Genomic DNA, 56,786 nt, shown 5'->3' on the forward strand with positions numbered 1-56,786 from the left:
AGGTGCAGCAACGATTTGAGCTGCTGCCAGTTCGCCTCGACAAACTCTTGCGGGTTGAGGACGCCGTTGACCAGGCTTCCCTTCCACAAGCCTTTCGCCATGCCCGTCCACGTCTCGGCAGCGCCATGGGGATCGACGAGGAACCACCGCGGGTCGAGATCCCCAATGGACAGCGCCATCCCGACGGCGCCCTTTAAGGCGCCCTCATTCGCGTTGGCGAAAACGTCGAAAACCGTTGCCACCTGGTTGCCGACCGCATCACCCAGAAACTGCTTAAGCTCGCCGCGCACGTACTTTTCCAGCTTGACGACCAGGCCGTCGATGACCCCTAAGCCCGCATTGACGCCCTGCTCGGCGGCGCGGGCCTCCCGCCCCAAGTCGTGCAGCACGTCGTTGATGTCCCTGGCGATCTTCTTGATCTCATCGAGCGCGTCGCCCTTGATGATCAACATCACGTCGTGCCCGAGGTCGGTCAGCGAACCCAGCCGGTTGAGCAGCTCCCGGATGTGGTGCTGGGCGCCGTCCACCTCGTTGGCGAAATTGTCGAGGGCGGTGGCGATTTTCCCGGCTGCCTCGCCGATCTTGCCCATGCAGTCGCCGATTTGCGACAACGCGTCATCGATCTTCTCGCCTTCGGGGATCTGATGCGCGTCCAGTAGCGCCTTGGCGGCGTTCAGCGCACCCCGCATCCCGCCCGCGGCCCCGGCGAAGCCGCGCCACCGAGCCGCGGCCGCATGCAAACCGGCCACGTCCCCGTCGGGCCACACATCGTCGACGAACGACTCCACCACCGCCCACAGCAAGGGCGGCGGCTGCCCCCTACCCCACGTCCCCGGCGGTCCGGACGCCGAGATTTTGGCCTGCGCGGGTGGCGCCTGCAACGCGCCGGCCCCGCCGCCCAGCGTGGAGGCCGCTTCGGCCTGCGAATAGTTCGCGGCGCCTTGCTGTATCAGGGCCCCGCTTTGCCGGCACGCGTTGATGGCGGCCGCCGCGGCCTGCAGCACCGACTCGCCCGCGTCCTGATACGCCAGGCCGAAGACCGCGCCGGCCGCATCCAGGCCGGTGTGTGCCGCGAAACCGGCGGTCAACACCGTCAGGTTCGCGGCCAGGCCCTCGCCGGCGGCGATCACGGCGCCGCCCACGGCGAACAGCGCCTGAGGATCGACGACCAACGGAACCATCGCGCGAAATTCTCGCCGACCCAGTCCCGGGCCGCTATTCACCCAACGGCGCGCCGAGTCAACGTGACGCGGTGCCGTCCGGCCGGCACGGCCACGGTCGCACCGGCGGGCTGACCGTCGAGCCGCACCCCGACCCCGGCGGGCAGCCCGGCCAGCGTGATCCGGGCGGCGACATCCGTGGCCACCGTGATCGTCGACGACGGCAGCGCGGCCAGCCCGGCACGCGCAACGTCCACCGTGAGGCCGGCGACCCCGGTGAGCCGCAGCGTCAGATACGGCAGCGGGCCGACGGCCCGGCCCACCTGCCAGTCCAGCTCGCTGTACAGACCCGGCGTCGGGTCGAAATGCGGGATGACGCCGCGGTGGTGCCGAATCGTGTGCGTCGGATCGGGCCGGGCGTAGGAGCGCGCGTCGACTTCGGCCACGGCCCCGCGCCGCGCCGTCACCGACGGATCGGCGGTCAGCTCCGAGAGCCACCACACCTGGTGCGGCCCGATGCCCAGATCGGCGCGCACCAATTGCGGATACCAAGCGAACGTGATGTGCCCCGGATCTGCTTGGCGCAGAGCCGTTTCCATGTGTGAGATCGGATCCTCGAACTTGTCCTGCAGCACCCAGGCGATGTGATCCTCGAGCGGATAGACGGTGAACCGGTGCCGGTAACCCAGCCGGTCGAGCTCGAGCACCTGCTCGGCGGCCGAGGCGAACGGCACCAGCTCGTCGACCAGCCCGTGGGCGATGACGTACGGCAGCCAGCGGGCGTTCACCAGCAGCTTCCAGGTGTCACCCTCGCGGGCACACGGCGAGTCCGGGTCGAGGTCGGCCGGGATGTCCACGTCGGGCAGCAGGCGCACGCCGCACGCCGGCGGCCCGGCCAGCACCACTGCCTGCGAGAAGACCTGCGGGTAGCTCAATCCCAGCTTGTAGGCCGCATACCCGCCCATCGAGTAACCCGAGATGACAGTGCGATTGGGGTCGGTGCCCAACTGCTCGGCGACCCGGGCCCATACCTCCCACACATCGAGCTCCCCGGTGTCGAAGTACCAGCTCGACGGGCCCCGGGCCAGCGGCGTGACCACCACCGAGTCGCGGCCCTCGCAGACCTCGCGCAACAGGCGCGGGTCGATCGCGGCGAACTGGCTTTGGCCCAGCGCCAGCGAGTGCAGCAACAGCGTCAGCGGCAGCGCGCGGCCCGGCGCATAGGTGGACGGCAGGCAGATCGAATAGGGCTGGACGCGCCCGAGGAACTGCGGCTTGGTGCTCAAGATGTCATAGGCGGCCAGCCCTCCTGCCACCCCCTGCCCAAGCTCGACCGAGGAGACGTACCAGCGGGTCGACGGGCCGGTGATCACCGGCTCGGGCTCGGTGTCGCGCGCGGCGAGCCGCGCCCACGGCACCGTCGCCGCGAACGCGGACACGTCGCCGTGGCCAAGGGCCGCGGCCTGGGCCGCATCAGACCAGAAGTTCAGGTGCGGCGGCTCCTGCGCGTTGGTGCGGAACGCGACGTTGTAGACGTTGGGCTGCCCGGGCAGCGCCCCGCGCTCGGCGGGCACGTCGGCGAACCCGTCGCCGGCCGCGTTGGCCAACCCCGCGGCCAGCCGCACGGTCCAGCTTCCGGTCGGCTCTAGCACCGACCGCGGGACCCGAGCCACAAACGACCGCGATTGCATGTCGACGGTGTGCTCCATCGGCGTGCTGGCCCGGGTGGTCAGGTCGATCAGCGTGGCCCCGCGCCCCGACACCACCAGGGCCATGTCGATGCCCTGCGAGCGCACGCCCGCCCCGGCCGGCCAGTCCCCGGCACCCGCTCGGGAGGGATCGGTGTCGAAGGTGAACAGCGCGATCGGCACCGAGGCGTCCACCAGCGTGTTCCAGTCGATTCGCCACCACGTGTCGGTCTCGGTGAGCCCGATGGCGACGCGGAAGATGTCGGCGCCGTTGCCCGCGGCGGGCCCGTCGGGATAGACGTAGGTGCCGCGCGGGGGCGCCTGAATCNATCGAGGACATCGTCGTTGTCACCGAGGATGGCGCCCTGGCCGTCAACAATCGGCCGCACGAACTGATCGTCGTACCCGCGTCCTAACGGGCGCGACGGCCCCGCCGCGTACGTTGGGCCACGTGTCGATCCTGGACCTCACCCTGCTACCGCTGCGCATCGCGCGCCATGTCGCGGGCGCGGGCGCAACGGGGCGCAGCACCGCGTCGGCGACATGGCGCGCGATGCGCAGCGGTAGCAGGGTGAGGTCCAGGATCGACACGTGGCCCAACGTACGCGGCGGGGCCGTCGCGCCCGTTAGGACGCGGGTACGACGATCAGTTCGTGCGGCCGATTGTTGACGGCCAGGGCGCCATCCTCGGTGACAACGACGATGTCCTCGATCCGGGCGCCCCACAGGCCGGGGAAGTAGATGCCGGGCTCGACGGAAAACGCCATGCCCGCGGTCAGCGGCAGATCGTTGCCGGCGACGATGTACGGCTCCTCGTGCACCGACAGCCCGATGCCGTGCCCGGTGCGATGCACGAAAAACTCCGCCAGCCCGGCCTCGGCCAGCACGTCGCGGGCCGCGGCGTCGACCTGTTCGGCGGTCACGCCGGGACGGACCGCGTCCAGTGCCGCGCGCTGGGCGCGTTGCAGCACCGAATACTGTTGCGCCACATCGGGTGCGGGCTCGCCGATGCTGTAGGTGCGCGTGGAGTCGGAGTGGTAGCCGGGCTCGTACGCGCCGCCGATGTCGACGACGACGATGTCGCCGGCGCGCAGTTCCCGATCCGAGTAGCCGTGATGCGGGTCGGCGGCGTGCGGCCCGGAGCCGACGATGATGAACGCCACCTCCGAATGTCCTTCGGCGACAATCGCTTCGGCGATGTCGGCGGCGACGTCGGCCTCGGTGCGGCCGGGGCGCAGAAACTCCGGCACGCGGGCGTGCACCCGGTCGATGGCCGCGCCGGCCTTGTGCAGCGCGTCGATCTCGCATTCTTCCTTGGTCATCCGCAGCTCGCGCAGCACGTCGGTGGCCAGCACCGGCAGCACGCCGAGCACATCGGCCAGCGGCAGCAGGTGCAGCGCGGGCATGGAATCGGTGACGGCCGTCGCGGTCGGCCCGCCGCCCAGGGCCGCGCCGACCAGGCGGTAGGGGTCGTCGCCGTCGACCCAATCCCGCACGGCCAGGCCCAGTTCCGCGACGGCCGACCCCTTGAGCGCGGCCAGCTCCAGCCGGGGCACCACTATCGTCGGCTGGCCGGAGCTCGGCAGCACCAGCGCGGTGAGCCGTTCGTGGGTCTGGGCGCGGGAGCCGAGCAGGTACCGCAGGTCGTAGCCCGGGGTGATCACCAGGCCGGCCAGCCCGGCGTCGGCGGTCGCCGCGGCCGCCGTGGCCAGCCGGCGCGCGTACACGCCCGCGTCGAATCGGTGGGAATCCATGGCAGCCAGGCTAACCAAGCCGACGCCCGGTGGCGTGAGACCATAGCCGCCATGCCCAAACCGCTCGTGCTGCTCGACGGGGCCAGCATGTGGTTCCGCTCGTACTTCGGGGTGCCGTCGTCGATCACCGCCCCCGACGGCCGGCCCGTCAACGCCGTGCGCGGGTTCCTCGACTCGATGGCCGTCGTGATCACCCAGCAGCGGCCCGGCCGGCTGGTGGTGTGCCTGGACCTCGATTGGCGACCGCAGTTCCGCGTGGACCTCATCCCGTCCTATAAGGCGCACCGGGTCGCCGAACCCGAGCCGGCCGGCGAGCCCGACATCGAGGAAGTGCCCGACGACCTGACACCCCAGATCGACATGATCATGGAGCTGCTGGACGCGTTCGGGATCCCGACGGCGGGCGCGGAAGGTTTCGAGGCCGACGACGTGCTGGGCACGCTGGCGGCGCGAGAGCGCACCGATCCGGTGGTGGTGGTCAGCGGCGATCGCGACCTGCTGCAGGTGGTGGCCGACGACCCCGTCCCGGTTCGGGTGCTCTACCTGGGCCGCGGGCTGACCAAAGCCACCCTGTTCGGGCCGGCCGAGGTGGCCGACACGTACGGCGTGCCGCGGGAACGGGCCGGTGCGGCCTACGCCGAGCTCGCGCTGTTGCGCGGCGACCCCTCCGACGGACGAGGCCCAGGGCGGCGGCCAGCCGCTTCCGGTTCGCGGCCACCGCCGCCGCGTCGTCGCCGACGTGGTCGCCGAGGTTGAAGGTGTCGAACGGCGGCGCCGAGACACCGCCCGCGCGGGTGGTCGTCACCCGCCGGATGCGAACGCTCACATGACCAGTATCCGAAGCCCCCCGCGCACCAGCGGGCAACGCCGTCCGGCCGCGGCCGGTTTGTCGCGTACTGGCAAGCAAATTGAGACTCTCAGCGGCGCATGAAGGGCGGCACGTCGACGTCGTCGTCGTCGCCGCCGATATTCAGCGTCGAACCGTTGGTGTGGACGGGAACGCTGACCGCGTCGACCGGCTCGAACAGCGTGGAGCTGAGCTTGCCTGCCTTCGCCGCCTCGATGCGGTGGGCGCCGCCCTTGTCGCCGGCGCCGGCCCCGGTGACCGGCTTGCGTCCCGGTCCGGCGGCTTCGAAGCCCGCGGCGATGACGGTGACGCGCACCTCGTCGCCCAGCGAGTCGTCGATCACGGTGCCGAAGATGATGTTGGCGTCCTGGTGGGCGGCGTCCTGCACCAGCGAGGCAGCCTCGTTGATCTCGAACAGGCCCAGGTCGCTACCGCCGGCGATCGACATCAGCACGCCCTGCGCGCCCTCCATCGACGCCTCCAGCAGCGGCGAGTTGATGGCGATCTCGGCGGCCTTGAGCGACCGGCCCTCGCCGCGCGCCGACCCGATGCCCATCAGCGCCGTGCCGGCGCCGGACATGATGCCCTTGACGTCGGCGAAGTCGACGTTGATCAGGCCCGGCGTGGTGATCAGGTCGGTGATGCCCTGCACGCCGTTGAGCAACACTTCGTCGGCGCTGCGGAACGCGTCCATCAGCGACACCGCGGCGTCGCCCATCTGCAGCAGCCGGTCGTTGGGGATCACGATGAGCGTGTCGCAGCTCTCCCGCAGCGCGGCGATGCCGGTTTCGGCCTGATTGCCCCGCCGTTTGCCCTCGAACGAGAACGGCCGGGTGACCACGCCGACGGTGAGCGCGCCCAGCTTGCGCGCGATGCTGGCGACGACGGGCCGCTGCCGACGGTGCTGGTGACCGGGGTGCTGGCCTGGCGGCGCCGCAACGTCGCGCTGGGCGCGCTGAGCGTCGCCGGGGTGGCGCTGATGCGGTGGACGCCGATCGACCTGCTGCCCAAGCACCACGAGACCACCGCGAACTGGTGGCGCCAACTCGTCGGGGCGTCCTACGTGTGGTGGGCGCTGGCGGTCATCGTCGTGGCGGGATTGACAGTCACCGCCCGCACGAGCCGGTCCGAGCCGGCCACGGCCACGCCGACGCCGGTGCCTGCCACCCGCTGAACCGATTAGCCGACGGCGGTCTCGGGGATCCGCGCCGCCTCATCGGTCGATTCCCCCGCGCCCTCAACTTCCGCGCCGCGTTCCTTGACGCTGGCGGCGTAGATGTCGACGTACTCCTGGCCGGAGAGGCGCATCAGCTCGTAGATCACCTCGTCGGTGACGGCACGCTCGATGAAGCGGTTGCCGGCCATGCCCTCGAAGCGGGAGAAGTCCATCGGCTTGCCGAACCGGACGGTGACGCGCCCGAAGCGCAGCATCGTGGTGCCCGGCGGGTTGACGACGTTGGTACCAATCATCGCCACCGGGATCACCGGAACCCCGGTGTGCAGCGCCAGGCGCGCCAACCCGGTCTTGCCCTTGTATAGCCGGCCGTCGGGCGACCGGGTGCCCTCGGGATACATGCCCAGCAGCTTGCCGCGGGCCAGCACCTGCTCGGCGGCGTTGAGGGCGGCCTGGGCGGCGTCGGCGTCGGTGCGGTCGATCGGCACCTGACCGACGGCGGTGAAAAACCACCGGCTCAACCAACCCTTGAACCCGGTGCCGGTGAAATATTCGGACTTCGCGAGGAACGTGATCCGGCGCCGGACCACCAGCGGCAGAAAGAAGCTGTCCATGACCGCCAGGTGATTACTGGCCAAGATCACCGGGCCGGACGTCGGAACGTGTTCCAGCCCTTCGACTTTCGGTCGACCAAGCAGGGAGAGCAACGGGCCCAGCAAGACGTACTTGAATAGCCAGTACCACATGGCCCTCCCTCTCGCCCGCGCCCGCAGTGTTCTGCGCCAACTGTACCGACCCGCGGCGGCGGGGACCACCTTCGCCGCGGCGGGTTACTCCTCGACGGTGACCGGGATGGGCTGGTAACGCGTCTTCGCGGTCGCATCGCCGGCGGGCGCGCCGGAGTCGGGCTCGGGACCGCCGCCCCCGGGCGCCTCGATCTTCGCGATCGCGCTGCGCGCCGCCTCCGGGTCGACCACCCCCGGGATGTCGGCCAGCGCCCGCAGCGCCACCAGCAGCCCGGTGGCCTCGGGCGAGGTGAGCTTGAGCGGCCGGTCGATGCCCGCCGAGAACGTCACCTCGATGGTGTCGCCGGAGAACTCGAAGTCGATGAGGTCACCGGGGTAATAGCCGGGCAGGCCGCACATCCACAGCTGGTTGAGGTCCTCCTCGAGCTGCTTTTCCGATACCCCGAGGTCGGCGGCGGCCTTGGCCCGGGTGACCTTCGGGTTGGCCTGGAAGTACGGCACCATGTTGAGCAGCCGGATCAACCGGGTGGACACGGGTGTCATCGGCGCCCCGCCACCACGTGCGACCGCAGCCGGGCCACCACGTCGTCGCGCAAGGATGGCGGCTCGAGCGCGACGGCGTCGGGCCCGTAGCCGGCGATGTCGCGCGCCAGCTGGTCGGCGGATGCGATGTCGAGTTCGATCAACTCGCCGCGGCGGNGCTGGCCCGGGTGGTCAGGTCGATCAGCGTGGCCCCGCGCCCCGACACCACCAGGGCCATGTCGATGCCCTGCGAGCGCACGCCCGCCCCGGCCGGCCAGTCCCCGGCACCCGCTCGGGAGGGATCGGTGTCGAAGGTGAACAGCGCGATCGGCACCGAGGCGTCCACCAGCGTGTTCCAGTCGATTCGCCACCACGTGTCGGTCTCGGTGAGCCCGATGGCGACGCGGAAGATGTCGGCGCCGTTGCCCGCGGCGGGCCCGTCGGGATAGACGTAGGTGCCGCGCGGGGGCGCCTGAATCTTCAGGTCGCCGACGGGGACGCCGCTCGCGCCGTGGTCGTCGTAGAGGAAATCGGTCCAGAACAGCGCGCCCCCGGCCAGCCGGCCGGTGCCGCAGGTGCGCGGAAACTCCTCGCCGAACGGCCAATTCGACGGCACCGGCAGGCGCGGCTCGGGGCGTCGCGCCGCCGGCGGCACGCCCTCGGGCNGTGCGCGTGGAGTCGGAGTGGTAGCCGGGCTCGTACGCGCCGCCGATGTCGACGACGACGATGTCGCCGGCGCGCAGTTCCCGATCCGAGTAGCCGTGATGCGGGTCGGCGGCGTGCGGCCCGGAGCCGACGATGATGAACGCCACCTCCGAATGTCCTTCGGCGACAATCGCTTCGGCGATGTCGGCGGCGACGTCGGCCTCGGTGCGGCCGGGGCGCAGAAACTCCGGCACGCGGGCGTGCACCCGGTCGATGGCCGCGCCGGCCTTGTGCAGCGCGTCGATCTCGCATTCTTCCTTGGTCATCCGCAGCTCGCGCAGCACGTCGGTGGCCAGCACCGGCAGCACGCCGAGCACATCGGCCAGCGGCAGCAGGTGCAGCGCGGGCATGGAATCGGTGACGGCCGTCGCGGTCGGCCCGCCGCCCAGGGCCGCGCCGACCAGGCGGTAGGGGTCGTCGCCGTCGACCCAATCCCGCACGGCCAGGCCCAGTTCCGCGACGGCCGACCCCTTGAGCGCGGCCAGCTCCAGCCGGGGCACCACTATCGTCGGCTGGCCGGAGCTCGGCAGCACCAGCGCGGTGAGCCGTTCGTGGGTCTGGGCGCGGGAGCCGAGCAGGTACCGCAGGTCGTAGCCCGGGGTGATCACCAGGCCGGCCAGCCCGGCGTCGGCGGTCGCCGCGGCCGCCGTGGCCAGCCGGCGCGCGTACACGCCCGCGTCGAATCGGTGGGAATCCATGGCAGCCAGGCTAACCAAGCCGACGCCCGGTGGCGTGAGACCATAGCCGCCATGCCCAAACCGCTCGTGCTGCTCGACGGGGCCAGCATGTGGTTCCGCTCGTACTTCGGGGTGCCGTCGTCGATCACCGCCCCCGACGGCCGGCCCGTCAACGCCGTGCGCGGGTTCCTCGACTCGATGGCCGTCGTGATCACCCAGCAGCGGCCCGGCCGGCTGGTGGTGTGCCTGGACCTCGATTGGCGACCGCAGTTCCGCGTGGACCTCATCCCGTCCTATAAGGCGCACCGGGTCGCCGAACCCGAGCCGGCCGGCGAGCCCGACATCGAGGAAGTGCCCGACGACCTGACACCCCAGATCGACATGATCATGGAGCTGCTGGACGCGTTCGGGATCCCGACGGCGGGCGCGGAAGGTTTCGAGGCCGACGACGTGCTGGGCACGCTGGCGGCGCGAGAGCGCACCGATCCGGTGGTGGTGGTCAGCGGCGATCGCGACCTGCTGCAGGTGGTGGCCGACGACCCCGTCCCGGTTCGGGTGCTCTACCTGGGCCGCGGGCTGACCAAAGCCACCCTGTTCGGGCCGGCCGAGGTGGCCGACACGTACGGCGTGCCGCGGGAACGGGCCGGTGCGGCCTACGCCGAGCTCGCGCTGTTGCGCGGCGACCCCTCCGACGGGCTGCCCGGGGTGCCCGGCATCGGCGAGAAGACGGCGGCGACCCTGCTGGCCCAGCACGGCTCGCTGGAACAGATCCTGGCCGCCGCCAGGGATCCAAAGTCGAAGATGGCCAGGGGTTTACGGGGCAAATTGCTGAACGCGACGGACTACATCGAGGCCGCCGGCCGGGTGGTGCGGGTGGCCACCGACGCCCCGATCACGCTGTCGACGCCCACCGACGCCCTGCCGCTGGCGGCCGCCCACCCGAAACGCACCGCCAAACTGGCTACCGAGCTGGGTGTCGGGTCGCCGATCGCCCGCCTGCAGAAGGCGCTCGACGCGCTGCCGGGCTGACCGCTACTGCGGCCGGCCGACCTCGTAGGTGCCCTTGTTGTCCTGGAAGGTCACGGTGACGTGCTTCTTGGCGCCGTCGATGCTGACGTCGCAGTCGAAGGTGCCGCCCTTCTTGACGACGGGGTCCTGGCCGTGGTTGCAGGAGACGTCTTTGACGTTCTTGGCGCCGTAGCCGTTGGTCTCGTCGGAGAGGATCTGCTGCACGCCGGCCTGGGCCTTGTTGACGTCCAGCTTGGTGGTCACGAAAAACCCGGGCTCCCAGAAGCCGAGCACGAGCACGACCGCGACGACCAACAACGCGATCGCGCCGGCCACGCCGCCGATCAGCGCCGTCGAGCGCTTCTTCGCGGGCTGCTGGTAAGGCGCGTATTGCTGCGGGTATTGACCGGGCTGGCCGTACTGGCCCGGCTGACCGTACTGGCCGGGCTGGCCGTATTGACCGGGCTGACCGTACTGGCCCGGCGGCGGGTACTGCCCGGGCTGGCCGTACTGGCCGGGCTGACCGTACTGGCCCGGCGGCGGGTACTGCCCGGGTTGGCCGTAACCGGGCTGTTGCGGGGGGTACTGCTGCGGGTACGCCTGCTCAGTCGGCGGTTGGTATTGCGGATAGTCGGCGGGCGGCGTGGCCGGCGTGTAGGCCGGAGCCTGCCACGTCGCCTCCTGGCCCGGCTGCTGCTGCCAGGGCGACCCGACCTGCGTGGGCTCCGAGGACCGATCGCCGGTCTGACCGGGCGGTTGCCACTCCTGGCCCGGCTCCGATCCCTGCGGTCCGCTCATCGTCTCTCCTCAGTTCCCTTGTGTGTCGCCCTTTTAGCCCCCTGTAACGGTAGCTCGGGCCTAGCCTACCCGGCGTCAACTGCGACGACGCCGCGCCGAACGTCGTTGATGGCGCGCTTGGCGGCGGCGCGAAGCTCTGGATCCGGCGCGGCGTTGCGCACCTGGTCCAACAGGTCCAGCACCTGGCGGCACCATCGCACGAAGTCCCCCGCCGACAAGGGCGAGCCCGCCCCCTGGATGTCGGCGACGGCCAGCGCGGCGGTGAGATCCCCGGTCCGGGCCCACCGGTAGATGACGTTGACGAAGCCGTCGTCGGGTTCGCGGCTCGGGGCGATCCGGTGCGCCTGCTCGTCGGCGCGCAGCGCGGTCGACAACCGCGACGTCTGCTGCAGCGCCTGCCGCAACCGCTGCGTGGGCACCTCGGCCGCCAGCGCGCCGCCGGGGCCGTCGCCGCCGCGGGACTCGTACAGCACCGCCGAGACGACCGCCGCCAGCTCGGCCGGTTTCAAACCCGACCACGCGCCGGTGCGCAGGCATTCGGCGACCAACAGGTCGCTCTCGCTGTAGATGCGGGCCAGCAACCGGCCGTCGTCGGTGACGTGGGGGTCGGCGGCCGGGCCCCGGATGAAGCCGCGCTCGGTGAGCAGCCCGACGATCCGGTCGAACGTCCGCGCCAGCGAGTTGGTGGCGGCGCCCACCCTTTTCTCCAGTTGCGCGTTGTCGCGTTCGATGCGCAGGTAGCGCTCGGCCTCCCGCATCCGGGACTCGAGCCCCGCGCTGTTGTGGGCGGGGTGCCGGCGCAGCTCCNAGGCCGACGACGGAGCGGTCGGCCTGGTATTGCGCGAACGACTGCTCGAGCAGCTGGTGCGCCTGCTCGGGGCCCATGTGCTGCACCAGGTTGATGGTCATGTTGTACGACGGGGCGAACGAACTGCGCAGCGGGAAGGTGCGGGTGGATGCCAGCCCGGCCACTGCGGAGGGTTCGGTGGTTTCTTCGCTGGGGTTCCAGAGCACCACCGCGTGGCCCTCGACGTCGATGCCGCGACGGCCGGCGCGGCCGGTGAGCTGCGTGTACTCCCCCGGCGTCAGCGGCACGTGCTGCTCGCCGTTGAACTTGACCAGCCGCTCGAGCACGACCGTGCGCGCGGGCATGTTGATGCCCAGCGCCAGGGTTTCGGTGGCGAACACCGCCTTGACCAGGCCGGCGGTGAACAGCTCCTCGACCGTGTGCCGGAACGCCGGCAGCATCCCGGCGTGGTGCGCCGCCAGGCCCCGCAGCAGCCCCTCCCGCCACTCGTAATAGCCGAGCACCGCCAGGTCGGCGTCGGCCAAATCGCCGCAGCGGTGGTCGATCACCTCGGCGATCTGGGCGCGCTCCTCCTCCGTCGTCAGCCGCAGCGGCGACCGCAGGCACTGCTGCACCGCCGCGTCACAACCGGCCCGCGAGAACACNGCGTTCCCATAGTCGAACAGGTCGAACAGGCGCTTGCCCACCAGGACGTGTTGCCACAGCGGAACGGGCCGGTGCTCGTCGACGACGACGGTGGTGTCGCCGCGGACGGTCTGGATCCAGCCGCCGAACTCCTCGGCGTTGCTCACCGTCGCCGAGAGGCTGACCACCCGCACCTCGTCGGGCAGGTGCAGGATCACCTCCTCCCACACCGGTCCCCGCATCCGGTCGGCCAGGAAGTGCACCTCGTCCATCACCACATACGAAAGCCCTTGCAGCGCAGGGGAATCCGCGTAGAGCATGTTGCGCAGCACCTCGGTGGTCATCACGACGACGGGCGCGTCGCCGTTCACCGACATGTCGCCGGTCAGCAGTCCGATCCGGTCGCGGCCGTAGCGCTCGGTGAGGTCTGTGTGCTTCTGGTTGCTCAGGGCCTTCAACGGCGTGGTGTAGAAGCATTTGCCGCCGGAGGCCAGCGCCAGGTGCACGGCGAATTCGCCCACCACCGTCTTGCCGGCCCCCGTCGGCGCGCATACCAGCACCCCGTGGCCGCTTTCCAGCGCCGCGCAGGCCCGCCGCTGAAAGTCGTCGAGCGTGAAGCGCAGTTCCGCGGTGAACCGAGCCAGCTCGGCCGGCTCGGTCACGCCGTCGCCCGCGGGCGCGAGGGTGCGCAAATGCACATGAAATACGGCGTGCCGCCGTACACACACGCACGCTCGCGGAAAGGAACGCGGGAAGGAACGCTAGGTGACGTCGTCATGTTGACCGGCGGTGAACGACGGCTCCGGTAGCGGCTCGGGCGCCTCGATGACGGACGCTTCGTCGTCGGGAATCGCGACCTGGGCTTCCCGCTTGGCCTTGCGCCTGTCGTGCAGCCGCGCGATCTGGATGGCGAACTCGAGGAGCACCGACAGCGCCACCCCGAGCGCGGTCATCGAGAACGGGTCGGATCCGGGCGTGAAGATCGCCGCGAAGGCGAACATGCCGAAGATCAGCCCGCGCCGCCACGACTTGAGCTTCTGGTAGGTCAGCATGCCCGTCTGGTTGAGCATGACGATCAACAGCGGGAACTCGAAGCTCACCCCGAACACCACCAGCAGGTTGATCAGGAAGCCGAAATAGCGGTCCCCGGACAGCGCGGTCACCTGCACGTCGCTGCCGACGGTCAGCAAGAAGCCCAGCGCCTTGGACAGCACGAAGTAGGCCAGCACCGCGCCGACGACGAACAACACCGCGGCAGGCACCACGAACGCGATCGCGAAGCGGCGTTCCTTCTGGTACAGCCCGGGCGTGATGAACGCCCACAGCTGGTAGAACCACACCGGGCAGGCCAGCACGATCCCGGCCGTCATTCCGACCTTGAGCCGCAGCATGAACTGGTCGAACGGCGCCGTGGCCAGCAGCCGGCACTGTCCGCCTGCGCTGATATCCGCCCGCGCCGATTGCGGCAGCGAACAGTACGGGTGGCGCAGCCACTCGCCGAGGCTTTCCAGCCCGAAAATCGAGTGCGAGTACCAGACGAAGCCGAAGATCGTGGTCAGCAGGATCGCGGCCAGCGAGATCAGCAGGCGGGTGCGCAGCTCGGTCAGGTGATCGACCAGCGACATCGTCGCGTCGGGATTGGTGCGGCTGCGCCTATTGCGAGGGTTGAGCCGTTTCAGCAAGCCGGCGGTGCGCGCTGAAACCTTGAAACCTTTCACGGTGTTGGCGGTCGGTCAGTGGCGCTCGGGCACCGCGGCGACGCGGCTACGCCGGGCGCGCTTCGGTGTGCCCCTGCTCGGTGGTGGCCGGCGGGTCGACCCGCTGCGACTGCACGGGCTGCGGGGGCTCGATCGAGGGAGCTTCAGGCTTGCCTTCGGTCTGCATTTCGCGCATCTCGGACTTGAAGATGCGCATTGACTTGCCCAACGAGCGCGCCGCGTCGGGGAGCTTCTTGGCACCGAACAACAGGATCACTACGACAGCGAGGATCGCCCAGTGCCACGGACTAAGACTGCCCACTTTGATTACCTCCAGACGTCCACCCGATGCTACCGCAGCGGGGGCCGCACCTAGTGTGGCCGCGCCGCCACCTGGTAAGACTCCAGGGCCGCGGCGGCCGCATCCCGGACACGTCGGGCCAGCGACTCGGGTTCAAGCACCCGCACGGCCGACCCGAAGCCCAGCACCAGGCGCGTCATCCAGTCCTCGGAGGCGTACGTCATGACGGCCTCACACGATCCGTCGGCCAGCTCGAGCACCTCCCGCATCGGGTAGTACTCGAACATCCACGAGGCCGCCGGCGCCACCGACAGCCGGGCCGACGGCAGCGCCGGATCGCCGTCGAACAACGACGTGTCCGGCGGCGCGTGCCGCGCCGGTTCGGGCGGGGCGGCCGGCTCGCCCAGCTCGGTGGCGTCGACGATCCGGTCGAAACGGAACAACCGAACGCCTTCGGCCTCGCGCGACCAGGCCTCCAAGTAGCTCTGGCCGCCGATCAGCAGGACGCGAATCGGATCGACGACCCTGCTGGTCAGGGTGTCATGCGAGGCGGAGTAGTAATCGATGGCCAGCGCGTGCTTGTACTGCACCGCGGTGCGCACCGCGGTCGCGGCCCGGCTTTCGACCGGGGCGGGCTCGTCGACGGCCGCCACCGGGGTGTGCTGCCCGGCGGCGCCGGCGGCCGCCTCGATCTTCGCGATCGCGCTGCGCGCCGCCTCCGGGTCGACCACCCCCGGGATGTCGGCCAGCGCCCGCAGCGCCACCAGCAGCCCGGTGGCNAAGGTGCGGGTGGCCTCGCGATCGCGGTCGTGGCCGACCAGATACCAGCGACCCTTCTCGGTGACGACGCCCCACGGCTCGACTGTGCGCGTGGTGTAGGGCTCGGCCCGCGACGGCCGGTGCGGGAACTGCACCGCCTGGCGGGAATCGATGGCGGACAACAGGATCCCGAGGACATCCTCCGACCCGCGCAGGCCCGGAACCCCGGCCGGGGACGCGATGGCGACCGGTGCGTCAGGATCGACGTCCACCCCGGCGGCGCGCAGCTTGAGCAAGGCGCCCTGGGTGGCGGTGATCAGTTCCGGCGACTCCCACAGCTGCGTGGCGACGGCCACCGCGGCCGCCTCGTCCGGGGTCAGCCCCACCGGCGGCAGCGCGTAGGCGTCGCGGTTGATCCGGTAGCCCTCGGCGGGGTCGGTGACCGACACCCGGCCGACCTCGAGGGGGATGCCGAGGTCACGCAATTCGTTCTTGTCGCGCTCGAACATCCGCGAGAACGCCTCGGCGCTGGGGCTGTCGGAGTAGCCGGCGACGCTGGACCTGATCTTTTCGGCGGTGATGTAGCCGCGGGTGGACAGCAGAGCGATCACGAGGTTGACCAACCGCTCGACTTTCGAGGTCGCCATTTCCCTTAGCCTAGATCGGTTGGTCGGCCGGCAGCTCGCGGCCTTACATGCTGGCGATCAGCCGCTTGACCCGCTCGTCGACGGCCCGGAACGGGTCCTTGCACAGCACGGTGCGCTGCGCCTGGTCGTTGAGCTTGAGGTGCACCCAGTCGACGGTGAAGTCGCGGCCCGCGGCCTGCGCGGCGCTGATGAACTCCCCGCGCAGCCGGGCGCGGGTGGTCTGAGGCGGGTGGTCGACCGCCTCGGCGATGTCCTCGTCGGTGGTCACCCGCGCGGCCAGGCCCTTGCGCTGCAGCAGGTCGAAGACGCCGCGGCCGCGCTTGATGTCGTGGTAGGCCAGGTCCAGCTGGGCGATCTTCGGATCGGACAGCTCCATGTTGTAGCGGTCCTGGTAGCGCTGGAACAGCTTGCGCTTGATCACCCAGTCGATCTCGGTGTCCACCTTGGCGAAATCCTGGCTTTCGACGGCGTCCAGCTGGCGGCCCCACAGGTCCACGACCTGTTCGATCTGCGCGTTGGGCTCGCGCGTCTGCAGGTGCTCGACGGCGCGGCTGTAGTACTCGCGCTGGATGTCCAGGGCGCTGGCCTGGCGCCCGCCCGCCAGCCGCACCGGCCGGCGGCCGGTGACGTCGTGGCTGACCTCGCGGATGGCGCGGATGGGGTTGTCCAGCGAGAAGTCGCGGAACGGCACGCCGGCCTCGATCATCTCCAGCACCAGCGCGGCGGTGCCGACCTTGAGCATGGTGGTCGTCTCGCACATGTTGGAGTCGCCGACGATGACGTGCAGCCGGCGGTATTTTTCGGCGTCGGCGTGCGGCTCGTCGCGGGTGTTGATGATCGGGCGGCTGCGGGTGGTGGCCGAGGAGACGCCCTCCCAGATGTGCTCGGCGCGCTGGGACAGGCAGAACGTCGCGGCCTTGGGGGTCTGCAACACCTTGCCGGCCCCGCAGATCAGCTGGCGGGTGACCAGGAACGGCAGCAACACATCGGAGATGCGGGAGAATTCGCCGGCCCGCACGATCAGGTAGTTCTCGTGGCAGCCGTAGGAGTTGCCCGCCGAGTCGGTGTTGTTCTTGAACAGGTAGATGTCCCCGCCGATGCCCTCGTCGGCGAGGCGCTGTTCGGCATCGACGAGCAGGTCTTCGAGCACCCACTCGCCGGCCCGGTCGTGGGTGACCAACTGCACCAGGCTGTCGCATTCGGCCGTGGCGTACTCGGGATGGCTGCCAACATCGAGGTAGAGCCGGGCGCCGTTGCGCAGGAAAACGTTGGAACTGCGGCCCCACGACACCACCCGCCGGAACAGGTAACGCGCGACCTCGTCCGGAGACAGGCGACGATGGCCGTGGAACGTGCAGGTGACACCGAACTCGGTCTCGATGCCCATGATTCGCCGCTGCACGTAATCGAGGGTACTGGTTGTCTGACCGCGAAGGTGAGCAAGCCGCGCCCACGGATGTTATTGGCCGGATCCGATCCCGCCGGCGCGGTCGACGGCGAAACCCACCGGTCCCACGGGCACCATCAGCCCCAGCACGCCGGGGGCCGCCAGGGCCGGTCTAGTCTTCGGATTTCTCGCCCGAATCCGGGGCTTTGCGCTTCGATTTCGCGCCCTTGGAATCCAGCTCGGCCAGCATGCTCTCCAGGGCGGGCCGGTTGATCCGCCGGAACGCCCGCCGCGGCCGGTTGGCGTCCAGGACGGCGACCTCCAGGCTGCCCACCTCGATGGACCGCTGGTCACCGTTGGACGCCTCCGCGCTACCCTTCCGCAGCGCCGCCACGGCGATGCCCAAAGCCTCGCGAAGGTCGGCGTTTTCGGCGTACGACTCCTTGAGTGCGGTGACGATCGGCTCGGTGGTGCCGCCCATCACCACGAAATGCGGCTCGTCGGCGATCGAGCCGTCATAGGTAATCCGGTAGAGCTCAGGCGGTTTCGTCTCACCGAAGTGCGCGACCTCGGCGACGCACAACTCGACCTCGTAGGGCTTGGCCTGCTCGGTGAAGATGCTCCCCAGGGTCTGCGCGTAGACGTTGGCCAGCTGCCGGCCGGTGACGTCGCGGCGGTCGTAGGCATAGCCCCGCGTGTCGGCGAACTGGATTCCGCCGACGCGTAAGCTGTTGAACTCGTTGAACTTACCGGCGGCCGCGAATCCGACGCGGTCGTAGAGCTCGCTGATCTTCTGCAGCGACCGCGACGGGTTCTCCGCGACGAACAGCACGCCGCCGGCGTAGGCCAGCGCCACCACGCTTTTGCCCCGGGCGATGCCCTTGCGCGCGAGCTCGCTGCGCTCGCGCATCGCCTGCTCGGGCGAGATGAAATACGGGAAGCTCATTTATCCCCCCGCGGCTCGGCGTCCGGCCCGAAAGTGTCCGCGCGCGAGCGGCTTTCGATGACTTCCCGGGCCAGTTCGGCGATCCGGCTCTCCGGCACGTCGGCCGCCCCCTCGGCGCCGATGGTGACCGCCGTGGGGTAGATGCCGCGGACCAGATCCGGGCCGCCGGTGGCGGAATCGTCGTCGGCGGCGTCGTAGAGCGCCTCCACGATCGCCCGCAGTGCGGAATCGACGTCGGTGACTTGCGAATACAGTTTCTTCATCGACGACTTGGCGAAGATCGAGCCCGACCCCACCGCCTGGTAGCCCTCCTCCTCGATGTTCCAGCCGCCGGCGGCGTCGAAGGAGACGATGCGGCCCGCGCTTTCCGGGTCCGGCGCGTGGATGTCATACCCCGCCAACAGCGGCAGGGCCACCAGCCCCTGCATCGCCGCGGCCAGGTTGCCGCGCACCATGGTCGCGAGCCGGTTGACCTTGCCGGCGAAGGTGAGCGGCACGCCCTCGACCTTCTCGTAGTGCTCGAGTTCCACCGCGTAAAGCCGGGCGAATTCGACCGCGATCGCGGCGGTGCCGGCGATGCCGGTGGCGGTGTAGTCGTCGGTGATGTACACCTTCTTCACGTCGCGCCCGGCGATCATGTTGCCCTGCGTAGAGCGCCGGTCGCCCGCCATGACGACGCCGCCCGGGTACTTCAACGCGACGATCGTGGTCCCGTGCGGCAGCTGGTCCCCGGCGGCGATGGCTGGCGCGCCGCTGAGGGTTGCCGGCAGCAACTCCGGCGCCTGGCGGCGGAGGAAGTCGGCAAACGAGGACAGGCCTATTGCCGGGTTCCCGGGAAGTGCGGAGTTAATGGAGAGTCGATCGGCGAACGGCCAGGTCACTGTCCGCCCTTTTGGACATACGCGCGGACAAAATCCTCGGCGTTTTCCTCAAGGACGTCGTCAATCTCGTCGAGCAGGTCGTCGGTGTCTTCGGCCAACTTTTCGCGACGCTCCTGGCCCGCGGCCGTGCCGTCGGCGAAGTCGTCTTCATCGCCGCCGCCGCCACCGCGCTTGGTCTGCTCTTGAGCCATCGCCGCCTCCTGCTTGATCATCGGCAGGTGTAAAGCCAAGTCACACGCCCGCCTGGTCTTCTCTACAGTACCGGTCAACGCCGACGTTGCCCGATCCAACGCCCGTTAGCTGGTCAGTTGTTCCACCAGTTCCACCGCGCTGTGCACCGAGTCCAATAACGCCCCGACGTGGGCCTTGCTGCCGCGCAGCGGCTCCAGCGTGGGAATGCGCACCAGCGAATCCCCGCCGAGGTCGAAAATCACCGAGTCCCAGCTGGCCGCGGCGATGTCGGCGCCGAACCGGCGCAGGCATTCCCCGCGGAAGTAGGCGCGCGTGTCCGTCGGCGGATTGTCGACGGCTTCGAGCACCTGGTGCTCGGTGACGAGGCGCTTCATCGAACCCCGGGCGACCAGCCGGTTGTACAGGCCCTTGTCCAGCCGGACGTCGGAGTATTGCAGATCGACCAGGTGCAGCCGCGGCGCCGACCAGTTCAGGTTCTCGCGTTGCCGGAAGCCCTCGAGCAGCCGCAGTTTGGCCGGCCAGTCCAGCAGCTCGGCGCAGTCCATCGGGTCGCGTTCGAGCTTGTCGAGCACGTCCGCCCAGGTCTCGACGATGTCGGCGGCGCGGGGATCGGCGTCCCGGCCGTCGACCAGCTTGGCCACCCGGTCGAGGTAAATCCGTTGCAGCGCAAGGGCGGTCAGCTCGCGGCCGTCGGCCAGCGCGACCGCGACCCGCAGCGACGGATCGCGGCTGATCGCGTGGACGGCGTGGACCGGGCGCGCCAACGCCAGGTCGCTCAGGTCGATCCCGTGCGCGGGGCCCTCTTCGATCAAATCGAGCACCAGCGCCGTGGTGCCCAGTTTCAGATAGGTCGACGTCTCTGCGAGGTTGGCGTCGCCGATGATGACGTGCAGCCGGCGGTAGCGGTCGGCGTCGGCGTGGGGTTCGTCGCGGGTGTTGATGATGCCGCGCTTGAGGGTGGTCTCCAGCCCTACCTCGACCTCGATGTAATCCGAGCGCTGCGACAATTGGAAGCCCGGCTCGTCACCGGCCGGCCCGATGCCGACCCGGCCCGAGCCGGTGACCACCTGGCGGGACACCAGAAACGGGGTCAGCCCGGCGATGATCGCCGAGAACGGCGTCTGCCGCGACATCAGGTAGTTCTCGTGCGACCCGTAGGAGGCGCCCTTGCCGTCGACGTTGTTCTTGTAAAGCTGCAGCTTGGCGGCCCCCGGCACGCTGGCGACGTGCCGCGCGGCGGCCTCCATCACACGCTCGCCCGCCTTGTCCCAGATCACCGCGTCCAGCGGGTCGGTGCACTCGGGCGCGGAGTATTCCGGGTGCGCGTGGTCGACATAGAGCCTCGCCCCGTTGGTCAGGATCATGTTGGCCGCGCCGACCTCGTCGGCGTCGACCACCGGGGGCGGACCGGCCGAGCGGCTCAGGTCGAAACCGCGGGCATCGCGCAGCGGCGATTCCACCTCGTAGTCCCAGCGGGTCCGCTTGGCGCGCTGGATTCCGGCGGCGGCCGCGTAGGCCAGCACCGCCTGGGTCGAGGTGAGGATCGGGTTGGCGGTCGGGTCCGACGGCGACGAGATGCCGTACTCGACCTCCGTCCCGATAATCCTTTGCATTACTTCAAGATAGGCCCGCCGACGATGCTGCCCGCGAAGCGGGGTGCTGAGAAGGCGGGCAATCTGCCAAGCCCGCCGACTATGCGGCCCGCTGTGGGGACCGCTCGACCGCCGACACGGTTAAGGTTCCTGCCGTGGCACCCTGGCCCGCGTTCGTCGCTCTGGGCGCGGTGCTTGGCGCGTTGAGCGGTTTGTTCGGCGTCGGCGGGTCGTCGTTGGCGACGCCAGCGCTCTCTTTGCTGGGCGTTCCCGGTCTGATGGCGGTGGCCTCCCCGCTTCCCGCGACACTGCCGACGGCGCTGACAGCCGCATGGCCTTATCTGCGGCAGCGGAATATTCGCCCGCGCGCAGCTCTGTGGTCGCTGCTGGGGGCGGTTCCGGCCGCGGTGATCGGCGCGATGCTGGCGCACCTGGTCGGCGGTGACGCGCTGCTCATCGCCTCCGGTGTGGTGCTGGTCGTCGTGGGCATCAGGGTCCTACGTCCCGTTTCCGACCGCGCGCACCGCGTCGGGGAGGCCAGGCGGAAGAACCGTCCCACGCTGGTGGCCGTGTCGGCTGGGGTTGGGCTTTTTACCGGTCTGCTGGCCAACGGCGGCGGGTTCCTTCTTGTCCCAATGTTCTTGCTCCTGTTTGGCCTGACAATGACGCAGGCCTCGGGGACCAGCCTTGCGGTCGTCGCCGTTCTGGCCATCCCAGCGACCGCGGCACACTGGGCGCTCGGGCATATCGACTGGTCCGTGGCGGCGGCCGTGGCGCTCGGGGCTGCCCCGACCAGCGCCGTCACAGCGACGTGGGCTCAGCGGGTGACCGCCACCCGGCTACAGGCGGCCTTCGGCTGGTTTTTGATCGTGAGCGGCGCAGCATTCACGCTCTACCGGTTGGTTATCTGATTCTGTCGGCCGGTGTCCGGATGTCCGCAGTCGCACAATGGCCAGCGCCGACAACTTGTCCGCCGCTAGTGTGAGCCCGCATGGAGCTTTCCCTTCGCCGCGGGCGCGGGACGGCGAGCGCTTCTCCGGGTTTTGGGGCCGAAAGCTGGTTCCTCGAGCGCGGTCTGCCCTCGGTGCTGACCAGGCGGTCCCGGTGGGGACGGCTCTGGCCGCGGGCGGCCCCCATGCTGGCCGCCTACGGGACCTTGCAGGCCTGCATCCTGCCGATCTACCTGATCACCGACGGCCACGACGTCGAGATCACCGGAGAGCCGACGACCCCGCAATGGGTAATGCTGGGGATCCTCGGGCTCGCGCTTCCGCTGATGGCCGTCGTCGGCTGGGTGGTGTCGCGGTCGCGACGCGGCAAGACCCGCGCGGCGGTGGCGACCCTCGCGGTGATCGTCGTGGCGTGCGTCGGGATCACGGTGGGCGGACCCACGGAACTGGTTCAGGAGGCCATCGTCGTGGCCGCGGTGCTGATCCTGGCCGGCTGCGGCGTCGGATCGGTCGTCGGGTGGGCGGTGCGCATGATGCTGTCGCACCTTGCCACCGTGGGGGCCTTGGTCGTCCGCGCACTGCCGGTGGTGCTGCTGACCGCGTTGGTCTTCTTCAATACCTATGTGTGGATCATGGCCAAGACGATCAGCGGGCAACGGCTGGGCCTGGCGATCGCCTTTCTGCTCTCGATCGCCGTGGCCTTCGTCGTCTCCGCGACGTGGGAGCGGGCCAGGCCGTCGCTGCGGCCGACGATGGCGGTGCTGCCCAAAGACAGTGAACGGCTTGCCGACACGCCCTTTGCGGACATGCCCGATAGCCCCGACTGCGCGCCGCTGACCCGGGCCGAACGCCTCAACGTCGTCTTCGTGCTGGCCGCCTCGCAAATGGCGCAAATCCTCGTGGTCGCGGTGGTCACCGCCGCCATCTATCTGGTTCTGGGGCTGATCGTGCTCACGCCGTCGCTGCTGAACGAATGGACCCACACCTACACCAGCACCTCGACGGTGCTGGGATTCACGCTGCCGGTTCCCGATTCGCTGATCCACATGACTTTGTTCCTCGGCGCGTTGACGTTCATGTACATCAGCGCCCGTGCGGCCGGCGACGCCGAATATCGCTCCACGTTCCTCGATCCGCTGATCGAGGACCTGCACGCGACGCTGATCGCGCGCAATCGCTACCGCGGCGCCGTCGCGGCGACGGCGTGTGAAGTTGACGCCACCAGCGCCGGTGATTAATTTCACACGGATGACCGACCTGGCGGGAAAGCGTTACGGCGAAGTGCTTCTCGTGACCCCCGGCGAGGCGGGTCCGCAGGCCACGGTCTACAACAGCTTCCCGCTCAACGACTGTCCCGCCGAGCTGTGGTCGGCATTGGATCCACAGGCGATCGCCGCCGAAAACGGCGCGGCCGCAGCGCTCCTCAATGGCCCCCGCTACTGGCTGATGAACTCCATCGAAAAGGAACAGCAGGGCCCGCAGGTGACGAAGACCTTCGGGGGCATCGAAATGATCCTGCAGGCCACCGTCCTGCTGTCCTCGATGAACCCGTCGCCCTTCACCGTGAACAAGGTCAGCCGGCACACGGTGTTCGTCTTCAACGCCGGCGAAGAGGTCTACGAACTCATCGACCCGCACGGCAAGCGCTGGGTCATGCAGACGTGGAGCCAGGTCGCCGACCCGAACCTGACGCGCGAAGACCTGCCCGGGTTGGCCGGCCGGCTCGAGCTGCCGGCCGGGTGGAGCTACCAGCCGCGCGTCCTCACCGACGAGTTGCGGGTGGACACCAGAACCGAGGCCGCCCAAGTGCTGCAGGACAACCTGACCAACAGCTACTCGCTCGAGACGTGAGCTAGGGGCGATTCGCGATCCAGCTGCGGTGGCGTACCGCGGCCTTTCGCGCGGCCTTGGCCAGCGTCCGGTCCGGCAGGTGGCGGCCCAGCGCATCGAGGACCGGCGCCGTCTCGGGCGCCGGGTGGCGCCACATGCTTTCGAGCAGCTGCAACGGTTCGGACATCCCGGCGAACAGGCCGCAAAGCTCGTCGGGATCGTGCACGTCGCGCGAGAGCACGTCGATGAGCACCCCAATGTCGACGAAGCTGCCGAGCACCGCGGCGTCTGCGGGGTCGCGCGCGATCAACCACAGCGCCGCATGCCCGGCGGCCGGGGTGTCCAACAGCTGTCGCACCAAGGGTTCGGCCACCTCGATGTCGAACATGTCCAGTGCGACAAAGCCCGTCATCCGGCGCGCGGCGCTGGACGCCTGCGCGATGGCCTCGGTGATCATGCGCACCCGCTCGACAACCGGACGGTCGGCCTGCCACCCGGCCACCAGAGACTCGTGCCGCGAATCGGCCGCCGACAGCATCGCGTCGATCAACTCGGCGCCATCGCCCTCGGCGGCGGGGTCTCGACGCAGCGCGTATCCGGCGCGTTCGAGGCGACCGGGCAGGACATGGCGGCCGAGTGCGGTCAGTGACACGGTGCCGCCGGTCCAATAACTGGGCCCAACCGGTTGTGGTGACTCGACGCGGTCAGTCCAGCGCACGACACCGGCGTCCGCGAGGACCTGCAAGGTGCGGCCGACGCCCTCGTCGGTGAACCCCTCCACGGCATCCGCCTCGTCGAGCCAGTACCGCTGCGTCTGCGGAGAAATCGTCAATTCGGCCCATTCCACGAGGGACTCGAAAGGTTGCTGGGGCGCGTCGGGTGCGAGCAGCGGAACCAGCCAGTGCACGATCCCGTCGTCGAACAGTCGGAGCGGTTCGTCGGAATGCCACGGGCCGCCCGAACATTGCGAGCGCAGCGGGCCCACGTCGATGATCCCCGCGAAAAGCGCCGCCGCCCGCGCAACGTCCGGGCGCGCCTCCCACTCCTGTGCCGGAACGACGCGCCGCTGACGCACGCGGACCGCGCCGGCCTCGATAGCGACGTCAAGGATGAAGTTCAAGCACCTCAAACTCGCTGTCGTGGTGAGGTTCAAGGTCGTCTCGCCGAGCTGGAGATCCATTTCGTCGCCGGTGTCGAGGAGTTCAACCAGCGCCCGGCCGTCAGCCAGGTGCAGGTTCCCCGTGTCCGTCAGCTGCTTGCCGTGCGGGCCCAGATAGTCGCGCAGGACAGCAACTTTCGTCAGCATGGGCGCCGCGGCCGCGGCGGCCTCCACGTCCTGCATCGGCGGCGGGACGCAAGCGAACGGCAACTCGAAAGGCTCGGGTTCTTCGCCCGATGGCTCCCCGGCCGGGGTGGGGTCGCGCGTTTCCGCGAGCACGGTCGGGGCGAGATCGTCGACCGTTCTTCGCAGCCGGGCCGCCCGCTCGACTCCGCCAACGAGACGTTCGGTGGCCGCCAGGAAGTCGACATAGACACCGACCGCATAGCACAAACCCACCGCTGCGTCCGAGCGCCCGGTCAACCGGCGCGGGCACCAGTCGACCAGAAACTCCGCCAGCTCGCCGGGCGTGAACTCGTCGAGGACACCGGTCGATTCCCGGTACCGCCAGTCCAGGAAGAACGCAACGTCGGACACCACCTCGTCCCGTTCGGACTCGGACGCACCCAGCCAGGCATGGAGTTCGTCGAGCAGCGCGTCGCGCAACTCGAGGTACGCGTCGTCATCACCGGGATCGAAACGTAGCCGCACCGGGGCGACGTTAGTCGGTGTGACCGACAAATGTTTACAGGTACTGACCCAGGTTGGACTCGGTGTCGATGGCACGCGACGCGCTCGACGACTTGCCGGTGACCAGCGTGCGGATGTAGACGATCCGCTCGCCCTTCTTGCCCGAAATCCGCGCCCAGTCATCGGGGTTGGTGGTGTTGGGCAGGTCCTCGTTCTCGGCGAACTCGTCGACGATCGAGTCGAGCAGGTGCTGGATGCGCAGGCCGGGTTGACCGGTCTCCAGCACCGACTTGATCGCGTTCTTCTTCGCCCGGTCGACGACGTTCTGGATCATCGCCCCGGAGTTGAAGTCCTTGAAGTACATGACCTCCTTGTCGCCGTTGGCGTAGGTGACCTCCAGGAACCGGTTGTCGTCGATCTCGGCGTACATCCGCTCGACGACCTTTTCGATCATCGCCTTGATGCACGCGGTGCGGTCGCCGTCGAACTCGGCGAGGTCGTCGGCGTGCAGCGGCAGTGACTCGACCAGGTACTTCGAGAAGATGTCCTGCGCCGCCTCGGCGTCCGGGCGCTCGATCTTGATCTTCACGTCGAGGCGTCCCGGCCGCAGGATCGCGGGGTCGATCATGTCCTCGCGGTTGGACGCGCCGATCACGATGACGTTCTCCAGGCCCTCGACGCCGTCGATCTCGCTGAGCAGCTGCGGGACCACCGTCGTCTCGACGTCCGAGGACACCCCGGTGCCGCGGGTGCGGAAGATCGAATCCATCTCGTCGAAGAACACGATCACCGGCGTCCCTTCCGACGCCTTCTCGCGGGCGCGCTGGAAGATCAGCCGGATGTGCCGCTCGGTCTCGCCGACGAACTTGTTGAGCAGCTCCGGGCCCTTGATGTTGAGGAAGTACGACTTCGCCTCGCGGGCGTCGTCGCCGCGCACCTCGGCCATCTTCTTGGCCAACGAGTTCGCCACCGCTTTGGCGATCAAAGTCTTGCCGCAGCCGGGCGGGCCGTAGAGCAGCACGCCTTTGGGCGGGCGCAGCGCGTACTCGCGGTAGAGCTCCTTGTGCAGGAACGGCAGCTCGACGGCGTCGCGGATCTGCTCGATCTGCCGGGTCAGGCCGCCGATGTCCTGGTAGCTGACGTCGGGCACCTCTTCCAGCACCAGGTCCTCGACCTCGGCCTTGGGGATGCGCTCGAAGGCGTAGCCGGCCTTGGTGTCGACCAGCAGCGAGTCGCCCGGTCGCAGTTTGCGGGGCTTGGTGTCGTCGTTGAGGGCGTCGGGAACGCCGTCCGGCAGGTCCTCGGCGACCAGCGGCTCGGCCAGCCACACGATGCGTTCCTCGTCGGCGTGTCCGACGACGAGCGCCCGGTGCCCGTCGTTCAGCACCTCGCGCAGGGTGGAGATCTCGCCGACCGATTCGAACGTGCCGGCCTCGACGACGGTCAGGGCCTCGTTGAGGCGGACCGTCTGCCCCTTCCGGAGCGCTCCCACCTCGATGTTGGGCGAGCACGTCAGGCGCATCTTGCGGCCGGAGGTGAACACGTCGACGGTGTCGTCCTCGTGCGCCGCCAGCAAAACGCCGTAGCCGCTGGGCGGCTGACCGAGCCGGTCGACCTCTTCCCGCAGCGCCAAAAGTTGCTGGCGCGCCTCCTTGAGGGTGTCCATCAACTTGGAATTCCGCGCAGCCAGGGAGTCGATGCGGGCTTCGAGCTGATGCACGTCGCGGGCAGACCGAGCGCTGCCGGGCGTTCCAACCGCGTGCTCCAGTTGTTCGCGCAGCACCGCTGCCTCACGGCGTAACTGTTCCAATTCGGCAGCTTCGCCGCTGGACATGCCAGTGTCACCGGCGTTGCCGAATGCTTCAGAACGCTCTGAGTCACCCATGTTGCGCTCCTTTCCCGCCCCGAGATTCGCGGTGGTACTTCAACGCTACCGGCGATTGCCGGTTGATGTGCGCAGTCAAATGCTCACGAAAAGTTAAGACTTTGGTTCCCCTGGTAATCTCTGCCACGAATCGCGCCGAGCGAAAGGATGACCGTGGCCCCAAAAGCCCTCGCCACGGGCTCCGCCGGCGCCGTCTTCCCGGCGCGGCGGCCCCCGCTGTGACATCCATTGCACCCGTTGGCCCGACGGCGACCGCGGGCGCCTAATCAGAACGAACCGTATGCAGCAAGGCCTGTCCGTTGCGCTGAGCGCCGCCGCCGCGGTGGCGGCGCTCGGGCTCGCCGGATGCTCACACACCGGCCCGAAGGTCGTGTCCTCGCCGTCCTCGCGCGGCCCGGCCACGTCGACCCCGCTCGTCGTNGCAGCGCAAGTTCAGCGTATCGGCCGCCGAGACCGGTGGGCAGGATAAGTATCGGCGGGCCGGTATCGGCGTGGGCGTCGTGTCCGGCGACCGCAGCCACGCCGTCGACGTGCTCGACGCGGCCGAACGCCTGGTGGCGGCGCATCCGGAGTTCGAGCTGCTGTCGGTGCGGCGGGGGCTGCACCACAGCGACGATTAACGGTCTAGCCGTCTCGGCCCTCGCGTTTGCGGCCCAGCGGCGTCGGCGCGACGACACCGGGCGCGAGCCGCCGCGCGAATATCAAGAACGCGGTGTGCCCGCGCATCGAATGCTGCGGGCGAACGGCCAGGCCGACGACGTTCCAGCCGCGTTGCAGCGTCTCCCACGCCCGCGGCTCGGTCCAGCACTGCTGGTCCCGCAGGGCCTCGACGGTCCGCGACAGCTGGGTGACGGTGGCCACGTAGATCATCAGCACCCCGCCCGGGATCAGCAGCCGCGCCGCCGCGCCGAGCACCTCCCACGGCGCGAGCATGTCGAGCACCGCCCGGTCGAAGGAGCCGTCGGGCAACTCCGATTCCGCGAGGTCGCTGACGAGCAGCTCCCAGTTGGCGGGCGCCCCGTCGGAGAACACGGTGACGTTGCGGCGGGCGTGCTCGGCGTGGTCGGCGCGCTGCTCGTAGGAGACCACCCGCCCCTCGGGTCCGACGGCGCGCAGCAGCGAGCACGTCAGCGCCCCGGAACCGGCGCCGGCCTCCAGCACCCGCGCGCCGGGAAAGATGTCGCCCTCGTGCACGATCTGGGCGGCGTCCTTGGGGTAGATCACCTGTGGGCCGCGGGGCATCGACATCACGTAGTCGATCAGCAGGGGGCGCAGCACCAGGAACTGCGCGCCGCTGCTGGATTTGACGACGCTGCCCTGCTCGAGCCCGATCAGCGCGTCGTGCGCGATGGATCCGCGATGGGTGTGAAACTCAGCCCCGGGGATAAGGCACATCGTGTAGTGCCGGCCCTTGGCGTCGGTGAGTTGGACCCGCTCGCCAGCGGTGAACGGGCCGGTTGCGGACACGGCGTCTAGCGTGCCAGCCGACTCGCCGTAGCTGGTGCTTGGGGGTTGTCGGCGCCCGGTCCTAGGCTGCGAACATGACGGACCAGCCGGACGGACACGGGCGCCCGGCCTCGAAGCCGGCGCTCTCACCGTCGCGGGCGGCGGACTTCAAGCAGTGCCCGCTGCTGTACCGGTTCCGGGCGATCGACCGGCTGCCCGAGGTGCCCTCGACGGCGCAGCTACGCGGGTCGGTGGTGCACGCGGCCCTCGAACAGCTTTACGGGCTGCCCGCCGCGCAGCGCGGGCCGGACACCGCGGGCACGCTGGTCGAGCCCGCCTGGGAGCGGGTGATCGCCGCCGAACCCGACCTGGCCGGCGACGTGGACCCCGAACAGCGCGCCCAGTTGCTGGCGGAGGCGCGCGCCCTGCTCGCCGGCTATTACCGGCTGGAGGACCCGACCCGGTTCGACCCGCAATGCTGCGAGGAGCGCGTCGAGGTCGAGCTGGCCGACGGCACGCTGCTGCGCGGCTTCATCGACCGGATCGACGTCGCGGCCACCGGTGAGGTCCGGGTGGTCGACTACAAGACCGGCAAGGCGCCGCCCGAGGCGCGGGCGCTGGCCGAGTTCAAGGCGATGTTCCAGATGAAGTTCTACGCGGTGGCGCTGTTGCGTTCCCGCGGTGTGCTGCCCACCCGGCTGCGCATCATCTATCTGGCCGACGGCCAGGTGCTGGATTACGCGCCGGATCACGAGGAATTGCTGCGCTTCGAGAAGACGCTGATGGCGATCTGGCGCGCCATCCAATCCGCGGCGCCGACGGGCGATTTCCGCCCCAGCCCGTCGAGGTTGTGCGAGTGGTGCGCCCACCAGCAGCACTGCCCGACGTTCGGCGGAACGCCACCGCCCTACCCCGGATGGCCGGACCTCACTGGCGCGCAAGGCATCTCGCGTCCCACCGAACCGGCGGCATGATCGGCTGCCGCTAGCGTCCCGCGCCCGGCTTCGCCGCGCTTGCGATCGCCCTAGTCGGATGGCGCCGACCCGCCGCGCCCGGCTTCGNGGCGGCGTCCTTGGGGTAGATCACCTGTGGGCCGCGGGGCATCGACATCACGTAGTCGATCAGCAGGGGGCGCAGCACCAGGAACTGCGCGCCGCTGCTGGATTTGACGACGCTGCCCTGCTCGAGCCCGATCAGCGCGTCGTGCGCGATGGATCCGCGATGGGTGTGAAACTCAGCCCCGGGGATAAGGCACATCGTGTAGTGCCGGCCCTTGGCGTCGGTGAGTTGGACCCGCTCGCCAGCGGTGAACGGGCCGGTTGCGGACACGGCGTCTAGCGTGCCAGCCGACTCGCCGTAGCTGGTGCTTGGGGGTTGTCGGCGCCCGGTCCTAGGCTGCGAACATGACGGACCAGCCGGACGGACACGGGCGCCCGGCCTCGAAGCCGGCGCTCTCACCGTCGCGGGCGGCGGACTTCAAGCAGTGCCCGCTGCTGTACCGGTTCCGGGCGATCGACCGGCTGCCCGAGGTGCCCTCGACGGCGCAGCTACGCGGGTCGGTGGTGCACGCGGCCCTCGAACAGCTTTACGGGCTGCCCGCCGCGCAGCGCGGGCCGGACACCGCGGGCACGCTGGTCGAGCCCGCCTGGGAGCGGGTGATCGCCGCCGAACCCGACCTGGCCGGCGACGTGGACCCCGAACAGCGCGCCCAGTTGCTGGCGGAGGCGCGCGCCCTGCTCGCCGGCTATTACCGGCTGGAGGACCCGACCCGGTTCGACCCGCAATGCTGCGAGGAGCGCGTCGAGGTCGAGCTGGCCGACGGCACGCTGCTGCGCGGCTTCATCGACCGGATCGACGTCGCGGCCACCGGTGAGGTCCGGGTGGTCGACTACAAGACCGGCAAGGCGCCGCCCGAGGCGCGGGCGCTGGCCGAGTTCAAGGCGATGTTCCAGATGAAGTTCTACGCGGTGGCGCTGTTGCGTTCCCGCGGTGTGCTGCCCACCCGGCTGCGCATCATCTATCTGGCCGACGGCCAGGTGCTGGATTACGCGCCGGATCACGAGGAATTGCTGCGCTTCGAGAAGACGCTGATGGCGATCTGGCGCGCCATCCAATCCGCGGCGCCGACGGGCGATTTCCGCCCCAGCCCGTCGAGGTTGTGCGAGTGGTGCGCCCACCAGCAGCACTGCCCGACGTTCGGCGGAACGCCACCGCCCTACCCCGGATGGCCGGACCTCACTGGCGCGCAAGGCATCTCGCGTCCCACCGAACCGGCGGCATGATCGGCTGCCGCTAGCGTCCCGCGCCCGGCTTCGCCGCGCTTGCGATCGCCCTAGTCGGATGGCGCCGACCCGCCGCGCCCGGCTTCGCCGCGCTTGCGATCGCCGCTAGTCCGTCAGGGGCGACATCTCCTGCAGCATCGTGGGAATCAACTCGCTGACGGTGGGGTGGATGTGCATCGTGCGCGCCAGCGTGGTGTACGGCGCCTTGGCCGACATGACGTCCAGGATGGCGTGAATCGCCTCGTCGCCGCCGACCCCCAGGATGGCCGCGCCCAAGATCTCGTCGGTCTCCGCGTCCACCACCACCTTCATAAAGCCCTGCGTCTCACCCTTTTCCACCGCCCTGCCGACCCGCGTCATCGGGCGCTTGCCGACCAACGCCTTACGGCCGGACGCGCGGACCTGGCTCACGCTCATCCCGGCACGCCCCAATGGCGGGTCGATGTAGAGCGCGTAGGTGGTGATGCGGTCGCTGACCCGGCGCGGGTCGTCATCGAGCAGGTTGGCGGCGACGATCTCGAAATCGTTGTACGAGGTGTGGGTGAAGGCGCCCTTGCCGTTGCAGTCGCCCATCGCCCAGATGTGATCGACGTTGGTCTTGAGCTGGTCGTCGACCACGACGTAGCCGCGGCCATCGGTCTGCACGCCGGCCGCCTGAAGGCCGAGATCGTCGGTGTTGGGTTGCCGCCCCACCGCCACCAGTAGATGGGTTCCGGCAATCGGGGCGGCACCTGCGCCGGGCTTCAGTTCAAATCCCTTGTCGGTCTTGGTGATTCGCACTTCGTCGGCGCCGACGACGACGTCGATCCCCTCGGCCTCCAGGATCTCCCTGACGGTGGCGGAGACGTCCTCGTCCTCGCGGGACGCCAGCCGCGGTCCGCGCTCGACCACCGTCACCCGGGCCCCGAAGCGCCGGTACATCTGCGCGAACTCCAGCGCGATGTAGCTGCCGCCGAGGATGACGAGATGGTCTGGCAGCGTGTCGAGTTCGAGGATCGACACGTTGGTGAGGAACTCGACGTCGGACAACCCCGGGACGTCCGGCACCACCGCGCGGCCGCCGACGTTGAGGAAGACGCGGTCGGCGTGCAGCAGGTCGCCGTTCACGCTGACGGTGTGCGGATCTTCGAAGCGGGCGTGACCGCGAAATACGCTGCAGCCGTCCATGCCGTCCAGCCAGCTCTCGACGCCCTTGCGGTCGGCGAGCATGATGTCGTCCTTGCGCGCCTTGACTTTCGCCATGTCCACGCTGACCGGCCCGGTGCCCACGCCGTATTCGGCTCCGCGCCGGGCCAGGTGGGCGGCGTGCGCGCTGGCCACCAGGGTCTTGGTCGGGATGCATCCGGTGTTGACGCAGGTGCCGCCGATGAGTTTGCGCTCGATGACCGCGACGCGCTGGCCGGCCGCGGTCAGCCGTCCCGCCAGCGGGGGGCCGGCCTGCCCGGCACCGATGATGATCGCATCGAAATGCGTTGTCACTTAACCGCCGTCAGCAGGTACTCCGTCAGCACGTGACCCGTCACCGCAACGATGGCGAACCCGCCGAGGATCGCGACCGCGTCCTCGAGCAGCGCGATCGGCAGGTCCCGACCGGCCACGGCGGCCAGCCGTTTGCGCGCCTGGTAGCCGCCGAGGGTGCCGAGCACCGCCCCGATGACGCCCGCGCCGAGCGCGGAGAAGGTCCAATGCGGCCAGGCACCCAATACCGCGCCCGCCAAGCCGCCCGTGATGATCCGGGCGGCGAAGATCGGTGGTGCCGTGCGGGCCGGCGTCTTGGGCAGCTTGTCGTTGACCAGCTCGCCGACGGCAAGAACGGTGAAGACGATGACCGTGATGATGCTGGCCATCCAGGACGCCCACGTGCCGTGCACGTCGATCCAACCCAGGTAAGCGGCCCAGGCGACCACGGCGGGGGCCGTCAGCGAACGCAACCCGGCGACGACACCGATCAGTAAAGCCAGCAGCAGAATTAGCGCGTGTGTCACGGAGACCCTCCTGGGGGACTAGACAGTAACGCGGGCTCTACCTTTCAGCAGCCCTAGGCGGACGCTAACACAGCCGCGGCCGAGGCACCCGTTGGTCTAGAACCGGCAGAACCTGATGTCGGACGCCAGGATCGCCTTGGCCCCGATGGCGGCGAGCTCGTCCATGATCTCGTTGACGCCGCGACGCGGCACGAGGGCGCGAATCGCCACCCAGTCCGGATCGGCAAGCGGGGCGATGGTCGGTGACTCCAGCCCCGGGGTGATCGACGTGGCCTGGTCCAGGACCGAACGCGGGCAGTCGTAATCGAGCATCAGGTACTGCTGGCCGAACACCACGCCTTGGACCCTCGCGACCAGTTGATCGCGAGCGGCCCTGGCCGCGCCGTCGCCGTCGTGATCGGTGCGCTCGATCAGCACCGCCTCCGAATCGCACAGCGGCTCCCCGAAGGCCACCAGGTCGTGCAGGCTCAGGGTGCGCCCGGATCCCACCACGTCGGCGATGGCGTCGGCCACGCCGAGCTGGACCGAGATCTCCACGGCGCCGTCGAGCCTGATGACCGTGGCCTCAATCCCCCTCTCGGCCAAGTCTTTTCGCACCAGGTTCGGGTAGGCGGTGGCGATCCGCTTGCCGGCCAGGTCGGCCGTCGTCCAGTCTTGCCCGGCCGGGCCGGCGTAGCGAAAGCTCGACGACCCGAAGCCCAACGCCAGGCGTTCGCGCACCGGTGCGTCCGAGTCGCGCACCAGGTCACGTCCGGTGATGCCGAAATCCAACTCCCCCGAACCGACGTAGATGGCAATGTCCTTGGGCCGCAAGAAGAAGAATTCAACCTGGTTGACCGGGTCGATGACGGTGAGATCCTTGGAATCGGTGCGGCGCCGGTAGCCGGCCTCCGCGAGGATCTCGCTGGCCGGCTCGCTGAGCGTGCCCTTGTTGGGCACCGCAACCCGCAGCATGCTCACAACTTCCGATAGACGTCGTCGAGGGACAGTCCGCGCGCGATCATCAGCACCTGCGTCCAGTACAGCAACTGGCTGATCTCCTCGGCCAGCGCGTCGTCGGTTTCGTGCTCGGCCGCCAGCCACACCTCGCCGGCCTCCTCGAGGATCTTTTTGCCCAGCCCGTGCACGCCCCCGTCCAGCGCGGCGACCGTGCCGCTGCCGGCAGGCCGGGTGCGGGCACGCTCGCCGAGTTCGGCGAACAGATCCTCGAAGGTCTTCACGGCCAGCGATTGTTCCATGCGCCGGCCGGCAAAGTCACCCGGGTTTCGCCCGCGAGCGTGCACAGATTGCCAGGCTCAGCGGCGTGTCGTCGTGCAGACGCGCACGCTCGCGACCAATGAACGCTCAGTCCTCCGGGTTGTAGCCGAGGTTAGGGGCGAGCCAGCGCTCGGCTTCCTTCAGGGTCCAGCCCTTTCGCCTCGCGTAGTCGGCGACCTGGTCCTGGGCCATCCGACCGACCACGAAGTACTGCGAGGCCGGGTGCGAGAAGTACCAGCCGCTGACCGCGGCACCGGGCCACATCGCCATCGACTCGGTCAGCTCGATGCCGGTCCGCTCCTTGACGTCCATCAACTTCCACAGCGTCACCTTCTCGGTGTGCTCCGGGCAGGCCGGGTAGCCGGGGGCGGGGCGGATTCCCACGTACTTCTCACCGATGAGCGCCTCGTTGTCCAGCTGCTCGTCGGGCTGGAATCCCCAGAACTCCTTGCGCACCCGTTGGTGCATCCGTTCGGCGAACGCCTCGGCCAGCCGGTCGGCGATCGACTCCAGCAGGATCGCGCTGTAGTCGTCGTGGTCGGCCTTGAACTCCGCGATCTTCTCACCGCTGCCGAGCCCCGCGGTGACGGCGAAGGCGCCGACGTAGTCGGCCAGACCGGTGTCCTTGGGCGCGATGTAGTCGCCCAAGGACCGGTTCGGGATGCCGTCCCGGTGCTTGCCCTGCTGGCGCAGGTTGTGCAGCGTGGTCAGCACCTCGGTGCGGGTCTCGTCGGTGTACACCTCGATGTCGTCACCGACCGCGTTGGCCGGGAAGAAGCCGATCACCCCGTTGGCCGTCAGCCACTTCTCCTTGATCAGGGTGTCGAGCATCTCCTGGGCGTCGTCGTACAGCTTGCGGGCAGCCTCGCCCGAGACCGGGTTGTTGAGGATGTCCGGGAAGCGGCCCTTCATCTCCCAGGCGTTGAAGAACGGCTGCCAGTCGATGTACTCGCGCAACTCGGCGAGGTCGTAGTCCAGAAACTCCCGTACTCGCGCACCAATAGCGGGCACCGGTGGCGTGTAGCCGTCCCAGTCGATCGGCGTCCGGTTCGCGCGCGCCTTCTCCAGCGTCAGCATCGGCCGCTCGTTCTTCTGGGAATGCCGTTCGCGCAGGGCCGCGTACTCGGTCTCGGTGGCCTCCAGCAGCGCTGGACGCTGCTTGTCGTCGAGCAGCGCCGCGGCGACCGGCACCGAGCGGGAGGCGTCCTTGACCCAGACCACCGGACCGCTGCGGCGCGGCGACACCTTCACGGCCGTGTGGGCGCGCGAGGTGGTGGCGCCGCCGATCAGCAGCGGGATCTTGAGTCCCTCGCGTTCCATCTCGACGGCGAAGTTGACCATCTCGTCCAAGGACGGGGTGATCAGGCCGGATAGCCCGATGATGTCGGCGCTGTGCTCCTTCGCCGCATCCAGGATCTTCTGGGCGGGCACCATCACACCGAGGTCGATCACTTCAAAGTTGTTGCACTGCAGGACGACTCCGACGATGTTCTTGCCGATGTCGTGGACGTCGCCCTTGACCGTCGCCATGATGATCGTGCCGTTGGTGTCCTTACCCGCAGCCGCGCCGGACTCTTCCTTCTCCGCCTCGATGTACGGCAGCAGGTACGCGACGGCCTTCTTCATCACCCGGGCCGACTTCACGACCTGGGGCAGGAACATCTTGCCCGAGCCGAAGAGATCACCGACGACGTTCATGCCGTCCATCAGCGGGCCCTCGATCACCTCGATCGGCCGGCCGCCCGCCGCGGCGATCTCGGCACGCAATTCCTCGGTGTCGGCATCGACGTGGGCGTCGATGCCCTTGACCAGGGCGTGCGTGATCCGCTCGCGGACCGGCAAGGATCGCCACTCCGCCGCCGCCGGGTCTTCGGACTTCTCCGAACTGTTGAATCGTTCGGCGATCTCCAGGAGCCGTTCGGCCGCATCCTCGCGACGGTTCAGGACGACGTCCTCAATGCGGTCCCGCAGCTCGGGGTCGATCGAGTCGTAGGGCACCAGCGCGCCGGCGTTGACGATGCCCATGTCCAGGCCGGCCTTGATGGCGTGAAACAGAAACACCGAATGGATCGCCTCGCGGACGGGGTTGTTGCCCCGGAACGAGAACGACACGTTCGAGATGCCGCCGGAGAGGTGCACCCCGGGCAGGTTCTCCTTGATCCAGGCGCAGGCCTCGATGAAGTCGATCCCGTAAGTCGCGTGCTCCTCGATACCGGTCGCCAGCGCGAAGCAGTTGGGGTCGAAGATGATGTCCTCGGGCGGGAAGCCGACCTCTTCGGTCAGGATCCGGTAGGCGCGCCCGCAGATCTGTTTGCGGCGCTCCAGGTTGTCGGCCTGCCCCTGTTCGTCGAAGGCCATCACGACGACGGCGGCGCCGTACTTGCGGCATAGCCGCGCCTCGCGGACGAACTTCTCCTCGCCCTCCTTCATGGAGATCGAGTTGACGATCGGCTTGCCCTGCACGTTCTTCAACCCCGCCTCGATGACCTCCCACTTGGAGGAGTCGATCATCACCGGGACCCGGCTGATGTCCGGCTCGGCCGCGATCAGCTTGGTGAACCGGTCCATCGCGGCGACGCCGTCGATCATGCCCTCGTCCATGTTGATGTCGATGACCTGCGCACCGACCTCGACCTGCTGCAGGGCGACCGACAGCGCGCTGTCGTAGTCCTCGGCCTTGATCAGGTTGCGGAACCGGGCGGAGCCGGTGATGTTGGTGCGCTCACCGATGTTCACGAACAACGAGTCATCGGTGATGTTGAGCGGCTCCAGGCCCGAGAGCCGGGTGGCCACCGGAATCTCGGGCACCTCGCGCGGCGGCTTGCCCTCGACGACCTTGGCGATCTCGGCGATGTGCGGCGGCGCCGTCCCGCAGCAACCCCCGACCAGGTTGACCAGACCGGCCTCGGCGAAGTCGGCGATGTAGGAGGCCTGGCGCTCCGGGGACTCGTCGTACTCGCCGAAGGCGTTGGGCAGGCCGGCGTTGGGGTAGCAGGAGACAAAGGTGTCCGCGATCCGCGACACCTCGGCGATGTAGGGCCTCATCTCCGGCGCGCCCAGCGCGCAGTTGAGGCCGACCGCGAGCGGCCTGGCGTGCCTGATCGAGTTCCAGAATGCCTCGGTGACCTGGCCGGACAGCGTTCGCCCGGAGGCATCGGTGATGGTGCCCGAGATGATCACCGGCCAGCGCCGTCCGCGGTCCTCGAACAGCGTCTCGACGGCGAACACCGCCGCCTTGGCGTTCAGCGAGTCGAAGATCGTCTCGATGATGAGGAGGTCGACACCGCCGTCGACCAGGCCGTTGGCGGATTCCAGGTAGGCGGCGACCAGCTGGTCGTAGGAGACGTTGCGGGCCCCGGGGTCGTTGACGTCCGGAGAGATCGACGCGGTCCGCGTGGTCGGCCCGATTGCGCCGGCGACGTAGCGGGGCTTCTCCGGGGTGCTGAATTCGTCGGCGGCCGCCCGCGCCAGGGCGGCGCCGGCGTAGTTCAGCTCGTAGGCCAGGTCCGCCATGTCGTAGTCGGAGAGCGAGATCGCGTTCGCGTTGAACGTGTTGGTCTCCAGGATGTCGGCGCCCGCCTCGAGGTACTCGCGGTGGATCCCGGCGATGATCTGCGGCTGCGTCAGGTTGAGCAGGTCGTTGTTGCCCTGAAGGGCGGTCGGCCACTCGGTGAACCGGTCGCCGCGGTAGCCGGCCTCGTCCGGCCGGTCCCGCTGGATCGCCGTGCCCATCGCGCCGTCGATCACCATGATCCGCCGGCGCAGAGCAGCCGTCAGTTCGTCGGTGCAGTCGGGGCGGATGTTCGGTTCAAAGGCGTTCACACACGTTCCTTCCGTAGCGGAAGGCGTCCTTGACTCTGCCGAGCGTGGCGGATACCGGCAGGAACCGGAGAACCGTTGCAACGCCTCTCGACCAGAAAAGCCTACGTCGTCACCCGACGTCTGGACGCCCAGCTCGACCCGACCCGCGTGGCGATCGGGGCGCCCTCGATCGCCAGCCCGCGGATCCTGTCGAAAATGTCGTAGTTACCAAGGTTAACGAGATTTGCCGCCGAACGTATTTCGTCTCGACCGCGCCGACGCCGGTCGTCCGAGTCGTCCGGGCTGAGGTGGGCCGCGCGCAGCTCGACATCAGTGTCGTAGCGGCGTTCGTTGGCGGCAGTCACGCCAACAAGGATAGTCGTGCTATGGAATACGCCCAGAGATTGACAGCTCTCTGCCAGGCAAGCCCCGCAGAACAGCGCAGGCGGTTTGCGGCAGGCCGTACGCTGATTCTGTGACATTGCCGGATCGTGGCCCGGAAGCCTCTGCGCTGCCCGAACTGCACAACACCGTCGTCGTGGCGGCGTTCGAGGGCTGGAACGACGCCGGTGATGCGGCCAGCGACGCGCTCGAGCACCTCGATGCCATCTGGGAGGCCGACCCGATCGTCGAGATCGACGACGAGGCGTACTACGACTATCAGGTCAATCGCCCGGTCATCCGGCAAATCGACGGGGTGACCCGGGAGCTGGTGTGGCCGGCGATGCGGATCACCCACTGCCGCCCCCCGGGCAGCGACCGCGACGTCGTGTTGATGCACGGCGTGGAGCCCAACATGCGCTGGCGCACGTTCTGCGCCGAGTTGCTGGCCATCGCCGACAAGCTCAACGTCGACACCGTCGTCATCCTCGGCGCCCTGCTGGCCGACACCCCGCACACCCGGCCCGTCCCGGTGTCGGGTGCGGCCTACTCCCCCGAGTCGGCGAAGCGCTTCGGCCTCGAGGAAACCCGCTACGAGGGCCCGACCGGGATCGCCGGGGTGTTCCAGGACGCCTGCGTGGCCGAGGGGATCCCCGCCGTGACGTTCTGGGCCGCGGTGCCGCACTACGTGTCCAACCCGCCGAACCCGAAGGCGACGGTGGCGCTGCTGCGCCGCGTCGAGGACGTGCTGGACATCGAGGTGCCGCTGGGCGACCTGCCGGCGCAGGCCGAAGAGTGGGAGCAGGCGATCACCGAGATGGCCGCCGAGGACGAGGACCTGGCCGAATACGTGTCGTCGCTGGAGCAGCGCGGCGACGCCGAGGTCGACATGAACGAGGCCCTCGGCAAGATCGACGGCGACGCGCTGGCCGCGGAGTTCGAGCGCTATTTGCGCCGCCGGCGCAAGTAGCCCGCCGACTACTCGGGCAACGAACCCCGCGTTTCGCGGAGCGCCGCGACGTGGGACGCGGACATGGACCGGCCGAGCGCGGCGGCCTCGGCGTCCATCCGGGGCAACAGCTCGGCGGTGATCCTGCGGATGGGAAACTCGCCGATCGGGGTGGACAGCAGCGGCTTGAGCCAGCGGAGCAGGCCGACCCAGGGCGGGCAGTAAATCCGGCTCTGGCGGCCTTCGACGCCCTTGACGAGCGCGTCCGCACACTTCTCGACGGTGGTCGTCCTGTTGAGTGGCCACGGCAGCCTCGCGATCATTTCGCCGAAGGCGGGGATGTCGGCCTTGCTGTCGCGGACCAGCGCGGTATCGATCCACGACATGTGCGACGAGCCGACGCTGACGTCGCGGTGGGCGACCTCCAGCCGCAGCGCATTGGCGAAGATCTCTGCCGCGGCCTTCGACGCGTTGTAGGGGGCCAGGCCCGGACACGCGGCATAGGCGGCCAGCGACGACACGATCAGCACGTAGCCCCGGCGGTCGATCACCGACGGGAGCGTGGCCCGCACGGTGTGGAAGACGCCGAGCACGTTGACGTCCAGCACCCGTTTGAATGCCTCCGGATCGACTTGGAGCACCGACCCGTAGCTGGCGATGCCGGCGTTGGCCACGACGTGTCGATGCCGCCAAAGCGTTCGACGGCCCTGGCCGCCGCGGTCTGCATGGCGGACAGGTCGCGCACCTCGGCGACCGCGGTGAGCACTCGGTCCTCACCGAGTTCGGCGGCGAGCGCCGCCAGTTCGGCCCGGTCGGGATCGGTCAGCACCAGCCTGGCGCCCTTGTTGCGCAGGCGGCGGGCGACCTGGGCGCCGATCCCCCGCGCACCGCCGGTGATGAAGACGACTTTGTCGTGCAGGGGCGTCATGGGCGAAACGTACCCCGCGGGCGGAGGCGCGTCGATGACGGATGCAGCCCGTTACAGCTGCACTCCGAGCAGCGCGTCGACGGCCGTCGTCACCAGCTTCGGCGCCGCGGCGTCGTGACCGCCGTACTCCAGCGCGTCGGTGGCCCAACCATCCAGCGCGGCAAGGGCTTTCGGCGTGTCGAGGTCGTCGGCCAGATAGCGGCGGACCCGGCCGATGACGTCGGCGGCGGCCGGGGCGGCCGGCAGGGCGGTCGCCGCGCGCCACCGCTGCAGCCGGGCGGTCGCCTCGTCGAGCACTTCGGAGCTCCAGAACCGGTCGGCGCGGTAGTGCCCGGCCAGCAGGCCCAGCCGGATGGCCGCCGGCTCAACGCCTTTCGCGCGCAGATTCGACACCAGCACCAGGTTGCCGCGGCTCTTGGACATCTTGTGCCCCTCCCAGCCGATCATCCCGGCGTGCACGTAGTGCCGGGCGAATCGCCGTTCGCCGCGGACACATTCGGCGTGGGCGGCGGTGAACTCGTGGTGCGGGAAGATCAGGTCGCTGCCCCCGCCCTGGATGTCCAGGCCGCTGCCGATGCGGCTGAGCGCGATCGCGGCGCACTCGACGTGCCAGCCGGGCCGGCCGGCGCCGAACGGTGAGGGCCAGCTCGGCTCGCCCGGCCGCGCGGCGCGCCACAGCAGGGCGTCGAGCTCGTCGGTCTTGCCGGGGCGGCGGGGGTCGCCGCCGCGCTCGGCGAACAGTTGCAGCATGGTGTCGCGGTCATAGCCCGATTCGTAGCCGAACTGCGGGGTGGCGTCCGCCCGGTAGTAGACGTCCGGGTAGTCGCCGTCGAGGAAGTAGGCGGCACCAGACGCCAGCATCTTCTCGACGAGTTCGACCACCTCGGCGATCGCCTCCGTCGCCCCGACGTACTCCCGCGGCGGCAGGATCCGCAGCGCCGTCATGTCCTCACGAAAGAGGGCAACCTCACGATCGCCAAGCGCCCGCCAGTCGACGCCGTCGCGCTCGGCGCGCTCCAGCAGGGGATCGTCGATGTCGGTGACGTTCTGCACGTAGTGGACGTCGTGACCGAGGTCCAGCCATTGCCGGTGCACCAGGTCGAAGGCCAGGTAGGTGGCCGCGTGGCCCAGGTGGGTCGCGTCGTAGGGGGTGATCCCGCAGACGTACATGGTGGCCTTCGACCCGGCCGCCACCGGGCGCACCTGCCGGTCGGAGGTGTCATACAGCCGCAACTCGGGACCGCGTCCGGGCACCACCGGGACCTGTGCGGAAGACCACGCCTGCATAACGTCGACTCTAAACGCGGGCGGGGTCAGTGAAATTCCTGGCGGATGGCGCCGAGCAGGATCGGCGCCAGCTCCGCGCGGCACATGACGAAGTCCGGCAGGTACGGGTCGAGCTGGTTGTAGCGCAGCGGCGAGCCGTCCAGCCGCGAGGCGTGCATGCCGGCGGCCATCAGCACGCCGGCCGGGGCCGCCGAGTCCCATTCCCACTGGCCGCCCGCGTGCACGTAGGCGTCGACGTCGCCGTCGATGACGGCCATCGCCTTGGCGCCCGCTGAGCCGATGGCCACGGGCTGGATGTGCAGCGTCTGGCGCATGCGGTACAGAACGGCGGGCGGCCGGGTGGCGCTGACGGCGATCCGGATGGTCCCCGGGACCCCGGTGCGGGCGGCGTCGGCGGTGACGGTGTCGCTGCGATACACCGTGTTTCCGCGGGCGGGCAACGCGACCGCCGCGTCGGTGATCTCCCGCTGCCCGTCGGTGGGGCGCTGCCACAGCGCGATGTGCACCGCCCAGTCGTCGCGGCCCGGCGTGGAAAACTCGCGGGTGCCGTCCAGCGGGTCGACGATCCACACGCGGTCGTGGTTCACCCGGGACAGGTCGTCGTAGGCCTCCTCGCTGAGCACCGCATCGCCGGGCCGCTCGGCCCGCAGCCGGCGCAGGATCAGCGCGTTCGCCAGGCTGTCACCCGCGTCGCCGAGCACCCAGGGATGGCCGAAACCGACCTCGTCGCGCACCTTCAGCAACAGCTCCCCCGCGTCGGCGGCGAGCTCGGCGGCCAGCGCGGCGTCCGTCAGATCGGACGGGTCCTCCGCGCCGTTGGTCACCGGTTCAGTATCGCCGACGACGGATGCCGCGTTTGACCGATGGCGGCGACCCGCGTACGCCCGGCTACGCCGCGCTTGCGATCGCCGCTAAAACGCCGGCCACGGAATCGGGCGATGGCGGTTGGGCGTGGGCATAACCGGATTGTCCAGCAGCGCGAGCGCGCGACCGCGCAGCGCCCCGATTTCGGCCCGCGTGATGTGCCCGGCCAGTTCGTCGCAGAGCGAGCCGGACAGGGCCTCGGCGAGGCCGGCGATCGCCTCGCACGTGTCGTCGTCGATCGGCTTGCCCGCCCAGCCCCACAACACTGTGCGCAGCTTGTTCTCCACATGCAGGGACACCCCGTGGTCGACGCCGTAGATGTGGCCCTCGAGGTCGCGCAGGACGTGGCCGCCCTTGCGATCGGCGTTGTTGATCAGGACGTCGAACACCGCCATCCGCCACAACCGAATGTCGTCGGCGTGCACCAGGACCACCTCGTCGCCGGCGTAGTCGTAGGCCCGCAGCACCGGCAGGTAGCCCGGCTGCACCCTGTTGGCGGGAAACAGGTCGACCAGGTCCGGGCCCGGCGGCGGGTCGGAGTCGGCCGCGTCGCCGGCCTGCTCCACCCACAGCTGCAGCATGCCCGGACCCGCCGGCCCGTGACGAATGATCGTGTAGGGCACGATGTTCCAACCCAGTTGCGTCGCGACCCGGTACGCCGCGAGTTCGCGGCCGGCCAGGGTTCCGTCCGGGAAGTCCCACAGCGGCGCCTCGCCCGAGACCGGCTTGTAGACACAGTGCACGCTGGATTCGCCCAGCGTCGACTCGCACAGGAAGGTGGCGTTGCTGGCGGAGCGGATGCGCCCGAGGACCGTCAGCTCGCCGTCCCGCAGCACCTCCGGCTCGACGGCCTCGCTATTCCTCGGGTTCATCGTCGGGCCCGAGAAGCGCGCTGCGCTTATAGCCGTTGGTGCGCGCGCAGATGTGGCCCTCGGGGTCCAGCGGTTCGTCGCACAGCGGGCATGGCGGACGCCCGGCGGAGATCACGCGATTGGACCGGGTGGCGAACTGGCGTGCCGACTCCGGCGTCAAGAACACCCGCACCGCGTCGGGCCCCTCCTCGGTGTCGTCGAGCACCACGGAGGCGTCGAACTCGGCGTCGGTGACGGCCAGCAACTCGACCACCACCGTCTGCGCTTCCGAATCCCAGCCGAGTCCCATGGTCCCGACCCGAAACTCCGCATCGACGGGCGTGATCAACGGGTTGAGGTCGTCGATCTCGGCGGGCTCCGGGGGCACCGGCGTGCCGAACCTGCGATTCACCTCGAGGAGCAGCGCGCCGATGCGTTCGGCGAGCACCGCCACCTGCTGCTTCTCCAAGATCACCGACACCACCCGCGAATCGCCCACCGCCTGGATGTAAAAGGTGCGGTTTCCGGGCTGACCAACGGTCCCGGCCACGAAGCGGTCGGGCGTGCGGAAGACGTGAATTGCGCGGGACATGGCACCTCCAAAATACCGGCTGTTGCCGCTGCCGTGCGATTCGATTGCCCCGCCCGAGCGGAATTGAGCGTGATCAGTCCGCGGAACCGCCGACCACCGCGTCGCTCGACGGTACGGCGCCGTTCGGCCCAGATTGCGCCTCGCCCTTCGGTTCACCGTGAGCCTGTTCACCCTTGGACTCGTCCTTCGGTGGCGGCCCGGCCCGCAACGCGGCGGACAGCCGCGCGCCGGTGTGGTTGACGTGCACCACGAACGGCCGCAGCGGGGTGTACCGGATCACGGTCACCGACCCCGGGTCGGCGGTGACGCGTTGGAACCCGTCGAGGTGCATGCCGTAGGCGTCGGCGACGACGGACTTGATCACGTCACCGTGGGTGCACGCGACCCAGATCGCGTCGCCGCCGTGTTCGTCGGCCAACCGCCGGTCGTGCTCGCGGACCGCCGCGACGGCACGTGCCTGCACCTGCGCCAGGCCCTCGCCACCGGGAAACACCGCGGCGCTCGGATGGGCCTGGACGACCCCCCACAGCGGCTCCTTGGTCAGTTCGCCGATCTTGCGGCCGGTCCAGTCCCCGTAGTCCACCTCGGCGAGCCGGTCGTCGACCAGCGGCTCGAGGCACAGCGCTTCGGCGAGCGGCTCGACGGTGCGCCGGCACCGCAGCAGCGGCGAACTGACGAGAGCCCGGATCGGCAGGTCGCCGATGCGGTCGATCAGCCCGGCCGCCTGCTCGCGGCCCTTGTCGTCCAGGTCGACGCCCTCGGAACGACCGGCCAGGACGCCGGCGGTGTTGGAGGTCGAGCGGCCGTGCCGTAACAGGATGACGGTCACGACGATGACCGTACAGGGATGGGAGTCGGCTAGCCCGCTAGCGCTAGCTAGCGGTTCACCGGTACCGCGTGCGCGACGGAATCACGCACCGCGGCCGTCAAACTGCGCTCGTCGGTGAGGTCGATGTCGACCAGGCCGCGGACCGCCCTGGCCACCACGTCTTCGGCCTGCGGAACGGGGCCCGCGAGGCGCGGCCGGTAAATTTCTACGACGAGGGATCGGTGCTCAATGTGGAAGGAAAAACTGCGCCCATCACCGACTTGCCCATATCCGCTGGCGAAGATTCCCGTCGACAGGTCTTCGACAGCAAACTCTTTCTCCGCGGCATGCCGGTCCACAATGACGGTCATGACGCGACCATACCTCGTCAGTCCGACCCCAGGTAGGCAACATGGCCATATTGGATGCGAAACCGTTCCTTAAAATTTGACGTTCCCGTAGGTGACGCGAAGGAAAATAATTGCTGCAACGGCATAAAAGCAGAAGACGCGCATTCCAGCATCGTTTGGCTGCGGTGCCGATTTTGCTGACCTTAGTCACCGGAAGCGCGGGGTGTTCCTTGGGCCCCTTCAACAGCGCGCCGCCGACCATCGAACCGGCCCAGCCAGCGGTGTCGCCGCCGGCGTCCCAGAACCCGGCCGGCGTGGTGTGGCCGCTGCCCGGTCGCGGCGCGGCGGCAATCTTCGACGGCGACACCCGACAACTGGCCGTCCTGGCACCCGGCGCCGACGCGATGGGCCCCGCCACCCTGACCGAGTTCGGCGATCCGCGCGTGCCGCCCCGGGTGATCGACCTGCCGGGCCCGGCGAGCGCGCTGACCGGCGACGGCCACGGCAACGCCTACCTGGCCACGCGCGGCGGTTATCTCGCCGTCGACCTGTCCGCGGGCCACGCCACGCAGGTGCCCGTTGCCAGCGCTCCGCAGACGGATTTCACCGCGATCGCGCAGCGCGCTGACGGCACACTCGTGCTGGGCACCGCCGACGGGGCCGTCTACACCTTTGCCTCCCGGACACCGGACTCGGTCAAGACCGCCACCATCGCCAGCCGGAACAAGATCTTCGCGCGCGTGGACGCCCTTGCCGCACAAGGGAACACGACGGTGGTCCTGGATCGCGGCCAGACCTCGGTGACGACGATCGGTGCCGACGGTCATGTCGAGCAGGCGCTGCGGGCCGGGGAGGGCGCGACCACCCTGGCCGCCGATCCGCTGGGCCGGGTGCTCGTCGCCGACACCCGCGGGGGGCAACTGCTCGTGTACGGGGTAGACCCGCTGATCCTGCGCCAGGCCTACCCGGTGCGGCAGTCCCCGTACGGGCTGGCCGGTTCGCGCGGGCTCGCCTGGGTGTCCCAGACCGCTTCCAACGTCGTCATTGGTTACGATCTGTCAACCGGAATTCCCGTCGAAAGGGTGCGATACCCAACCGTGCAGCAGCCGAACTCGCTGGCTTTTGACGAAGCGTCGGGCACCTTGTACGTGGTGTCGGGATCGGGAGCGGGCGTCCAGGTCATCGAGCACGCGGCGGGCGCTCCGTGACGGCGCCGCGGTGGAGCCGACTGCCCGCGGGCTGGGCCGCGGAGATGTCGGACGAATACGAGTGGATACCGCTGCGCCTGCCGCCGGAGGTGACCCGGCTCAGCGCGTCCATCCGACTGTCCATCGAGGCCGAGTTTCGCGGCTGGGAGCTGACGCGGGTGCGGCTCTACACCGACGGCAGCCGACGGGTTCTGTTGCGCCGCAAGAAATCTCGTCTCGAAAGCCGGCTGCCCGACCAGCCGGAACTGTGATGTACCGGCTCACCCGCCGGCTGCTTTTTCTGGTCCCACCCGAGCGCATCCATACGCTGGTGTTCGCGATCCTGCGCGGCGTCACGGCCGTGGCCGCGGGGCGGCGGCTGCTGCACCGACTGCTCGGCCCCACCGATCCGGTGCTGGGCAGCACCGTGTTCGGCGTGCGCTTTCCCGCTCCGCTCGGCCTGGCCGCCGGCTTCGACAAGGACGGCCTGGGCCTGCTCACCTGGGGCGCGCTGGGTTTCGGGTACGCCGAGGTCGGCACGGTCACGGCGCAGCCGCAGCCCGGCAACCCCGCCCCCCGCCTGTTCCGGCTGCCCGCCGACCGTGCGCTGCTGAACCGGATGGGGTTCAACAATCGCGGTGCGGGCGCGCTGGCCATCCAGCTCGCGCGCCATCGGCCCGACGTGCCGATCGGCGTCAACATCGGCAAGACGAAGACCACCCCGGCCGCCGACGCGGTCGGCGACTACCGGGCCAGCGCCCGGCTGGTCGGCCCGCTGGCGTCGTACCTGGTGGTCAATGTCAGCTCGCCCAACACCCCCGGGCTGCGGGACCTGCAGGCGGTCGAGTCGCTGCGGCCCATCCTTCAGGGCGTCCTGGCCGAAACCTCCACACCGGTCCTGGTGAAGATCGCGCCCGACGTGTCGGATTCCGACGTCGACGCCATCGCCGATCTGGCCGTCGAGCTCGGCCTGGCCGGCATCGTCGCCACCAACACCACCGTGTCGCGCGACGGCCTGAGCACACCCGGCGTCGAGGAGCTCGGCGCCGGCGGCATCTCCGGGCCGCCGGTGGCGCGCAGGGCACTCGAGGTGCTGCGCCGGCTCTACGGCCGGGTCGGCGACCGCCTGGTGCTGATCAGCGTCGGGGGCATCGAGACGGCCGACGACGCGTGGGAGCGGATCACCGCGGGCGCGTCGCTGCTGCAGGGCTACACCGGCTTCATCTACGGGGGGGGCTTGTGGCCCAAGCACGTTCACGACGGCATCGCCCGTCGGTTGCGCGACGGCGGGTTCGCCACGCTCAGCGACGCGGTGGGGTCCGCCGCCAGCGACCCGGACAGACGGACGGGTAGCTCAGGCCAGCTTGGGGAGTCCGGATAGGCATCTTATTACGCATGTGTCGATTAATTCGGTTGATTGCCTTACTAATCCAGAGTTGTGCATTTGTAGATCGAGCTGCTAGAAACAGCACACGAACACGGGTTTAGTGCGTCACAATTTAGTGAACGTTGTGACTGGCATGACGTAGTTCCCAAATTGGGGTGAGTCTTCGAGGGGAGACGACGATGTCCTTTGTAGTTGCCGCGCCGGAGACGATGGGAGCGGTCGCCGGCGATTTGGCGGGCATCGGCTCCACACTGCGAGAGGCCACCGCGGTTGCCGCGGGCCAGACCACCGGCATCACCTCCGCTGCCGCCGATGACGTGTCGCTCGCCATCTCGGAACTGTTCGGCACCTACGGGCAGCAATTCCAGATGATCAGCGCTCATGCGGCGGCATTTCACAGCGAGTTTGTGAGCGTATTGAATGGGGGGGCGGCGGCCTACCTCAGCACCGAGATGGCCAATGCCCAGCAGGCCATGGGCGGCGGCGTCAGCGGCGCGGCCGCGTCCACGCCGCTGCTCGGCGGGCTCCTCGGCTTGGGCGGCTCGAGCGGCAGCGGCGGTCTGCTCGGTGGCTTGGTCGGCGGCGGTTCGGGCGGGGGCGGGCTGCTCGGCGGATTCAGCAGCGGGTTAAGCCAACTCCTGGGCGGCTTCAACAGCATCGGAACCCAATTCGCCAACGGCTTCGGCTCGCAATTCTTCAACCCCGCGATCCTTAGTGCCTTCCCCACCCTGAGCGACTTCACCGGGCCGTTCAACCTCGGCAACTTGACCCCGGGCTTGAGCCTCACCTCGGGGCCCCTCGGCGCCCTGTTGGGCCCGACCCTCAACGGCGTCGGACTGGACGTCGGCAATTTCTTCTCCAACGAACTGGTCAACGGAATAACGCCGACCAACGTTTTCGGGATCGTGCCCGGGCTCGTCCAGGACGTGCCGCTACTGCAGGGACTACTGAATTCCTTGCTACCAGGGCTTTTCGGGCCGCCACCGGCGGGCACGGTTCCCTACCCCAACCCGTACACCGTGCTGGGCGAGACGACGGTGTACGACCTGAACGCGATGGGCGCGCAGTTCGTCAGCCATCCGTTCCCGATCCTGAATCAGATTGTCATCAACCAGAATCACTACGCGCAGATCGTCGCGAGCGGGATCGCGTCCGACCTGCAGGGTTTCCCGGCGAACGTGCCGGCGAACATTCAACTCGCCCTCCAGGGCGCTTCGACCTTCAACCCGGCTGCCATCGGACAGGACTTCGTCAACGGCACGACCGGCTTCTGGGGGACGGTCGGCACGTCGCTGAACAAGATGGGCGCGGATCTCCAGCTGACGATTCCCACCGCCAGCAACGACATGGCCATGGCCGGCCAAGCGATACAGATGGGCGATTACTACGGCGCGGTGCAGGACGCGGCACACGCCCCCATCGATCTGTTCATCACGGGATTCGACACCAGCCAGTTGGCGATCGGAAGCAATGTCGTCACTGTGATACCTCCCGACTTCCAGCTCACCATCGCGGGACCCGTCGGGTTGGAGGGCCCGGCCGCCGAGTTGCTGCCCATCCTGACCGCCATCGGGCAGCAGCCAGTGGGCCTGGCGAGCCTGGTCCCGCACGGCTCAATCCCCGGAATGATGTTGGGCAACTTCGCCAACGCGATCGACACCCTCGTCAACGCAAATGTCACAGCGAACTTTGCAGTGAACGTGGGCGCGACCTTGAACCCCGTAGGCTTCGGTGCGACCCTAGCCGGCACCGCCGTCTTCGGGTTGCCGCTGCAGCTCGGCTTCGCGATACTGGGCCCGCCGTTCGCCATGGCGAACGGAATCGCCCAGGGAGCAACGGCCTTCGGCGCCGCCGCGCAGGCCGGCAACGTCCTGGGAATGCTGAACGCGATCGGCGATATGCCCGCCTACGCGATGAACGGGTTCCTCAACGGCCAACTCATCGTCGACCTGCCGCTGCCGATCGCGGTGTCGACGCCGGTGCTCGGCACTTTCGTCATACCGGCCGTGGCCCACGTCCCCTTCGACGGGCTTCTCACGCCGCCCGAACCGCTCACGGTCACAATCCCCGCCGGCGTCGCGGGCATCACCGTTCCGATCAATTCCACCCTCGGCGGCACGGAATTCGGCGGCCTCTTCCCGACGCTGTTCAACACCATTCCGGAAGCGATAGCCGCGTCGATCAACAACGGCTAGCTGGACTGCCCAACCAGCTGTCAAAACCCGGCATTCCGGGTACGCGTAGGCCCCGCATTTGCGAACATGGTCACGTCTGCGAGAAGGCGTAAGTCGAGGGGGTCGGTATGTCCTTTCTAGTCGCGGCGCCGGAAATGATGTCAGCGGCGGCCGCGAGTTTGGCGGGGATCGGCTCGACCCTGAACGAAGCCACCTCGGCCGCGGCGGGCTCCACCACGAGCGTCGCCGCCGCCGGCGCCGACGACGTGTCGACGGCGATCTCACGACTATTCGGCTTGTACGGTCAGCGGTTTCAGGCTTTGAGCGCCCAGGCGGCGACGTTTCATAACCAATTTTCGAAGCTGTTGAACGGCGGGGCGGCGGCGTACCTCGGCACCGAGATCGCCAACGCGGCCACCGCGATGGGCGCGCCCGCCGCGGCCGCGGATCCGATTCTCGGTGGCCTGGGCCCGATCCTCGGCGGGGGGGGGGGGGGGGGGGGTCTTGTGGGGCCCCCCGGTGGCCGGCGCCCACTGCGTGGTACCCGGCGGATTCCGCCGCCACATCGGTTCNATCTTCAGCGGAATCGCCCCGCAAATCGGTTCCATTTTGACCGCTCAATGGCACGGGATCGAAATCAGGCTGCTGCCAGCGTTGTTCGCGAGCAGCACGACCATTTCCGCCGCCGGCGACCCGTGGCAGGCGCTCTTTGCGAACACCGGTGCCAACCTGCAAACCATCGTCAACGACTGGAAGTCCGACCCGTTCCCCGCCCTGCGCCAGGTCATCAGCAACCAGAACGGGTACGCGGACATTGTCGGAACAGGGGTGGCCGCCCAGCTACAGAACTTCCCCACCGCGTTGGCCAACATTCCTGCGAACATCCAGATCGGCATCCAGGGAACATCGACCTTCGCGCCCACGATGCAGGCGTTCATCAACCAGGAGAATAGTTACAACCAGGCGATCAACGCGGGCCTGGAGAATTTCGGCGCGGACCTGCAGAAAACCTTGCCGGACTTCGAGTACGACATGGGGATGGCCGGGCAATCGCTCGTGACGGGTGATTACCACGGCGCGGTCCAGGGCATCCCGCGCGCGTTTCTGAACCTCTTCCTCAGCGGTGTCGACATCAAGGTCGTCGGCGTCGACCCAACCAACCCGTTGCTCCTCAGCGCGCCGTCATACACGGTGGAGGGCCCCGCAGGAGACCTTCTCCCCTTGGCCTCCATCTCGGCCGCGCAGCAACAGGCGCTTGTCAACCTGCTGCCGCCGGGCTCGATCCCCGCACAGATGGCGCAGCACTTCGTCAGTGCGCTCAACACGTCCACCCTTCCGCTCGGCTTCGCGATCATCGGTCCGCCGATCGCCGCACTGGACGGCCTCGCAACGGGCGCCACGGTGTTCGGCGCGGCACTTCAGACTGGAAACGGGGTGGCCGCGGTCGGCGCCCTCGCCGACCTGCCGGCCTACACCCTGAACGGCTTCCTCAACGGCCAAACGGTCATCGACCTGACAATCCCGGTGACCGAGACAGTGACCATCGGCGCCATCCCGCCCCTCCTCCCGGGCATCACCATCGTCCCCGCCAACACCCCGATCGTGGTGCACATGCCCTTCGATGGGATTCTCGCTCCGCCGCAACCGATCTCGGCGACGCTCGAAGTCGAAACAGGGACGCCGCTGCAGCCCCAACTCGTCACAATTAGCCTCGGCGGGACGGAGTTCGGCGGCCTGATCCCCGAACTGGTGAACTTCATGCCGCGGCAGATCGCCGAGGCTATCGCGCCGTAGGCGGTTGGGCGGCCGCGAATGACCGATCGTGATCTCGGGGTGCGGTGACCGATTCCGCGGATTAACCTCCTGTCCGAACCAAGGAAGGTCATGAGACACGCCACCTACGTCATCGCTTCCACTCCGCGTTCGGGTAGTTCGCTCCTGGCCGCCGGCCTCGTCGCCACTGGAGTTGCGGGGCGTCCCGAAGAGTATTTCGCGACCGAGCACATGGGGGCGTACAAGGAGGATTTGGGACTACCGCCGGACTGCTCCTGGCCCGAGTATCTGGCGAAGGTCATGGCGTACGCGGCGACGGACAACGGGGTTCGGGGCGTCAAAATTCACTGGCGCGACGTCGTCCTGCTGGCGGGAGCCCTGGGTTTTCGCGATGACCCGGGGGCCATTCTCGAGATGCTCTTCCCGACAGCGGTTTTCGTCAATATCGTCCGCGCCGATCGGCGCGCGCAGGTCATCTCGCTGTTTCGCGCCGAAGCGACGGGCGAGTGGTTTCGCCACGCCGGCCCGTCGACGCGGGTGCGCCCGTTGGGACTCTACCTTTCCCGGCCCACGGCGGGCCGCGCCGCGGTCGATGTCACCGCCGTCGCGCCGACCTACGAGCAGATCGTGGGGATAGAACGCGGCCTCGATGCCGAACAGGCGGCGTGGACCACCTACTTCCGCGCCCGGTCTCGCACGGCCCTGACAGTCCGGTACGAGGATCTGGACGCGAACTACCGCGGCGAGATCGCGCGGGTGTTGCGGTTCCTCGGCGCCGATCCCGTACACGCCGCTCGCGTGCCGCAGCCCCCGCTCGAGCGTCAGTCCGACCACGTCAACGAGCACTGGCGGCGACTCGTTGAGCGGGGCCGTGCGCGCCGCGAAAGTGCAACTGCCGACACGCTTCCCGAGTGAGACCGTCGGTGGTGGCACTTTCGCGGGTGATCGCGGCTAATTCTGTTCGTAGGTGCCGTAGATGTACGCGCGGGCGATCGCGTGCTGGAACAGGTTGAACCCCAGGAAAGCGGGGCTCGCGTCCTCGGGCAGGTCGAGTTTGTCGACGTCGACGGCGTGCACGGCGACGTAGTAACGATGCGGACCGTGGCCCGGCGGCGGCGCGGCGCCGACGTACCGGCGCATGCCGGCGTCGTTGACCAGGGTCAGCGCTCCGCCCGGCAGCTCGCTGCCGTCACCGGCGTTGTCGGGCAGTTCGGTGACCTCGGCCGGCAGGTTGGCCACCGCCCAGTGCCAGAAGCCGGACAGCGTCGGGGCGTCCGGGTCGTAGACGGTGACCGCGAAGCTGCGGGTCTCCTCGGGAAATCCCGACCAGCTCAGCTGCGGGCTGACATCCTCTCCCCCGGCGCCCATGATCCCGCTGATCTGCGGGGTCGCCAGCGGCTGGCCGTTGGTGATCGAGTTCGACTTCAGGCTGAACAGCGGCAGCTTGGGCAGAGCGTCATACGGGTCGGCCGGCAGGCTCATGGGCGGTCCTCTCTAATCGTCGATTCAACTAGCCTTCTTTTCCGACTAGCAGTGTGTCAGGAAATGCGCCAGCACCTCGGTGCCGAACCTCAGCGCATCGATGGGTACCCGTTCGTCGACGCCGTGGAACAGCGCGCTGAAATCCAGATCCGGCGGCAACCGCAGCGGGCTGAAACCAAAACAGCGAATACCCAAGCGCGCGAAAGCTTTCGCATCGGTACCGCCGGACATCATGTAGGGCACCGTGCGCCCGTCCGGGTCGAGCGCCAACACCGCGGCGTTCATGGCGTCGACCAAATCGCCGTCGAAACTGGTCTCGTACGACGAGAAGTCCCTGATCCATTCCCGCGTCACGTTCGGCCCGATCAACTCGTCGACCTCGGCCTCGAACGCGGCCTTGCGGCCCGGGAGGATGCGGCAGTCCACCACCGCCTCGGCCGAGCCCGGGATGACGTTGGCCTTATACCCGGCCTTGAGCATGGTGGGGTTGGCGGTGTCGTGCAGCACGGCCTTGAGCATGCGGGCCGTCGGGCCAAGCTTCTCGATCGTCCCCGCCAGATCGTCCGACTCGAGGTCGAACGTCAGCCCGGTTTCCTCGCTGACCGCGGCCAGGAACTGCGCAACGGTGTCGGTCACCACGAGCGGAAACTGGTGCCGGCCCAGGCGGGCGACCGCCTCGGCGACGGCTGTCACGGCGTTGCGCTCGTGCACCATCGACCCGTGCCCGGCGGGGCCGCGGGCGGTCAGCCGCATCCACGACAGCCCCTTCTCAGCCGTCTCGATCAAATACAGCCGGCGTTCGCCCCCGTCGCGGCGCGGCACGGTCAGCGAGAACCCGCCCACTTCCCCGATCGCCTCGGTGACGCCGGCGAACAGCTCGGGCCGGTGCTTGACCAGCCATTGGGCCCCGTAGTGTCCGCCGTGCTCCTCGTCGGCGACGAACGCGAACACAAGATCGCGCGGCGGCACGATGCCGGCGCGCTTCAGCTGCCGGGCGACCACGATCATCATGCCGACCATGTCCTTCATGTCGACCGCGCCGCGGCCCCACACGTAGCCGTCCCGGATCGCGCCGGAAAACGGGTGCACGGTCCACTCCGCCGGTTCGGCCGGCACCACGTCGAGGTGCCCGTGGATCAGCAGGGCGCCGCGCGAGCTGTCCGCCCCGCTGAGGCGCGCGATCACGTTGCCGCGCCCGGGCGCGCCGGATTCGACGTATTGCGGCGAGTAGCCGACCTCCTGGAGCTGCTCGGCGACCCACCGCGCGCACTCGGCCTCGCCTTGCGTGGTCTCGGGTTCGCCGGTATTGGTGGTATCGAACCGGATCAACCGGCTGACCACCTGGACCACATCGTCGCGGGGATCGGCAGGGTCGATGGCCCCAGTATCGATGGTCACAACCACCTTTCCTACCACTGCGGGGTCCGCCGGGCTCGGGCCCGCGGTGGGCGGCGAGCTGGGTTGGGTCTGCGCGGGCCGATCCGATAGCCTTAGCTGCCAACTCTCGTTGGGTCTTGTCCGAGTGGCGGAATGGCAGACGCGCTAGCTTGAGGTGCTAGTGCCCTACTAATGGGCGTGGGGGTTCAAGTCCCCCCTCGGACACCACTTCTGATCGAGGGGCTCCCGCTGGGCCTTTGTCAGGGCCCGACGCGCCGTTTCGGCGGCGGGTAGACGGCCCTGGCGATCGTCGCCGACAGCCACCCGATCCACCAGCCCCCGAAAACCAGCATGAGCGTGTGCCGGGTGGCGCTGCCCGCCGTCGACGACACCGTGGCCAGGATGACGGCCCACACGATCGCGCAGGCAACGCTGTAGCCCGAATACGTTTTGCGAAAGCGCCGACTCATCTCGTGCATCCTTTCGGTCGTGCCTGCCCACATCAGCGATATCCGGCGGCGACGGGACGGCGGCTCGTCGCCGAACATGTCCTCCAGCAAGGCCACCAGCTCGTCGCCGTAGCGGCGGCGCCAGGCCCGCGGATACCAGCGCAGCGCCCGCCGCGCATCGTCGGCGTTCATACCGACCAGCCCGGCCGCCGGGTGCCCAGCGGAAGACCCAACCTGCGGGCGCCCTCGTCGACGATCACGCCCAGCTCGCGCACCGCCGCGGNGGTCCGGACGCCAGGCTGGTCAGGATCAGCACGCCGGGATCGTTCGGCCTTGCCACATCGTTCAAGTTAGTACGTGTGACGTAGTACGGCAATGACGTCGGGAATCAGCCTGCTGCGCAATAGACTTCGCGACGGTCCTGACGGATGCGGCCCGGCACGACTAGCCTGGGAAAAGGCCACCAGCCCCCGAATGCGACCCATGAACCCACCAAGCGGCTTCCTCCGGCGAACGGCGACGCGCACGTTTCGCGACCGACGTGAGGCCGGGCGCGTGCTGGCCGAGGAGTTGGCGTCCTACCGCGACAACGACGGCGTACTGGTCTTCGGGCTGGCGCGCGGCGGTGTGCCCGTGGCCTGGGAAGTCGCCGCGGCGTTGCACGCCCCGCTGGACGTTTTTCTGGTGCGCAAGCTCGGGGTCCCGCGCTGGTCGGAGCTGGCGATGGGCGCGCTGGCCAGCGGCGGCGGCGTCGTGATGAACGACAACGTCGTCTCCAACCTGCACATCACCGACGACCAGGTGCGCGAGGTGATCGCCAGCGAGACGGCCGAACTCAACCGCCGCGAGCAGGCCTACCGGGGCGGGCGCCCGCTGGCCGACCCGCGCGGCAAGGTCGTGATCCTGGTCGACGACGGCATCGCCACCGGCGCGAGCATGCTGGCCGCCGTCCGCGCCCTGCGGGCCGCGGGGCCGCAATCGATCGTCGTGGCGGTCCCGGTCGGACCCGCGTCGACCTGCCGCGAAATCGGGCGGGAAGCCGACGACGTGGTGTGCGCCACCATGCCGCCCGGGTTCGAGGCCGTCGGGCAGGTCTACGCGGACTTTCGCCAGGTCAGTGACGATGAGGTGCGCGAGCTGCTGAGCACGCCGACCCGCTGAAAGGGCTAGGTCGCCCGGTCGTCCCCGCGGCCGTCGGCGGGTACCGCCGGCTCGTCGCTCGTTTCCGGGCCCGGCGACGGCTCGTCGACGCCGGCCTCGGCAGCCGGGTCCTGTCCCTCATCGGGGACCTCTTCGGGGTAATCGACGGGGGCTTCCTCGTCGTCGCCGGCGTCTTCTGCGTCAGGTGCCTCGCCGACGGCGTCACGACGCTGGCGTTCCCGCAAGGCGTCGATGATCAGCAGCACCACGCCGATGACGCTGGCGCCGATGCACACCCACGCGACCAGCTCGTTGCTGGTGACCACCGCGAACACCAACGCGACGAGCCCGATCAGGGCGAGTACCAGCGCAATGATCAGCATCGGTCATCCTCCAGCCGACGATGGGGACTGCCAGGTCTAGTGCAGGCTAGTGTGCCGAGCTGGAACCCTGGCGCGCGCCCCGGCACGATCGCCCGGCTAGTTATTACCCCGATTGAATTGGTCGAACCCGCCGGCGTCGGCGCTGGAGTCGACGGGCGCCGCCGACCCACGCTGGCCGAGCTCCTCCAGCTGGGATTCCAGGTAGGTCTTGAGCCGGGTGCGGTATTCGCGTTCGAAGGTGCGGAGCTGCTCGAGGCGGCCTTCCAGCACGGTGCGCTGCTGATTG

Annotated in this window: 47 protein-coding genes, 1 tRNA gene and 16 pseudogenes (1 of these 64 running past the window's edge); 20 read left to right on the forward strand and 44 right to left on the reverse strand. The window is 69.1% G+C overall.

Annotation, left to right across the window (positions count from 1 at the left end; translation table 11 throughout):
• The coding region (locus BN4348_RS60030; protein WP_456238199.1) for a WXG100-like domain-containing protein at window positions 1-1,181 on the reverse strand (1,181 nt) is incomplete at its 3' end.
• 38 nt (window positions 1,182-1,219) lie between these two features.
• Window positions 1,220-3,175, reverse strand: a complete 1,956-nt coding sequence (locus tag BN4348_RS42840; RefSeq protein ID WP_407937921.1) for an alpha/beta hydrolase-fold protein — start codon at window positions 3,173-3,175, stop codon at window positions 1,220-1,222.
• Between the two features lie 2 nt (window positions 3,176-3,177).
• Here BN4348_RS42840 and BN4348_RS61465 point away from each other — a divergent pair.
• A pseudogene (locus BN4348_RS61465) lies at window positions 3,178-3,264 on the forward strand (hypothetical protein); the annotation flags it as partial.
• Window positions 3,265-3,474: 210 nt separating this feature from the next.
• Here the strand turns inward: BN4348_RS61465 and BN4348_RS42845 are convergent.
• Window positions 3,475-4,602 carry a M24 family metallopeptidase gene (locus BN4348_RS42845; protein WP_066913259.1) on the reverse strand — a complete coding sequence of 376 codons (1,128 nt, stop codon included), beginning with the start codon at window positions 4,600-4,602 and terminating at the stop codon, window positions 3,475-3,477.
• 51 nt (window positions 4,603-4,653) lie between these two features.
• On the opposite strand from BN4348_RS42845, the pseudogene BN4348_RS42850 reads away from it, so the two are divergent.
• Window positions 4,654-5,307, forward strand: a pseudogene (locus BN4348_RS42850) (5'-3' exonuclease); the annotation flags it as partial.
• Here the strand turns inward: BN4348_RS42850 and BN4348_RS42855 are convergent.
• Window positions 5,267-5,428 (reverse strand): annotated as a pseudogene (locus BN4348_RS42855) (laccase domain-containing protein); the annotation flags it as partial. The pseudogenes BN4348_RS42850 and BN4348_RS42855 sit on opposite strands and share 41 nt — an antisense overlap.
• 91 nt (window positions 5,429-5,519) lie before the next feature.
• A pseudogene (locus BN4348_RS42860) lies at window positions 5,520-6,338 on the reverse strand (cell division protein FtsZ); the annotation flags it as partial.
• Between the two features lie 3 nt (window positions 6,339-6,341).
• Here BN4348_RS42860 and BN4348_RS42865 point away from each other — a divergent pair.
• A pseudogene (locus BN4348_RS42865) lies at window positions 6,342-6,623 on the forward strand (alpha-(1-2)-phosphatidylinositol mannosyltransferase); the annotation flags it as partial.
• Between the two features lie 5 nt (window positions 6,624-6,628).
• On the opposite strand, the gene BN4348_RS42870 reads toward BN4348_RS42865, so the two are convergent.
• The 5 genes and pseudogenes from BN4348_RS42870 to BN4348_RS42885 all read right to left on the reverse strand — a co-directional run.
• Window positions 6,629-7,369: a lysophospholipid acyltransferase family protein gene (locus tag BN4348_RS42870; RefSeq protein ID WP_066913264.1), complete on the reverse strand. Its 741-nt coding sequence runs from the start codon at window positions 7,367-7,369 to the stop codon at window positions 6,629-6,631.
• Between the two features lie 126 nt (window positions 7,370-7,495).
• Window positions 7,496-7,912, reverse strand: a pseudogene (locus BN4348_RS42875) (protein pafC); the annotation flags it as partial.
• Window positions 7,909-8,055 carry a WCX domain-containing protein gene (locus BN4348_RS63105; RefSeq protein WP_456238207.1) on the reverse strand — a complete coding sequence of 49 codons (147 nt, stop codon included), beginning with the start codon at window positions 8,053-8,055 and terminating at the stop codon, window positions 7,909-7,911. The gene BN4348_RS63105 and the pseudogene BN4348_RS42875, both read right to left, overlap by 4 nt.
• Before the next feature lie 23 nt (window positions 8,056-8,078).
• Window positions 8,079-8,657, reverse strand: a pseudogene (locus BN4348_RS62490) (peptidase); the annotation flags it as partial.
• Window positions 8,560-9,294 (reverse strand): annotated as a pseudogene (locus BN4348_RS42885) (M24 family metallopeptidase); the annotation flags it as partial. The pseudogenes BN4348_RS42885 and BN4348_RS62490, both read right to left, overlap by 98 nt.
• 51 nt (window positions 9,295-9,345) lie before the next feature.
• Between BN4348_RS42885 and BN4348_RS42890 the strand changes: the two are divergent.
• Window positions 9,346-10,302: a 5'-3' exonuclease gene (locus BN4348_RS42890; RefSeq protein ID WP_066913339.1), complete on the forward strand. Its 957-nt coding sequence runs from the start codon at window positions 9,346-9,348 to the stop codon at window positions 10,300-10,302.
• A gap of 3 nt (window positions 10,303-10,305) precedes the next feature.
• On the opposite strand, the gene BN4348_RS42895 is transcribed toward BN4348_RS42890, so the two are convergent.
• The 11 genes and pseudogenes from BN4348_RS42895 to dop form a co-directional block, all read right to left on the reverse strand.
• Window positions 10,306-11,079 (reverse strand): DUF4333 domain-containing protein, encoded by a 774-nt coding sequence (locus BN4348_RS42895; protein WP_066913268.1) that lies wholly within the window; start codon window positions 11,077-11,079, stop codon window positions 10,306-10,308.
• A 65-nt stretch (window positions 11,080-11,144) separates the two neighbouring features.
• Window positions 11,145-13,173, reverse strand: a pseudogene (locus BN4348_RS42900) (DEAD/DEAH box helicase).
• Between the two features lie 99 nt (window positions 13,174-13,272).
• The gene (gene tatC, locus BN4348_RS42905) at window positions 13,273-14,229 is read right to left on the reverse strand and encodes a twin-arginine translocase subunit TatC (protein WP_096866142.1); all 957 of its coding nucleotides are present in this window, start codon (window positions 14,227-14,229) and stop codon (window positions 13,273-13,275) included.
• A gap of 46 nt (window positions 14,230-14,275) precedes the next feature.
• The gene (tatA, locus tag BN4348_RS42910) at window positions 14,276-14,530 is read right to left on the reverse strand and encodes a Sec-independent protein translocase subunit TatA (RefSeq protein ID WP_066913270.1); all 255 of its coding nucleotides are present in this window, start codon (window positions 14,528-14,530) and stop codon (window positions 14,276-14,278) included.
• Between the two features lie 50 nt (window positions 14,531-14,580).
• The gene (locus tag BN4348_RS60800; protein WP_268921342.1) at window positions 14,581-15,273 is read right to left on the reverse strand and encodes a helix-turn-helix transcriptional regulator; all 693 of its coding nucleotides are present in this window, start codon (window positions 15,271-15,273) and stop codon (window positions 14,581-14,583) included.
• Between the two features lie 21 nt (window positions 15,274-15,294).
• A pseudogene (locus BN4348_RS60805) lies at window positions 15,295-15,915 on the reverse strand (helix-turn-helix transcriptional regulator); the annotation flags it as partial.
• 43 nt (window positions 15,916-15,958) lie between these two features.
• Window positions 15,959-17,317, reverse strand: a complete 1,359-nt coding sequence (gene pafA, locus BN4348_RS42920; RefSeq protein ID WP_096866143.1) for a Pup--protein ligase — start codon at window positions 17,315-17,317, stop codon at window positions 15,959-15,961.
• 157 nt (window positions 17,318-17,474) lie between these two features.
• Entirely contained in the window at window positions 17,475-18,248 is a 774-nt protein-coding gene (gene prcA, locus BN4348_RS42925) for a proteasome subunit alpha (protein ID WP_066913277.1), read from the reverse strand.
• Complete coding sequence (gene prcB, locus BN4348_RS42930) at window positions 18,245-19,129, reverse strand: proteasome subunit beta (protein ID WP_066913279.1); 885 nt, start codon at window positions 19,127-19,129, stop codon at window positions 18,245-18,247. The genes prcA and prcB overlap by 4 nt, the downstream gene beginning before the upstream one ends.
• Entirely contained in the window at window positions 19,126-19,320 is a 195-nt protein-coding gene (locus BN4348_RS42935; RefSeq protein ID WP_066913345.1) for a ubiquitin-like protein Pup, read from the reverse strand. The genes prcB and BN4348_RS42935 overlap by 4 nt, the downstream gene beginning before the upstream one ends.
• Before the next feature lie 105 nt (window positions 19,321-19,425).
• Window positions 19,426-20,934 (reverse strand): pup deamidase/depupylase, encoded by a 1,509-nt coding sequence (gene dop, locus BN4348_RS42940; protein ID WP_066913281.1) that lies wholly within the window; start codon window positions 20,932-20,934, stop codon window positions 19,426-19,428.
• Between the two features lie 134 nt (window positions 20,935-21,068).
• On the opposite strand from dop, the gene BN4348_RS42945 reads away from it, so the two are divergent.
• From BN4348_RS42945 to BN4348_RS42955, 3 genes are all read left to right on the forward strand, one after another.
• Complete coding sequence (locus tag BN4348_RS42945; protein WP_066913283.1) at window positions 21,069-21,824, forward strand: sulfite exporter TauE/SafE family protein; 756 nt, start codon at window positions 21,069-21,071, stop codon at window positions 21,822-21,824.
• Window positions 21,825-21,904: 80 nt separating this feature from the next.
• Window positions 21,905-23,101, forward strand: coding sequence for an MFS transporter (locus BN4348_RS42950; protein WP_084454192.1), 1,197 nt, complete (start codon window positions 21,905-21,907; stop codon window positions 23,099-23,101).
• A gap of 10 nt (window positions 23,102-23,111) precedes the next feature.
• The gene (locus BN4348_RS42955; RefSeq protein WP_066913285.1) at window positions 23,112-23,714 is read left to right on the forward strand and encodes a hypothetical protein; all 603 of its coding nucleotides are present in this window, start codon (window positions 23,112-23,114) and stop codon (window positions 23,712-23,714) included.
• A 1-nt stretch (window position 23,715) separates the two neighbouring features.
• Here BN4348_RS42955 and BN4348_RS42960 read toward each other — a convergent pair whose 3' ends face one another.
• Together BN4348_RS42960 and arc are read right to left on the reverse strand one after the other, a co-directional pair.
• Window positions 23,716-25,503, reverse strand: a complete 1,788-nt coding sequence (locus BN4348_RS42960) for a hypothetical protein (protein ID WP_066913287.1) — start codon at window positions 25,501-25,503, stop codon at window positions 23,716-23,718.
• A 34-nt stretch (window positions 25,504-25,537) separates the two neighbouring features.
• Window positions 25,538-27,367 (reverse strand): proteasome ATPase, encoded by a 1,830-nt coding sequence (arc, locus tag BN4348_RS42965; protein ID WP_066913288.1) that lies wholly within the window; start codon window positions 27,365-27,367, stop codon window positions 25,538-25,540.
• Between the two features lie 419 nt (window positions 27,368-27,786).
• Here arc and BN4348_RS42970 point away from each other — a divergent pair.
• A pseudogene (locus tag BN4348_RS42970) lies at window positions 27,787-27,987 on the forward strand (DUF503 domain-containing protein); the annotation flags it as partial.
• A gap of 4 nt (window positions 27,988-27,991) precedes the next feature.
• On the opposite strand, the gene trmI (BN4348_RS42975) reads toward BN4348_RS42970, so the two are convergent.
• On the reverse strand, window positions 27,992-28,834 hold the full coding sequence (trmI, locus tag BN4348_RS42975) for a tRNA (adenine(58)-N(1))-methyltransferase TrmI (RefSeq protein WP_066913291.1): 843 nt from the start codon (window positions 28,832-28,834) through the stop codon (window positions 27,992-27,994).
• 74 nt (window positions 28,835-28,908) lie between these two features.
• Here trmI (BN4348_RS42975) and BN4348_RS42980 point away from each other — a divergent pair, with 74 nt between their 5' ends.
• Window positions 28,909-29,787, forward strand: coding sequence for a RecB family exonuclease (locus tag BN4348_RS42980; protein ID WP_066913293.1), 879 nt, complete (start codon window positions 28,909-28,911; stop codon window positions 29,785-29,787).
• 88 nt (window positions 29,788-29,875) lie between these two features.
• Here the strand turns inward: BN4348_RS42980 and trmI (BN4348_RS42985) are convergent.
• Window positions 29,876-30,142 (reverse strand): annotated as a pseudogene (gene trmI / locus BN4348_RS42985) (tRNA (adenine(58)-N(1))-methyltransferase TrmI); the annotation flags it as partial.
• A 74-nt stretch (window positions 30,143-30,216) separates the two neighbouring features.
• On the opposite strand from trmI (BN4348_RS42985), the gene BN4348_RS42990 reads away from it, so the two are divergent.
• Entirely contained in the window at window positions 30,217-31,095 is an 879-nt protein-coding gene (locus BN4348_RS42990; protein WP_066913293.1) for a RecB family exonuclease, read from the forward strand.
• A 105-nt stretch (window positions 31,096-31,200) separates the two neighbouring features.
• Here the strand turns inward: BN4348_RS42990 and BN4348_RS42995 are convergent, their stop codons facing one another.
• The 6 genes from BN4348_RS42995 to BN4348_RS43020 form a co-directional block, all read right to left on the reverse strand.
• Window positions 31,201-32,574 (reverse strand): FAD-containing oxidoreductase, encoded by a 1,374-nt coding sequence (locus BN4348_RS42995; RefSeq protein ID WP_066913295.1) that lies wholly within the window; start codon window positions 32,572-32,574, stop codon window positions 31,201-31,203.
• A complete protein-coding gene (locus BN4348_RS43000; RefSeq protein WP_066913299.1) occupies window positions 32,571-33,080 on the reverse strand; it encodes a hypothetical protein in 510 nt (169 codons plus the stop codon). Before BN4348_RS43000 ends, BN4348_RS42995 begins: the two co-directional genes overlap by 4 nt.
• A 96-nt stretch (window positions 33,081-33,176) precedes the next feature.
• The gene (gene hisG / locus BN4348_RS43005) at window positions 33,177-34,034 is read right to left on the reverse strand and encodes an ATP phosphoribosyltransferase (RefSeq protein WP_066913300.1); all 858 of its coding nucleotides are present in this window, start codon (window positions 34,032-34,034) and stop codon (window positions 33,177-33,179) included.
• 2 nt (window positions 34,035-34,036) lie between these two features.
• Window positions 34,037-34,318, reverse strand: a complete 282-nt coding sequence (locus tag BN4348_RS43010; RefSeq protein ID WP_066913301.1) for a phosphoribosyl-ATP diphosphatase — start codon at window positions 34,316-34,318, stop codon at window positions 34,037-34,039.
• A 106-nt stretch (window positions 34,319-34,424) separates the two neighbouring features.
• Window positions 34,425-38,159, reverse strand: coding sequence for a methionine synthase (gene metH, locus BN4348_RS43015; RefSeq protein WP_066913303.1), 3,735 nt, complete (start codon window positions 38,157-38,159; stop codon window positions 34,425-34,427).
• A gap of 101 nt (window positions 38,160-38,260) precedes the next feature.
• Complete coding sequence (locus tag BN4348_RS43020; protein WP_066913304.1) at window positions 38,261-38,503, reverse strand: hypothetical protein; 243 nt, start codon at window positions 38,501-38,503, stop codon at window positions 38,261-38,263.
• Between the two features lie 110 nt (window positions 38,504-38,613).
• Here BN4348_RS43020 and BN4348_RS43025 point away from each other — a divergent pair, with 110 nt between their 5' ends.
• A complete protein-coding gene (locus BN4348_RS43025; RefSeq protein WP_084454193.1) occupies window positions 38,614-39,489 on the forward strand; it encodes a PAC2 family protein in 876 nt (291 codons plus the stop codon).
• An 8-nt stretch (window positions 39,490-39,497) separates the two neighbouring features.
• Here BN4348_RS43025 and BN4348_RS43030 read toward each other — a convergent pair.
• The 7 genes and pseudogenes from BN4348_RS43030 to BN4348_RS43060 all read right to left on the reverse strand — a co-directional run bounded on the left by BN4348_RS43030 (window position 39,498) and on the right by BN4348_RS43060 (window position 45,169).
• Window positions 39,498-40,396, reverse strand: a pseudogene (locus BN4348_RS43030) (SDR family oxidoreductase).
• A 51-nt stretch (window positions 40,397-40,447) separates the two neighbouring features.
• Window positions 40,448-41,683: a cysteine--1-D-myo-inosityl 2-amino-2-deoxy-alpha-D-glucopyranoside ligase gene (gene mshC / locus BN4348_RS43035; RefSeq protein WP_066913307.1), complete on the reverse strand. Its 1,236-nt coding sequence runs from the start codon at window positions 41,681-41,683 to the stop codon at window positions 40,448-40,450.
• 26 nt (window positions 41,684-41,709) lie between these two features.
• Window positions 41,710-42,507, reverse strand: coding sequence for a 3'(2'),5'-bisphosphate nucleotidase CysQ (locus tag BN4348_RS43040; RefSeq protein WP_066913309.1), 798 nt, complete (start codon window positions 42,505-42,507; stop codon window positions 41,710-41,712).
• 87 nt (window positions 42,508-42,594) lie between these two features.
• On the reverse strand, window positions 42,595-43,419 hold the full coding sequence (locus tag BN4348_RS43045) for an SCO1664 family protein (RefSeq protein ID WP_066913311.1): 825 nt from the start codon (window positions 43,417-43,419) through the stop codon (window positions 42,595-42,597).
• The gene (locus tag BN4348_RS43050) at window positions 43,403-43,990 is read right to left on the reverse strand and encodes a DUF3090 domain-containing protein (RefSeq protein ID WP_066913313.1); all 588 of its coding nucleotides are present in this window, start codon (window positions 43,988-43,990) and stop codon (window positions 43,403-43,405) included. The genes BN4348_RS43045 and BN4348_RS43050 overlap by 17 nt, the downstream gene beginning before the upstream one ends.
• Window positions 43,991-44,063: 73 nt before the next feature.
• The gene (locus BN4348_RS43055) at window positions 44,064-44,819 is read right to left on the reverse strand and encodes a histidine phosphatase family protein (RefSeq protein WP_066913315.1); all 756 of its coding nucleotides are present in this window, start codon (window positions 44,817-44,819) and stop codon (window positions 44,064-44,066) included.
• Window positions 44,820-44,866: 47 nt separating this feature from the next.
• A complete protein-coding gene (locus BN4348_RS43060) occupies window positions 44,867-45,169 on the reverse strand; it encodes a hypothetical protein (protein WP_066913317.1) in 303 nt (100 codons plus the stop codon).
• Between the two features lie 170 nt (window positions 45,170-45,339).
• On the opposite strand from BN4348_RS43060, the gene BN4348_RS43065 reads away from it, so the two are divergent.
• From BN4348_RS43065 to BN4348_RS61470, 5 genes and pseudogenes are all read left to right on the forward strand, one after another.
• Window positions 45,340-46,356, forward strand: a complete 1,017-nt coding sequence (locus BN4348_RS43065) for a YncE family protein (protein ID WP_066913353.1) — start codon at window positions 45,340-45,342, stop codon at window positions 46,354-46,356.
• A complete protein-coding gene (locus tag BN4348_RS43070) occupies window positions 46,353-46,607 on the forward strand; it encodes a DUF5703 family protein (protein WP_211145718.1) in 255 nt (84 codons plus the stop codon). Before BN4348_RS43065 ends, BN4348_RS43070 begins: the two co-directional genes overlap by 4 nt.
• Window positions 46,607-47,716, forward strand: a complete 1,110-nt coding sequence (locus tag BN4348_RS43075) for a quinone-dependent dihydroorotate dehydrogenase (protein ID WP_066913319.1) — start codon at window positions 46,607-46,609, stop codon at window positions 47,714-47,716. Before BN4348_RS43070 ends, BN4348_RS43075 begins: the two co-directional genes overlap by 1 nt.
• Before the next feature lie 185 nt (window positions 47,717-47,901).
• Window positions 47,902-49,917 carry a PE family protein gene (locus BN4348_RS60810; protein WP_084454194.1) on the forward strand — a complete coding sequence of 672 codons (2,016 nt, stop codon included), beginning with the start codon at window positions 47,902-47,904 and terminating at the stop codon, window positions 49,915-49,917.
• A gap of 137 nt (window positions 49,918-50,054) precedes the next feature.
• Window positions 50,055-50,246, forward strand: a pseudogene (locus tag BN4348_RS61470) (PE family protein); the annotation flags it as partial.
• Between the two features lie 267 nt (window positions 50,247-50,513).
• Here BN4348_RS61470 and BN4348_RS61475 read toward each other — a convergent pair.
• Entirely contained in the window at window positions 50,514-50,834 is a 321-nt protein-coding gene (locus BN4348_RS61475; RefSeq protein ID WP_235852953.1) for a hypothetical protein, read from the reverse strand.
• On the opposite strand from BN4348_RS61475, the gene BN4348_RS43090 reads away from it, so the two are divergent.
• Together BN4348_RS43090 and BN4348_RS43095 are read left to right on the forward strand one after the other, a co-directional pair.
• Window positions 50,821-51,690 carry a hypothetical protein gene (locus BN4348_RS43090; RefSeq protein WP_096866147.1) on the forward strand — a complete coding sequence of 290 codons (870 nt, stop codon included), beginning with the start codon at window positions 50,821-50,823 and terminating at the stop codon, window positions 51,688-51,690. The two genes, BN4348_RS61475 and BN4348_RS43090, sit on opposite strands and share 14 nt — an antisense overlap.
• Window positions 51,691-51,780: 90 nt before the next feature.
• Window positions 51,781-52,584 carry a Stf0 family sulfotransferase gene (locus BN4348_RS43095; protein ID WP_066913325.1) on the forward strand — a complete coding sequence of 268 codons (804 nt, stop codon included), beginning with the start codon at window positions 51,781-51,783 and terminating at the stop codon, window positions 52,582-52,584.
• 36 nt (window positions 52,585-52,620) lie between these two features.
• Here the strand turns inward: BN4348_RS43095 and BN4348_RS43100 are convergent, their stop codons facing one another.
• Window positions 52,621-53,151, reverse strand: coding sequence for a YbhB/YbcL family Raf kinase inhibitor-like protein (locus BN4348_RS43100; RefSeq protein WP_066913327.1), 531 nt, complete (start codon window positions 53,149-53,151; stop codon window positions 52,621-52,623).
• Window positions 53,152-53,196: 45 nt separating this feature from the next.
• Window positions 53,197-54,549, reverse strand: coding sequence for a M20/M25/M40 family metallo-hydrolase (locus BN4348_RS43105; protein WP_066913354.1), 1,353 nt, complete (start codon window positions 54,547-54,549; stop codon window positions 53,197-53,199).
• Between the two features lie 118 nt (window positions 54,550-54,667).
• On the opposite strand from BN4348_RS43105, the gene BN4348_RS43110 reads away from it, so the two are divergent.
• Window positions 54,668-54,756, forward strand: a tRNA-Leu gene (locus tag BN4348_RS43110).
• Window positions 54,757-54,788: 32 nt separating this feature from the next.
• Here the strand turns inward: BN4348_RS43110 and BN4348_RS43115 are convergent.
• Window positions 54,789-55,169, reverse strand: a complete 381-nt coding sequence (locus tag BN4348_RS43115; protein WP_084454195.1) for a hypothetical protein — start codon at window positions 55,167-55,169, stop codon at window positions 54,789-54,791.
• A 228-nt stretch (window positions 55,170-55,397) separates the two neighbouring features.
• On the opposite strand from BN4348_RS43115, the pseudogene BN4348_RS43120 reads away from it, so the two are divergent.
• Window positions 55,398-56,138: pseudogene (locus tag BN4348_RS43120) on the forward strand (phosphoribosyltransferase); the annotation flags it as partial.
• 5 nt (window positions 56,139-56,143) lie between these two features.
• Here the strand turns inward: BN4348_RS43120 and BN4348_RS43125 are convergent.
• Window positions 56,144-56,500 carry a hypothetical protein gene (locus tag BN4348_RS43125; RefSeq protein ID WP_066913330.1) on the reverse strand — a complete coding sequence of 119 codons (357 nt, stop codon included), beginning with the start codon at window positions 56,498-56,500 and terminating at the stop codon, window positions 56,144-56,146.
• 96 nt (window positions 56,501-56,596) lie between these two features.
• Window positions 56,597-56,786 (reverse strand): annotated as a pseudogene (locus BN4348_RS43130) (DivIVA domain-containing protein) (it continues 451 nt past the right edge of the window).

Origin of the sequence: Mycobacterium interjectum, from assembly GCF_900078675.2 — a bacterium.
Lineage (GTDB): Bacteria > Actinomycetota > Actinomycetes > Mycobacteriales > Mycobacteriaceae > Mycobacterium > Mycobacterium interjectum.

Excerpts from the sequence above, each read along its gene's own strand:
- BN4348_RS42845 (WP_066913259.1), bottom strand. The coding sequence starts at position 4,602 with ATGGATTCCCACCGATTCGACGCGGGCGTGTACGCGCGCCGGCTGGCC.
- BN4348_RS42870 (WP_066913264.1), bottom strand. The coding sequence starts at position 7,369 with ATGTGGTACTGGCTATTCAAGTACGTCTTGCTGGGCCCGTTGCTCTCC.
- BN4348_RS42890 (WP_066913339.1), top strand. The coding sequence starts at position 9,346 with ATGCCCAAACCGCTCGTGCTGCTCGACGGGGCCAGCATGTGGTTCCGC.
- BN4348_RS42895 (WP_066913268.1), bottom strand. The coding sequence starts at position 11,079 with ATGAGCGGACCGCAGGGATCGGAGCCGGGCCAGGAGTGGCAACCGCCC.
- prcA (WP_066913277.1), bottom strand. The coding sequence starts at position 18,248 with ATGAGCTTCCCGTATTTCATCTCGCCCGAGCAGGCGATGCGCGAGCGC.
- BN4348_RS42935 (WP_066913345.1), bottom strand. The coding sequence starts at position 19,320 with ATGGCTCAAGAGCAGACCAAGCGCGGTGGCGGCGGCGGCGATGAAGAC.
- dop (WP_066913281.1), bottom strand. The coding sequence starts at position 20,934 with ATGCAAAGGATTATCGGGACGGAGGTCGAGTACGGCATCTCGTCGCCG.
- BN4348_RS42950 (WP_084454192.1), top strand. The coding sequence starts at position 21,905 with ATGGAGCTTTCCCTTCGCCGCGGGCGCGGGACGGCGAGCGCTTCTCCG.
- BN4348_RS42955 (WP_066913285.1), top strand. The coding sequence starts at position 23,112 with ATGACCGACCTGGCGGGAAAGCGTTACGGCGAAGTGCTTCTCGTGACC.
- arc (WP_066913288.1), bottom strand. The coding sequence starts at position 27,367 with ATGGGTGACTCAGAGCGTTCTGAAGCATTCGGCAACGCCGGTGACACT.
- BN4348_RS42980 (WP_066913293.1), top strand. The coding sequence starts at position 28,909 with ATGACGGACCAGCCGGACGGACACGGGCGCCCGGCCTCGAAGCCGGCG.
- BN4348_RS42990 (WP_066913293.1), top strand. The coding sequence starts at position 30,217 with ATGACGGACCAGCCGGACGGACACGGGCGCCCGGCCTCGAAGCCGGCG.
- hisG (WP_066913300.1), bottom strand. The coding sequence starts at position 34,034 with ATGCTGCGGGTTGCGGTGCCCAACAAGGGCACGCTCAGCGAGCCGGCC.
- BN4348_RS43010 (WP_066913301.1), bottom strand. The coding sequence starts at position 34,318 with ATGGAACAATCGCTGGCCGTGAAGACCTTCGAGGATCTGTTCGCCGAA.
- mshC (WP_066913307.1), bottom strand. The coding sequence starts at position 41,683 with ATGCAGGCGTGGTCTTCCGCACAGGTCCCGGTGGTGCCCGGACGCGGT.
- BN4348_RS43045 (WP_066913311.1), bottom strand. The coding sequence starts at position 43,419 with ATGAACCCGAGGAATAGCGAGGCCGTCGAGCCGGAGGTGCTGCGGGAC.
- BN4348_RS43050 (WP_066913313.1), bottom strand. The coding sequence starts at position 43,990 with ATGTCCCGCGCAATTCACGTCTTCCGCACGCCCGACCGCTTCGTGGCC.
- BN4348_RS43060 (WP_066913317.1), bottom strand. The coding sequence starts at position 45,169 with ATGACCGTCATTGTGGACCGGCATGCCGCGGAGAAAGAGTTTGCTGTC.
- BN4348_RS43075 (WP_066913319.1), top strand. The coding sequence starts at position 46,607 with ATGTACCGGCTCACCCGCCGGCTGCTTTTTCTGGTCCCACCCGAGCGC.
- BN4348_RS60810 (WP_084454194.1), top strand. The coding sequence starts at position 47,902 with ATGTCCTTTGTAGTTGCCGCGCCGGAGACGATGGGAGCGGTCGCCGGC.
- BN4348_RS43090 (WP_096866147.1), top strand. The coding sequence starts at position 50,821 with ATGCAGGCGTTCATCAACCAGGAGAATAGTTACAACCAGGCGATCAAC.
- BN4348_RS61475 (WP_235852953.1), bottom strand. The coding sequence starts at position 50,834 with ATGAACGCCTGCATCGTGGGCGCGAAGGTCGATGTTCCCTGGATGCCG.
- BN4348_RS43095 (WP_066913325.1), top strand. The coding sequence starts at position 51,781 with ATGAGACACGCCACCTACGTCATCGCTTCCACTCCGCGTTCGGGTAGT.
- BN4348_RS43100 (WP_066913327.1), bottom strand. The coding sequence starts at position 53,151 with ATGAGCCTGCCGGCCGACCCGTATGACGCTCTGCCCAAGCTGCCGCTG.
- BN4348_RS43115 (WP_084454195.1), bottom strand. The coding sequence starts at position 55,169 with ATGAACGCCGACGATGCGCGGCGGGCGCTGCGCTGGTATCCGCGGGCC.
- BN4348_RS43125 (WP_066913330.1), bottom strand. The coding sequence starts at position 56,500 with ATGCTGATCATTGCGCTGGTACTCGCCCTGATCGGGCTCGTCGCGTTG.